This is a genomic window from Streptosporangium sp. H13245, assembly GCF_055690525.1.
On sequence record NZ_JBSZKT010000016.1, the window covers coordinates 57,672 to 115,342 of the forward strand.

Consider the following 57,671-nt stretch of genomic DNA (forward strand, 5'->3'; position numbering starts at 1 on the left):
CGCAGTTGCCGTCGTCGGCACCGAGGCCGCCGAGGCTCATGTTCGCGACCTCGATCTCGGAGGCGTGCGCGGTGACGTAGTCGATGCCGCAGATCACCTGCGACCAGCTGCCGCCGCCGCTGTTGTTCAGCACCCGCACCGGCCACAGGCGGGCGCCGGGAGCCACCCCGACGACGGAACTGGTGTTGTCCAGCGCCCCGACCGTGCCCGCCACGTGCGTTCCGTGGCCGTTGCCGTCGTTGGCGCTCGTACCGGTGTTGCAGTTCTTGGCGCCCGCGGTGTAGACGTTCAGGTCGGGGTGGGTGAGCTGGATGCCGGTGTCGATGATCGCCACGTCGACGTTGACCCGGGTGTCCACGCCGTTGATGGCGGCGGTGGGGCTGAGCTCGGCGTCGACCCGGTTGATTCCGGTGGGCAGCGTCTGGGCGTTGATCGACACCACGCCGTCGGGCTGCACGAACTGCACCTGCGGGTCGCGGGCGGTGGCGGCGGCCGCGGTGGCGCTCATCTTCGCCGAGTAGCCGCGAAGGGCGTGGTTGAAGACCTTGTCCACCGCGGCGCGGCGGGAACGCGCCTGGGTGTTGGCGAAGGTCGTGGCGTCCGCGCCGTCCTTCAGCACGACGATGTAGTTGCCGACGGGGTCCGGGGCGGCGGTCGCGGCTGTGGCCGGAATGAGCGCCGTGACGAGGGAACTCGCGAAGAGGACTGTGAGGAGCGTTTTGCGCACGGGGGGATCCTCCACTCTTTTGGCCGGGTTTGGCCAATGAGGTAGAGGTTGACATGTTAAGTCAGCTGATTCCACAAGATAAGTCAATTATTTACATGAAGTTTATATAAAGTAATTGAGGTAGTCATATATCACTGTAAATGGCTCGGGCCGGAAACGAATGTGCGCGTCGGCGACCCGCTTTTCGGGCGGCGCCTGAGGGGCCCTTGCGGCGGCTGTGGCCTGCGTATATGTTGGAAATTTTCCTCAGATGTCACCGGCCTGGTGATGGCCGGTCGTATCCCGCGGCCGGTGCCGGACGCGTGGTCGGGCCATATTCGGGCCGTATAAAGTTACTTATCTGAATTTCCGCTTTCCGCTTGTCGGGATTCCCGTACGGGTGCGGCCCGTCGAGGCTGGCCGGGGTAGCCGGATACCGATCCGCCCGTACCGTGAATAACCACACCCCCGAAAACGGCAGGTGGGGGCTATGCCCCTCCTCAGGGTCCTCTCAGGTCGTTCGTGATGGTGTTGTGCCGCCATCCCACCGGATCCACAATCCTCCGAGGATTGGGACGGGGGCCGCGTACGCCATCTCCCCTCAGGAGCATCCCGATCATGACGTCTCTCGCGATTCACGCCGGGCGGATGTTCGACGGCACGAACCTGTCCGGCCCCGCGACGGTTTTCGTGGAGGACGGGCGGATCACCGGCGTGGATACCCGGGGTGCTCTCCCGCCGGACGGAACGGGCCTGGTCGACCTTGGCGCGGACGCGTTCCTGATGCCGGGGCTCATCGACCCTCACGTGCATCTCGGCTTCGACGCCGGCCCCGACCCGGTGACCGCGTTCACCGCCGCCGACGACGCGGAACTGCTGGCCAGGATGCGGGCCGCCGCGGACAGGGCGCTCCAGGCCGGTATCACGACCGTCCGCGACCTCGGCGATCGCAACTATCTGGCGTCGGCGCTGAGGACGGAGCTGAACCGGCGCCCCGGAGGGGGCCCGGAGATCCTCGCCGCCGGGCCCCCGATCACCACATCCGGCGGCCACTGCCATTTCATGGGGGGCGAGGCCGAAGGAGCCGAGGCCTTACGCGCCGCGGTGTGGGACCGGTACGAGCGGGGCTGCGCGGTAGTCAAGATCATGCTGAGCGGTGGCAACATGACGCCGGGCTCACCGCCGCACGAGTCGCAGTACTCACCGGCCGACCTTCGGGTCGTCGTCGGCGAAGCGCATCGGCTCGGTCTGCCCGTCGCCGCCCACGCGCACGGTACGCCGGCGATCAGGGACGCGCTGGCGGCGGGAGTGGACAGCATCGAGCACGCGACGTTCATGACGGCGGACGGGGTCGACGCGGATCCCGCCCTGCTCGCCGCCATCGCCAGGAGCGACGTCTTCGTGAGCGTGACGATCGGAGTCGTCCCCGGTGACTCGCCGCCGGTCCTGCCACCGGAGGTCGCCAAGCGCGTGCGAGCCGTACACGAGGCTCTCAGGACCCTGTACAGGCTCCGTGCCAGGATCGTGCTCGGCACGGACGCGGGCATCATGCCGGTCAAGCCCCACGACGTACTGCCGTACGCCATCTCCCAGTTCACCGCGGAGGGCCCGTCTCCGCTGGAGGCACTCACGGCGGCGACCGGCCTCGCCGCCCAGGTGTGCGGGGTCTCCGGCCGGAAGGGACGGATCGCGGTCGGCGCGGACGCCGATCTGCTGGCCGTGACCGGGAATCCGCTCGATGATCTCGACCGGCTCCGGGACGTCCGGGCGGTCTTCCGCGCGGGCGTCCGGGTCCGGTGATCGAGGGGGAACAGGTGAGTGCCGTCGGCGGGGAAGTGGGCAGGGCGTCACTGTCACACCGGGCACCGGCGCGTTCGATCACCGAAAGAGTCAGACGCGGTGCCAGTCGTGGCGTTCCAGGAAGGCGCGCTCGCCGATGGCGTACTCGGTGAAGGCGTCCTGGACCGCCCCCAGGTCCGGGACGTGCGTGCGGAACATCTGGTTCCTGACGCTGTCCTTGTACTCCAGCTCGTAGCCGGAGGGCTCCGGGGAGCTCTGGACGAAGTGCTCGCCGAAGACGACCAGGGCCGTGAACGGGTTCCGCGGGGACATGGTGGCGAGCGCGTCGGAGATGAGCCGGAGGTCGGGGCCGACCACGATCATCCCGTCGCCCGTGCGCATCTCCATGGTCGGGTAGACGCCCCGAGGAGACAGGTTGTGCACCAGGCCGCGCTGCGGGTCGTAGCAGACCAGCCCGCACTCGGCGGCGAGGGCGAAGACCCGGGCGGACACCTCGTCGGCCCGCTCTGGGTCCATACCGACCAGGACGTGGGCCGGGGAGAGCCATCCGGCCCCGGGCAGGCGGTCGGCGAACGCCGCCACCCCGGGGTGCACCTCCACGTCCTCCGGGACCTCCGGGTCCTCGGGACGGGGATCCGCACCGTGCCGGAACTCCCCGGAACCGGAAGAGGGCGCCGCGGCGTCCTCCCGGTCCCCGGAGCGGGGATCGGTGTCACGCGGTTCCCCGTGGCGAAGGGCCAGGAAGACCTGCTCCGCGTGTTCCCTGGTGATCGGTTTGGGCTCGTACCAGACGGCCAGTTCGAAACTCACGGTCCCATTGTCCTCCGGGTGCCTTTCCCGGTGGAAAGGGCCGGACCGATCGGATGATCGGCCCGGAGGACGTGCCGGTGGCCGGGGCGTTCACGATACGCGGGGAGGACCGGCCCCTGTATGGCCCTGCCGGGGATGAGCCCGACGTACCCGCTCATCCTGGACGGATCGTGAAGCTTCTGACGACCACGTGATCTCCTGCCATCCGGACGCTACGCAGCCACTGCATATTTTCCGCATATGCCGGAGAGCCGATCAGGGGCAGCCGGTGATCGAGGACCCGAGGAGACCGGCCAGGTCGTCCGCCTTCGCCCTGTCCCCGATGAGGGTGAAGAGCTCGTAGGACTCGCGCCAGCACCGTACGGCCCGCTCCCGGTCGCCGGTCGCCACGTGGGCGAGGCCGAGACTGCGGAGCGCGCCCCCCAGGTACGTCGTCCAGCTGCGGGTCCGCCACAGCGCCACGGACTCCGTCAGGCGTTCGACCGCCCGCTCGTGGTCGCCGTCGGCACGGTCGAGGTCGCCCAGGATCCAGAGGGCGTCGGCCAGGTGGTGGGTGAGGTTGTAGCGGCGGCTGAGCTCCTCCACGGTGTCGGCCGTGGGCCGCGCCCGCTCGTCGCCGCCACCGCTGTAGAGCTTCGCCAGCGTGACCAGGGTCATCGTCTCGGACGCCGGGTCCCTCGCGACCCGGGACATGACGAGCGAGCGGTTGAGACACCGCTCCGCCGGTTCCGACTGGCCGGTCTCGACGTACGCGAGGCCGAGGAACTGCAGGGACGTCGCCTCGAAGCGCGGGTTTCCCAGCGTCTCCGCGACCCTCAGCGCGCTCACCAGGTGCGGGATCGCCGAGAGGACGTCCCGCTGGCCGTGCGTGATGCCGAGGGCCAGGTGGGCACGCGCCCGGCCGCCGAGGTGGCCGGTCTCCTCCGCGAGGCGCAGCGCCGTCTCCGCCGACTCCACGGCCGGTTCGACGAACCCCTGCGCGGCCAGGCCCCAGGCGCACATCACGTGGGCGTCCGACAGCCCGCGCGGCTCACCGACCTCGGTGAACATCTCCGCGAGCCGGACGGCGTTGGTGTGCAGGGCCACCATGGCGCCGCCCTCGTGCTCGACGCCGGTCCAGGTGGTCACGTCGAGCAGCCCGCGCAGCATGACGGCCTCGCCGAGCAGGTTTCCCGCCGTACGGCAGGCCAGCATGGCCCGCTCGTTGAGGCGACGGCACTCGGAGAAGAACCCGTGGGAGTCGAAGTAGCGTTCGAGGCATCCCGCGAGGTCCCAGGCGAAGTCGTCGAGCGCCAGGGCGCAGGCCTGCTCGATGAGACCGGCCAGCGCGGTCCGCTCGGCGTTGAACCAGGCGAGGGGGTCGCGCAGGAGGGACGCGGCGAGGTCCCCGGGCAGCGCGTGGCGCGGCGCCGGGCCGTGGAGCACGGCGTAGCAGGCGCCGTGGACGTGCTCCATGGCCTGTTCCGCCAGCCAGAGCCACGCGCCGAACGCCCTGGTCGTCGCGAGCAGCAGCTCGGCGGGGTCCTCCTCGGCCTCCGCGCGCTCGCGGGCGTACAGCCGGACGAGGTCGTGGAAGCGGTAGCGGGCCTGCCCGGTGGCGTCGATCCCGGAGATGGTGGCGAGCTGCGCGTCCACCAGGAACTCCAGGCATGCCTCCCCCTCCTCGTGCGTGCAGCCGAGCAGCGTGGCGGGGACCCAGCTCGCGAAGCCAGGGACGTCGAGAAGGCCGAGCAGCCGGAAGGCGCGGCGCGCGTGCGCCGGGAGACCGACGTAGCTCAGGGCCAGGCTCGCCCTGACCGCGCGGTCGCCGACGATCAGCTGGTCGAGGCGCCCGCGCTCGTCGCCGAGCCGCTCCACGAGCCAGGAGATCCTCTGCTGGGGACGGGCGGCGAGCCGCGCGCCCGCGACGCGCACGGCGAGCGGGATGCGGTCACACAGCCAGACGAGCTCGGTGGCGGCGGAGAGCTGCGAGGCGACGCGGTCGTGCCCGATCAGCCGCGAGAGCAGCTCCACGGCCTCCTGGGTGCTCAGGACGTCCAGTTCGACCGGCCGCACGCCCTCCAGCCCCGAGAGCCTCGCGCGGCTCGTGACGATCACGGCGCAGCCGGGGGCACCGGGGAGCAGGGGTCTCACCTGCTGCTCCGACGCCGCGTTGTCGAGGACGATCAGGACGTTCGCGCGGGCCAGGCGGCTGCGGTACAGCGCGGCGCGGGCCTCGACCGACTCCGGGATGCTCGACCCGGGCACTCCCAGCGCGACGAGGAACCGTCCGAGCACGTGGCCGGGTTGTGCCTGCTCCTCCTCGTGCGCGCCGTGCAGGTCGACGTAGAGCTGCCCGCCGGGAAACCTGTCGGCCAGCTGGTGCGCCACGTGCACCGCCAGCGCCGTCTTGCCGATGCCGCCCATGCCCGTGATGACCGAGACGGTCGTCGCGGAACGGTCGTCCAGCCGCGCGACGAGCTCCCTGACGTGCTCGGCACGGCCCGCGAAGTCCGCGATGCTCATCGGCAGCTCCGCGGGGGGCTCGCGCGGCTCGGCCAGGCCTCGCTCGGCTCCCGCCTGCCCGTCCTGCTCGCGCTGCCCGCGTCGCTCGTCCTGCTCGTCCTGTTCGTGCCGCTCGTCCTTTGTGGCCTGCTCGGCCAGGATCAGCCGGTGGAGGTCGCGCAGCGGGGCCCCGGGCTCGACGCCCAGCTCCTCGTTCAGGAGGCGCCGGGTGTCGGCGTACACCGTCAGCGCCTCGGAACTCCGTCCGGCGCGGGCGAGCGCCGCCATGAGGTGCGCCCGCAGGCGCTCGCGGAGCGGGTGCGCGTTGACAAGGCCGGTGAGCTCGGCGACGAGCTCCGGCTGGAACCTCACCGCGAGGTCGGCCTCGACGCGGTCCTCCAGGGTGGCGAGCCGCAGCTCCTCCAGGCGCGACGCCTCACCCGACAGGTCCTCGACGAACCGCAGGTCGGCGTACGCGGGGCCGCGCCACAGCCGCAGGGCCCGGTGGAGGAGGTCCACGGCCTCATGGTGGTCACCGTGGAGGAACGCGTCGCGGCCCTCCTTCGCCAGCGACTGGAACCGATGGACGTCCAGCTCGCCGGGGTGCACGACCAGCAGGTAGCCGCCGTGGCGGCGCAGCACCCGGTCGGCGCCCAGGGACCGGCGGATGTGGGAGGCGTACAGGCGCAGGTTGTTGTCCGCCGTCTTCGGCGGGTGCTCGCTCCAGAGCGCGTCCACGAGCAGGTCGTCGGGCACGGAGCCGTTGGCGTGGTGCAGCAGCATCGCGAGCAGTGCCCGCTGTTTGCGTCCGCCCAGGGGAAGCGGCTGGTGGTCGGCCCTCACCTCGACCGGCCCCAGGACGGAGAAGTCCATACCACTCCCCTGGAAGGCTTCGGAGGGGCCAAGTGTGCCCGACCTCCCCCTCACCGTCAATGATCACCGAGGGCCCTCAGGGCCGCGGGGGCCGGGGGTTTCCGGCTCCGCGGCCGGGCCTGGGCTACGCCGGAGGCTTGTCGCCGACGGCGACCCGCGACAGCTCCACGGTGCAGAACGCGCAGCGCTTGGCCTCGATCGGGATGTCGCTCAGGCACTCCGGGCATTCCTTCTCGGTGGCCTTCTTGTCCCGGTCGAAGAAGCCGATCAGCCGGGTCATGGGCATCACGACCAGCCAGTAGATGACCGCCGCGATGATCGCGAAGCTCAGCAGGTGGTTGATGAAGTCGCCGTACATGAACTTGGAGCCGTTGATCGTGAACACGTACTGCGAGAAGTCAGGCTCCCTGCCGCCCGTGATGGCTCCGATCAGCGGCGTGATGAGGTCCTTGACCAGTGCCTGCACCAGCCCGCTGAAGGTCGCCCCGATCACGACGGCCACGGCGAGCTCGACGAGGTTGCCCCTCAGCAGGAACTTCTTGAATCCGCCCATCACTCATGTCCTCCGCTCGTGAGGAGGGTCGGGCTACCCACCTTCCGGCGGCCAAACCTACCTTTTTTCCGGGTGTTCCGCCGCGAAAGGGCGATGCCCGGACGCCGCCGCGCGGAGGCGTACGCGCCGTGCGGGGCGGTGGGGGCGAGCGACTACTATCGGCGCAGTTCGCGAGCGAGGTGACCGGGATGGACTTTCGTGTGCTGGGCCCCGTCGAGGCGTTCGCCGACGGAGGGGCGGCGCTGGACGTCGGCCCCTACCAGCAGCGGCTGGTGCTCGCCATGTGCGTCCTCGCCGTCCCCCGGCCGGTGGGCCCGAACCGGATGATCGACGCGCTCTGGGAGGGCGACCCCCCTCCGGGGGCGCTCAACACCGTGCAGGCGTACGTCTCCAAGCTCCGCCGCGTCTTCGAGCCCGGCCGGACGAGGAACGTGCCACCGGCGATCCTGGTCAGCAGGCCGGGAGGCTACGCGCTGGACGTCCCCGGCGGCGCGACCGACCTGGGCAGGGCGCGGGAGCGGGCGGCCCGGGGCAGGAGCCTGGGGGCCGGGGGCGACCACGAGGGGGCGGCCGGGGAGCTGCGGCTGGCGCTGGGGGAGTGGAGCGGGGAGCCGCTCGCGGACCTCTCCGGCACCTCCTGGGCGGCGGAGGAGAGCGCGCACCTGGCCGAGCTGCGGCTCACGATCGAGGAGGACCTGGCCGAGGCGGAGCTCGCCCTCGGCCGGGGGGCGGCGCTGACGGGCGGGCTCGCCCACCTGGTCGGCGCCCACCCGTTCAGGGAGCGGCTGCGGGTGCTCGCCGCCCACGCGCTCTACCAGGCGGGACGGCAGGCGGACGCCCTCGGCGTGCTCGCCGAGGGACGCCGGATGCTGATGGAGGACATGGGGCTGGACCCCGACCCCCGGTCCAGGGAGATGGAACGGCGCATCCTCGGCCAGGACCCCGCGCTGACGCCCCGCCCCGTGGCGAGGGTGGAACGGGTGACGGAGGAGGAGAAGGACACCGGGCTGGTGGGCAGGGACGCCGAGGCGGAGGTGCTGGAGCGGGCGGTCGCCGGTGACGGGCACCGGGTGGTGCTGCTCGCCGGGGAGCCCGGCATCGGCAAGACCAGCCTGGCCGAGCACGCCGCCGGGGCCGCGCTGGCGCGGGACCACCGGGTGGTGTGGGGCCGCTGCTGGAGCGGTACCGGCGCGCCGCCCTTCTGGCCCTGGACGCAGGCCGTGCAGGACCTGGTCGGCAGGCACGGCGAGCTGGCGCAGCTGACCGGAACCGGGCAGGCCGGGCAGTTCGCGTTGTACGAGGCGTTCGCCCGGCTGCTGAACGAGCACGGCCGGGTCCTGGTGGTCCTCGACGACCTCCAGTGGGCCGACCCCTCGTCGCTGCGGCTTCTGGAGTTCCTGGCCTCCACCCGGCTCTGCCCCGCGCTGACCGTCGTGGCCACCTACCGCGACACCGACGTACGCCCCGGCGAGCCGCTGGAGCACGCCCTCGGCGCGCTGCTGCGGCTGCCGCACGTGCGGCGGCTCCTGCTGCGCGGCCTGGCCGAGGAGGAGATCCGCGAGTACCTGGGCCGGGCCGGTGCCGACCCGGCCCTGGCCGCGGAGATGGGCAGGCTGACCGCGGGCAACCCGTTCTTCCTGGGGGAGGTGCTCCGGCTGGGGGAGACCCCCGAGGCGCTGTCGGACGTCGTACGCGGCCGGATGGCCGGTCTGCCGCCCGCCACCGGGGAGGTGCTGACCGTCGCGGCGCTGCTCGGCAGGGAGGCGGCGACCGACATCCTGACGCGCGTGGCGGGACTGCCGGAGGAGCGGGTCCTCGACATCGTCGACGCCGCGGTGGGGGCCGGGCTGCTGGTCGAGGGGGACGGGCCGAGCTGCCGGTTCGTCCACGACATCGTCCGCGACGCGCTGCGCGAGGCGCTGCCGCCGCTGCGCCGCAGGAGGCTGCACGCGCGGATCGCGGAGGTGCTGGAGGAGCGGAGCGGGACGCGCCTGACCGAGATCGCCCACCACTACCGCGAGGGCCTGCTGAACCCCCGGATGGCGGGCAAGGCCATCGGCTACACCCGGCGCGCGGCGGCCCAGGCGACCGCGCAGTTCGCCCACGAGGACGCGGTGGAGAGCCTGGAGACGGCGATCTCGATGACCGACCGGCTGCCGGGTCCCGACGACGCGCTCCGCTGCGACCTCCTGCTCGACCTGGCCGAGGCGCGGGCCGCGGCGGGGACGAGCGCCGCGGCCCACGCCTCCCTGGAGGCCGCCGCGGAGATCGCCGAACGGCTCGGCGACGACAACCGGCTGGCCAGGGCGGTGCTGGGGTTCTCCGACCCGATCCATCTGGCCATGTACGAGGAGATGACCGGCATCGACCGGCTGGCCGAGCGTATCGACCGGGTCCTCGCCTCCGGCCTGGCCGGGGACTCGCCGTGGCGGGCCCGGCTGCTCGCCGCCGCCGCGCTGACCGGCTCCACCGTACGGCCCGTCGAGCGGAGCGTGGAGATGGCGGGAGAGGCGGTGCGGCTGGCCCGCTTGACGGGTGACGACCGGACCCTGTCCAGGACGCTGATCGTCCTGGAGATCCTGCTGCGCTCCGGCCACGACCACGGGCGCCGGGCGGCGGTCGCCGGAGAGATCGTGGAGATCGGCCGCCGCACCGGGGACCTGGTCGTCGAGTGGATCGGCAGGGAGAACGAGTACGTCGAGCTGAACGCCCAGGGGGCCGAGGGGCGGGCCGCGGAGCTGCTGGCCTGGCTGCGGGAGACCGCGGAGCGGCTCAGGCTCCCCTCGATGGTGAGCCTGGCCGCCTGGCAGGCCGCGGTACACGCCTACCTGTCCGGGCGCCTCGCCGACGCGCTCGCCGAGGCCGACGCGTCCGGCGCGGCCCACCCCGAGGGGGCGCTGGGACGGGACGACGCGCGGCTGCGGCGGGAGATGTTCCGCTTCCTGTCCCTGCGGGGTGAAGCCAACAGGACGGACGGGCCGGGTGAGGCCGGTAGGACAAGTGAGGCGCTCGCGCTGGCCGACGAGATGCTCGCCCGCCGCCCCGGCCAGAAGCCCTGGCGTGTCCTGCGCTGCCTGGCCCTGGTCGACCTGGGCAGGACGGCCGAGGCCCGCGAGGTCTTCGACGAGCTGGCCCGCGACGGTTTCGCGGAGATAGGTCCCGAGCTGGCCTACCGGTTCGTCGCGGACGCCGTCAGCGAGATCTGCGCGGCGCTGGGCGACGAGGCGGCGGGGAGGATCCTGTACGACAGGCTCGCCCCGCACGCGGGCCGGTTGCTGGGCTGGTCCCTGACCGACCTGTGCCTGGCCAGGCTGGCCCTGCTCGGCGGTGACGAGGACCGGGCGGAGGCCCACCTGCGGGCGGCCGAAGCCTTCGCCGCCGGGGCGGGACCGCGCGTCTACGAGCCCGCGATCCGCGCGCTGGGCGGTGAGTTCCGCCACGGCCTGTTCTAGGCTCGTCACGCACGTCGTCGCCGAATTCTGAGATCACCGTCACAGGAGTGGGAATGTGCGCATGGCCGGGCCAACATGGGGCATGTTTGTCCACCGCTGAAGTACGGCGCACTGACACCCTCCCCCCACCGGCCGAGTCCGCCCAGACTTTTGAGAGAAACCCCCAGTACGGCGCCGTGCCGTGTTCTCTCCCCCGCCCCAAGGCGGGGGTCTCCACGCTCAAGAGGGACTGATGATCGAGATCTGGCCGGGTGACCCCTATCCTCTCGGGGCCACTTACGACGGCGCGGGAACCAACTTCGCGCTTTTCACCGAGGCCGCCGAACGCGTCGAGCTGTGCCTGTTCGACGAGGAGAACAAGGAGACCAGAGTCACCTTCACCGAGTGTGAGGGATTCGTCTGGCACGGATATCTGCCGGGCGTCGGCCCTGGGCAGCGGTACGGCTACCGCGTGCACGGGCCGTACGACCCGCAGAGAGGGCAGCGGTGCAATCCCGCGAAGCTCCTGCTCGACCCGTACGCCAAGGCGGTCGAGGGGGAGGTGAACTGGGACGAGGCGGTGTACGGCTACCGCTTCGGCCATCCCGACAGCCGCAACGACGCCGACTCGGCCGAGTTCGTGCCGCGCTCCATCGTGATCAACCCGTTCTTCGGGTGGGGGCACGACCGGCCGCCGAGCACGCCGTACCACAACACGGTGATCTACGAGGCGCACGTCAAGGGCCTGACGATCAACCACCCGAAGATCCCCGAGCGGATCCGGGGCACATACGCCGCGATCGGCCACCCGGAGATCATCGACCACCTGACCGCCCTCGGGGTGACGGCGATCGAGCTCATGCCGGTGCACCAGTTCGTCACCGACCACGTCCTCGCCGAGCGGGGGCTGACGAACTACTGGGGCTACAACAGCATCGGGTTCTTCGCGCCGCACAACGCCTATTCGAGCACCGGGCAGCGCGGCGGGCAGGTGCTGGAGTTCAAGGCCATGGTCAAGGCCCTGCACGAGGCGAACATCGAGGTCATCCTCGACGTGGTCTACAACCACACGGCCGAGGGCAACCACCTGGGCCCGACGCTGAGCATGCGCGGCATCGACAACGCCGACTACTACCGCCTGGTCGACAACGACAAGCGGTACTACATGGACACCACGGGCACCGGCAACAGCCTGTTCATGCGCTCCCCGCACGTGCTTCAGATGATCATGGACTCGCTCCGCTACTGGGTCATCGAGATGCACGTCGACGGCTTCAGGTTCGACCTGGCCTCCACGCTGGCGCGCGAGCTGCACGAGGTCGACCGGCTGAGCGCCTTCTTCGACCTGGTCCAGCAGGACCCGGTGCTGTCGCAGGTCAAGCTGATCGCCGAGCCGTGGGACGTCGGCCCCGGCGGCTACCAGGTGGGCAACTTCCCCGCCAGGTGGACCGAGTGGAACGGCATGTACCGCGACACGATCCGCGACCTGTGGCGGGGCGAGCCCGCCTCGCTGCCCGAGTTCGCCTCCCGGCTGACCGGCTCCAGCGACCTCTACCAGGACGACAGCCGCCGCCCGGCCGCTTCCATCAACTTCGTCACCTGCCACGACGGGTTCACCCTGCAGGACATCGTCTCGTACAACAACAAGCACAACGAGGCCAACGGCGAGGACAACCGGGACGGCGCCGACGACAACCGCTCCTGGAACTGCGGCGAGGAGGGGCCCGCCTCGCTGGCGATCGAGTCCCTGCGCGAGCAGCAGAAACGCAACTTCCTGACCACGCTGTTCCTGTCGCAGGGCGTTCCGATGATCTCCCACGGCGACGAGTTGGGCCGCACCCAGCGGGGCAACAACAACGTGTACTGCCAGGACAACGAGCTGAGCTGGGTCGACTGGTCCGACATCAGGGAGAACTGGCTGCTGCTGGAGTTCACCCGGCGGCTGGCCAAGCTCCGCGCCGACCACCCGGTCTTCCGGCGGCGCAGGTTCTTCTACGGGCGGCCCGTACGCGGTTCCGAGGAGAACCTCAGCGACATCGCCTGGCTCACTCCGAGAGGGGAGAAGATGACCGACGCCGACTGGAACGTGGGATACGCCAGGTCGCTCGCCGTCTTCCTGAACGGCGAGGCCATCACCGAGCCCGACCGCCGGGGACGGCAGATCGTCGACGACTCGTTCCTGCTGCTGTTCAACGCCCACCACGACGTCATCAAGTTCACGCTTCCGAAGGACTACGGCGAGATGTGGCTGACGGAGATCGACACGGCCATGCCGATCACGGTCGACACCCGGGTCTGCCGGGCCGGAGAGAGCGTGCCGGTGGTCGGCCGCTCGGTGAGGGTGCTGCGCCGTGTCTGAGCCCGTGTCCCAGCCCGCCCGCGTTTCGGAGACCGTGTCCGAGTCGACGACTCAGCCCGTCCCCGAGCCCGTTCCCCTGGAGCCCGCGCCCGGAGTCGTCCCCCCGGAGTCCGTCCCCGAGCCGGGGCCGGGGCCCGAGCCGGTCCCCGGGCCCGGCATGCCGCCGGACCCCCTGCCGGACTCCCCGCCCGAGCCCCCGCCCGGTGCCGTCCCCCCGCAGGTCGCCCACGACGAGATCCTGCCGGAGTCCGTCCCCGGGGCCAGGACCGGGGGAGACGTCCCCGGCCCCTCGGCGCTCCCCGAGGAGGCCCCCGCGCCCCCGCCCCCGCCGGGTTCGTACGAGGTGCCGATCTCGACGTACCGGCTCCAGCTGACCCCCGACTTCGGGTTCGACAAGGTGGCCGAGCTGGCCCCGTACCTCCGGGACCTGGGGGTGAGCCACGTCTACCTGTCGCCGATCCTGCAGGCCGTGCCGGAGTCGCGGCACGGCTACGACGTGACCGACCACTCGCGCGTCCGCGAGGAGTTCGGCGGCGTCGAAGGACTGCGGGAGCTGTCGGCGACGCTGGCCCAGCACGGGATCGGCGTCGTCGTCGACATCGTGCCCAACCACATGACGATCCCGGTGCCCGAGTCGGGCAACGCCCAGCTGTGGTCGGTGCTCAGGGACGGGCCGGAGTCGCCGTACGCGTCGTGGTTCGACATCGACTGGACCGGCGGCGAGAACAGGCTGAACATGCCGGTGCTCGGCGACGCGGGCGAGGCGGTGGCCGACGGCGACGTGCTGCGCTACCACGACCACGAGTTCCCGCTGCCCGACACGCACTACCGGCTGGTCGACTGGCGGCGCGGGCCCGGCTACCGCCGCTTCTTCGACGTGTCCTCGCTGATCGGGGTGCGGGTGGAGGACCCGGAGGTGTTCGACGCCACGCACGCCGTCATCCTCTCGCTCGTCAAGGAGGGCGTCGTCCAGGGGCTGCGGGTGGACCACCCCGACGGGCTCGCCGAGCCGCGCGGCTACCTGTCGCGGCTGCGCGAGCGCTCGGGCGTGTGGACCGTGGCGGAGAAGATCCTGGTCGGCTCCGAGCGGCTGCCCGCCGACTGGGAGTGCGACGGCACCACCGGCTACGACACACTCAACCGGATCACCGGGCTGTTCGTCGACCCGGCGGGCAGGGAGCCGCTGGTCGAGCTGTTCGCCCAGCAGACCGGGGTGCGGGACGACTACGCCGCCGTGGTCCGCGAGTCCAAGGCGGAGGTCCTGGACCTGTTCTTCGGCGCGGAGATCGACCGGCTGCACGCCGTCGTCGGCTCCGACCGGCGGACGCTGGTGGAGCTGCTCGCCGCGATGCCGGTCTACCGGGCCTACGCGGTACCGGGCGAGCCGGTGCCCGAGCTGTCGGCGAGGATCGTCGAGGAGGCCGGGCGGGTCGCCGCCGGGCGGCTGCCCGAGGGCGCCCCGGTGGCGGAGGTCGTCGAGCGGGTCCTGACCGGGCCCGCCGAGGCGGTCACCCGCTTCCAGCAGACCTGCGGCCCGGTGATGGCCAAGGGGGTCGAGGACACCGCCCTCTACCGCTGGTACCCCCTGTCCTGCCTGAACGAGGTGGGCGGCGAGCCCGACCGGTTCGGCGGTTCCGTCGAGGAGTTCCACGCGTTCTGCCGGGAGATGTCGCCGGGCACGATGACGACGCTCTCCACCCACGACACCAAGCGCTCCGAGGACGTACGGGCCAGGCTGGCCGTGCTGTCCGAGCTGCCGGGGGAGTGGGCGGCGGCGGTCGGCGAGTGGTCCTCGAAGGTCTCCTTCGACCCGGCCCTCGACTACCTGGCCTGGCAGAACCTGATGGCCTCCTGGCCGATCGGGCCCGACAGGTTCTTCGACTACCTGTTCAAGGCGGCCCGCGAGGCCAAGACCTCGATCTCCTGGGCCACCCCCGACCCGGCCTACGAGCGCGGCATCCGCGACTTCGTCGGCCGGGCCGTCGAGGAGTGCGGGGCCTCGGTCGCGGAGTTCGCCGCGAGGATCGAGCCGTACGCCAGGTCCAACTCGCTGGGCCAGAAGCTCGTCCAGCTCATGCTGCCCGGCGTGCCCGACCTGTACTGGGGCAACGAGATCACCGACTTCTCGCTGGTCGACCCGGACAACCGGCGCCCGGTCGACTTCCCGCTGCGCCGCCGGATGCTCTCGGCGGCCCAGGCCCACGCGAGCCAGGCGCACCCGGACGAGCCGCACCCGAGCCCCGCCACGACGAGCCTTTCGTGGGACGAGGCCAAGCTGGCGGTGACCGCCATGGCCCTGGACCTGCGCCGGAGGCTGGACCCCGAGGCGCCGTACGTCCCGATCGAGGCCGGGGAGCACGCGATCGCCTTCGCCAGGGGGGAGCGGGCCGTGACGGTGGCCACCCGGCTGCCCGTCGGCCTGGAGCGGCGCGGCGGCTGGGGGAGCACCACGCTCACCCTGCCGCGCGGCACCTGGCGGGACCTGCTGTCGGGTGCCGAGTACACCGGCCGGATCCCGCTCGCCCACCTGCTGTCCGTCCACCCTGTCGCGCTCCTGGAAAGGGACTGACCGATGTTCGAGGTATGGGCGCCGCAGGCGACGGCGGTGGACGTGGAGATCGGCGAGGTCCGCTACCCGATGTCGTCCGCCGGGGGCGGCTGGTGGACGGCGGAGGTGCCCGGCGCCGGGCACGGCACCGACTACCGGTTCCGGCTGGACGGCGGCGAGGCGATTCCCGACCCCAGGACCCGCTGGCAGCCCGAGGGGATCTTCGGCCCGAGCCGGGTCTACGACCACGGCCGCTTCGAGTGGGGCGACACCCTGTGGCGGGGCCGTGACCTGCCGGGCGCGGTCATCTACGAGTTACACATCGGCACCTTCACCCCCGAGGGCACCTTCGACGCGGCGATCGGCAAGCTGGAGCACCTGGCGGAGCTCGGCGTCGACTTCGTGGAGGTCATGCCGGTGCCGCCGGTGCCCGGCGGGCGCAACTGGGGCTACGACGGCGTGGACCTGTGGGCCGTCACCGAGACCTACGGCGGCCCCGACGGGCTCAAGCGCTTCGTGGACGCCTGCCACCGGCGCGGGCTCGGCGTGATCCTCGACGTCGTCTACAACCATCTCGGCCCCTCGGGCAACTTCCTGGCCCCCTTCGGCCCGTACTTCCACTCCAGCGCCTCGTCCTTCTGGGGGCAGGCCGTCAACCTGGACGGCCCCGGCTCCGACGAGGTGCGCGCCTACTTCGTCGGCAACGCGCTGCAGTGGCTGCGCGACTACCACGTCGACGGCCTGCGGCTGGACGCCGTGCACGCCCTGCACGACGACCGGGCCGTGCACCTGCTGGAGGAGATCGCCGCCGAGACGGAGGCGCTGTCGGCGGCCGTGGGCAGGCCGCTCACCCTCATCGCCGAGTCCGACCTCAACGACCCCCGGCTGATGACCCCCCGCGAGGCCGGGGGGTTCGGCCTCGCGGCGGCCTGGAACGACGACGTGCACCACGCGCTGCACGTGGCGGTGACCGGTGAGCGGCACGGCTACTACGACGACTTCTACGGCGCCCTGCCCAAGGTGCTGACCCGCGCCTACTACCACGACGGGACCTACTCGTCCTTCCGCGGCCGCTCCCACGGCCGCCCGGCGTCCCACGTGCCCGGCTACCGCTTCGTCTGCTGCGCGCAGAACCACGACCAGATCGGCAACCGGGCCGAGGGTGACCGGATGGCGCCCGAGGCGCTCCGGCTGGCCGCGGGGCTCCTGCTGACCTCGCCGTTCACGCCCATGCTGTTCATGGGGGAGGAGTGGGGGACGCGGGCGCCGTTCCTGTTCTTCACCGACCACGTCGAGCCGCAGCTGCGCGAGGGCGAGGGCGACCGGCGGCGGCGGGAGTTCGTCGGCTTCGGCTACGACGACTGGGCGGACAAGGCCCCCGATCCCGGTGAGGAGATGACGTTCCTGCGCTCCAAGCTCGACTGGAGCGAGCTGGACGACGACGCCCACCGGGCCCACCTCGACTGGTACCGCGCCCTGATCGCGCTGCGCCGCGCCCACCCGGAGCTGACGGACCCGAGGCTGGAGCGGGTGCGCGTCGACCACGGCGAGTCCTGGCTGGTCGTGCACCGGGGAGGGCTCAGGGTGGCGGCCAACCTCGGCCCGATCGCGCTCACGGTCAAACTCGGCACCGGCCGCTCCGCGCCGGGCCACATCCTGCTCGCCTCCGACCCGTCGGCGACCGTGGAGGGTGAGGAGCTGTCCCTGCCGCCCCGCTCCCTCGCGATCGTACGACTGGATCCGGCCGTCTGACCGGTGTGACGCCCCGCCCGGACCGGTCCGGGCGTCACACCGCTCAGGCGGGCACGTGGTTGCGCAGCCGGAGGTCCTCCGGGTACGGCGAGAAGTAGGTCTGCTCCCGTACGTACTTCCCGGCCGCCCCCTGGGCGTGGTGGCGGATCAGGGTCGCCGGGACGCTCAGCGCCACCCGCCCGGCCCGGTAGGAGGCGATGACCTCCGCCAGGTCGGCCCGGCGGGCCGGGTCGAGCGCGTCGCCCACCATCCCCATGCAGTGCTGCAGGACGTTGACGTGCCGGCCGATGCTGGCCTTGGCGGCGAACGCCGTGCCGAAGACGCGGGCGTAGTCGGCGGCCAGCTCCTCGCGGGGCCGCGTGCCCGCCCGGGCCACCAGTTGGCCCGCCTCCCGGAAGGCCACCGGGTTGTGGGCCAGCAGCTGCATCTTGTGCCGGGCGTGGAAGGACACCAGGTCGCGAGGGCGCCAGTCGCTCTCCAGCAGCGCGCGGAGCCGGGCGCGGGCGAAGACCCGTTCCACGAAGTTCTCGCGGAGCAGGGCGTCGTTGAGCCGTCCCTCGTCCTCGACGGGCAGCAGCGGATGGGCGTCGAGGACCGCGGCCGCGAACAGCCCCCTGCCCCTGCGGTCCACGGTCGTGCCGTCCGCGTGGACGGGGATGCCGTGCACCCCGCAGCTGGGGCTCTTGGACTTGAAGATGTAGCCGTCCATCTCGGACAGGGCCGGAACCCGTTCACCGGCGAGGGCGGTCATCCTGTCGGTGAGGTCCACCCGGCTCCTCCTGGAGACCAGCCGCGTGCCGTCCGGTGAGCGCTCCAGGCGGAGGGTCTCGCGCGGGCTGCCCAGGCCGATCTCCATCTCCGGGCAGATGTGCACCCACTCGATGTGTTTGTCCAGTTCGTTGCTGAGGAACCGGTTGCGGCTGTGCCCGCCGTCGAAACGGACCGGCTCCCCCAGCAGGCAGCTGGACACCGCGACCCTCGGCCTGACGACCTGCAGGTCCGCCTCGTCCGTCCCACCGGTCCTGTCGGTTCCGTTCATCTCACCCACCTCGCTCGAACCGCTCGCACCGCGTGCGGCGGCGACTTTCCGCCGGCGCGGTTCGGCGTCCCAGCCGCCCGTCGCGGCCGTGCCGAGGATGCCGGACAGGCGGCGCAGGCCGCGTGCCGTACGAGCCTTGATCGTGCCGAGCGGGACGCTCAGCCTCTCGGAGATCTCCCGCTGGGTCAGGTCGCCGTAGTAGGCCAGCTCGATCGCCTGACGCTGCGGCTCGGGCAGCTTGGCCAGCGCCCGCTGCACCTGGTCGCGCTCCGCCAGGCCGTCGCCGTCGACCCGGCCGTCGTCACCGGCGGGGTCCGCGATCACATCCAGCGGCACCGTACGCAGGGTGCGCATCCGCAGCTGGTCGACCGCGCGCTTGTGGGCGATGCCGAGCATCCAGGCGGGGAGGCTGCGCGCCGGGTCGAAGCGGTGCCGGGAACGCCAGACCTCCGCGAACACGATCTGCTGAAGGTCCTCGACGTCCTGCGGCCGGACGAATCGCCGCAGGTAGGAGCGGATGAGAGGCCCGTGGGTGCGGAGGCACTCGACCAGAGCCGCCTCGTCGCCCTCGGCGAACCTGGTGTTCAGGTGGTCGGTCATGATGCCTCCTCTTTACCGAGAAAAGCTACTCAAAACTTATTCATACTCGCTCAGCGGCCATGATCGCAAGCAGGCGGCACGGCGTGCCCGGAGGTTGGGCGGATCCGGCGAGGAAAAGGAGGGGAGGGGTCAGGCCAGGGCGGCGGCGGTGACGCGGCTGATCGCGTCCTCGAACGACGCGGCGTGGGGGATGGACGCGGGCAGGCCGTCCCACCAGCCCACGCCACCGGCGACGACCAGGCTCGGCGGGCGGAGCGCGGGCAGCGCCGCGAGCGGGGCGGGATCGCCGGTCTCGGGCAGCTGGGACCAGACGAAGACCACCGAGGGGCCCAGCCGCCGCATCGCGTCCGCCAGCGCCGGGTACGGGGTCCTGGCGCCCAGCACCCGGGTCTCCAGGTGGTGGTCGGTGGTCAGCGCGGCGGCCAGCGCGTAGATCGGCAGGCTGTGGAGATCGTTCTCGGCACAGGCGAGCAGGACGGGACGGTTACCGGCGGGCCGGGCGGGGCGCCCGGTGAGCCCGATCAGCGCGGCCAGCAGCCGGTCGGAGAACAGGTGCTCGACCTCGACGCTCGCCCCGCTCTCCGACTGGCGCCTGCAGATCGTCTCGAAGACCGGCATCGCCAGATGCTCCCAGGTCCACCGCACGCCGTGCCTGGCCAGCGCCGCGCTGATCCAGTCGTGGACGGTCCCGCTGTCCAGCGTCATCGCCGCCCGTGCCAGCATCGCCACCGTCGGCACGCCGGGGGGCCGCTTCGCCGTGAGCGACGGGATCGCCTTCGGGGCGGGCCACCCGGGCGCCCGCTCCGTCGGCGGCGGTGGGACGGCCTCGATCCGCAGGACCTCCCGTGCCGCGTCGGAGGCGGGAACCCCGCTCCTGATGAGACGGTTCATCTCCTCCAGGCGCCACAGGTCGCGGGAGTCGTAGCGGCGGTGCCCCCCGGGGCTCCGGCGGCTCGGGCCCACGCCGTAGCGCAGGTTCCAGGTTCGCAGCGTGGGGGCGGGCACCCCGAGGCGCCGAGAGACGGCCCCGATGCCGTAGCCCGGCTCCTCGCCGGCTGTCGCCTGAGGCTGCTCGTCCATCTCATCCCATTTCAAGCCCGCTATGTGCCGTACCAGCCTGACAGGAGACGCGAGCGGTTGCTCCATGAACATTCTTTCGAGTTCCATGCCCTGATGGATGCAACCGACGGAGCGTGACCGGCGGAAGATGAAGCGTGACCGATACTGTGATCGTTTTGTTCAGCCGCGACCTCCGGGTGCACGACCACCCGGCGCTCGCCGCGGCGTGCGAGCGCGCACGTCATGTCATACCGCTCTTCGTCGCGGACCCCGCCGTGCCCGCGGGCAACCGCCGGGGATTTCTCTCCGAATGCCTCGCCGACCTGCGCGGATCGCTCCGCGAACGGGGTGGCGAGCTGGTCGTGCGCCACGGCGACCAGGTCGCGGAGACGATGCGCCTGGCGGGCGAGTCGGAGGCCCAGGCCGTCTACACCAGCCTGGACGTCAGCACCTTCGCGAACCGCAGGCAGCGGCGGCTCGCCGAGGAGTGCGAGCGCGCCAGGATGGCGTTCCATCCGTTTCCCGGCCTGACGATCGTGCCCCCCGACGCCCTCAGACCGTCGAGCGGAGGCGACCACTACCGGGTCTTCACGCCCTACTGGCGGGCCTGGGCCCGGCAGCCCCGCAGGGAGGTGCTCAAGGCCCCCGGCGCGGTGCACGTCCCCGACGACCTGACTCCGGGGGAGCTGCCCGAGCCGGGGCGCGAGCCGTACGAGCTGTTCAGGGGCGGTGAGACGGTCGGGCGCCGCAGGATGGGGCAGTGGCTGAGACACTGCGTGGACGACTACGCCGACGGCCACGACGACATGGCGGGCAACCGCACCTCCAGGCTCAGCCCCTACCTGCGCTTCGGCTGCGTCTCGCCACTGGAGCTGGAGTCGCTCGCGAGGGAGATCGGGAACGCCGGGAGCGGCGGGGACGGCAGGGACGGCGGGGACGCCGAGGACTTCGTCAGGCAGCTGTGCTGGCGCGACTTCTTCTACCAGGTGACGCGGGCCTTCCCGCGCATCAACCGCGACGACTACCGGCCGCGCGGGCACGAGTGGCGCGACGACGACCACGCGGCGCAGGCGTGGAAGGAGGGCATGACCGGGGTCCCGATCGTGGACGCCGGGATGCGGCAGATGCTCTCCGAGGGCTGGATGCACAACCGGGCCCGCATGATCGTGGGCTCGTTCCTGGTCCGGCGGCTGCGCGTCGACTGGCGCGTCGGCGCCGAGCACTTCTTCGAGCGGCTGCTCGACGGCGATGTCGCCAACAACTACGGCAACTGGCAGTGGGTCGCCGGGACCGGCAACGACACCCGTCCCAACCGGCCCGTCAACCACATCCGGCAGGCCAGGCGGTACGACCCGGACGGCGAGTACGTCCGCCGCTACGTCCCCGAGCTCGACGCCGTGTCCACCCGGGCGGTCCACGAGCCCTGGAAACTCCCCTCGGGCGTCCCGGGCTATCCGGCGCCCCTCGTCCCCATGACCTGAGCCCGGCGGGCGGGTGCTGCGAGCGGTCCGTGAACCTCGGAGGCTCCTCCCGGGCCATCCAGCGCCTCTCGCCGGGCGGAGAGCCGTAAGCAGTGAGCAGGGCGGGTGCTGTGGGCGGTCTGTGAACCTTGGATACTCCTCCTGGGCCATCCGCTGCCTCTCGCCGGGCGGAGGGCCGTAAGCGGTGATACGGGTGGTGCGGAACGAATCTTCCCTCTCGCGCGTCGCACAGGTGTGACCCCCTATGACTCTCCTTCCGACGCCGCCGACGCTCTGCTCACCGCCCGCGAACGAGTACGGCGGCTCGAACAACTGACCAGCCGGCGCGGTGCGGTGATCGTGCAGCTCGACGAGGTCGGGGCGCTCCTGGGCGACCTTGAGGAGCAGCTCGCCAAGGAGGAGGAGGACGTCTCCCGGCTGGAGGGCGGCGGTTTCGCGGCCCTCCTGGCCGGGCTCAGCGGGTCCAGGGACGAACGGCTCGCCAGGGAGCGCGCCGAGGTGCTGGCCGTACGGCGGCGCTTGGACGGCCAGCACAACCGCCTCGAATGGCTGAACGCCGACAGGGCCGCCGTGGACGAGGGACTCGCCGGGCTCGGGTCGGCGCGTGAGGAGTACGACGCGCTGCTGGAGCGTGAGGAGCGCAGGCTAGTCGCGTCCGGTGACCTCAGGGGCCGCGAGCTGGTCGAGATCGGCCACGGCCTCGCCGACACCCGTGCCGCCCTGGCGGAGCACCAGGAGGCCCACCGGGCCGGGATCGACGCCTTCCACGGGGTCGGCGAGGTCCTGCGCTGCCTCGGCAGCGCCCGGGGCGCCTCCACCTGGGACATGCTGGCCGGGGGTGGCGGCTTCGCGGACATGATGGAGCACGGCCACCTGCGCAACGCGGACGAGGCCGCCTGGCACGCCCAGCAGTTGCTGGACACCTTCGCCAGGGAACTCGTCGACATCGGCGTGCACGTCACCCCGAAGCTTCCCCAGGTGGACACCCGCTGGTTCGCCGACATGTTCTTCGACAACATCGTCACCGACGCGATCAAGCACCACCGGATCGCGAGCACCGGCGCGGCCGTGGCGGACGTCGCCGAATGGGTGCGGCGCACGGTCGAGAGCCTGGAAGCACACGAAGCAGAACTGACCCGGCGACGCGACACCCTGGAAGCCCGCCGGGAGGAAATCATCGTCACCGGCTGAGGATGTCCCCCAGCGGGCGTTCCCACGCTTTGGCGCGGCCGGCTCGGGCAGATCAGGGATGATCTCGGTGAGCTGCTCAGCTGTGTCACGGTCGCCTTGAAATTGCCCTTGCCGTCGTCCCGCAGCTTGTCGTACACGCCAGCGGGAGCAGTTCGTGTGGTCTGTGTCGTCTTCGCTCGTCGTCAGGGAATTCTCAGGGAGATGGGAGACGAAGGAGGGGCACCCCGAAGGCGCGGATGACTTGCCGCAGTTGGGCCACGGGGCAGCCTACGGCGGCGCTTCGGGGTGCCGCAGGTTTCCGGGACCGTGTCTTACAGGGGCGATCAGCACGGCTTCGGGACTTCCATCAGCGATAGGGAATTCGCTGATCATGCTGAGAAGCCCTGGCAGCGGGCGAAGGAACTGGGATATCGACCGAACTACACGGTTGGTCATCGTCGTTTATGTGGCCTCCTTGCCTCCGCTTCCATGTAACTGTGCGGGCGGGCCACCAGGCCGGACGCGCATGAGGTCCCTCCGCCGGACTTTTCGACTCGCGGCGGACTTTCGCTGAAAAAGTCCTGCGCTACCGTGGGGAACGGTGACTATCCCGAGGCGGACATGACCGAGCAGTGTACGGCGTTCGATCGCGAGTGCAGACTGCGTGGCTGGGGACAAACGGCTGCGTTCCTTGCGGAATACGCGAAGTCAGCGCAGTTGGTAGGGGAGGAGGTTACTTTGACCGAACGACAGTTGCGGCGCTGGCGCAAACCGGACCCTCCTCTTCCTCGTCCCCGGGCATGGCGAGTGCTGCACGCGATGTTCGGTATGAATCCAGTCGAACTGGGATTTCCGTCGCCGCCTCCGAATAGAACGGAATATGTTGAAAGGGCGCCCGAAAACACGTTCGGCTTAGATCGTAGGATGTTCCTGGCCGATACCCTCGGAACCGCTGCGAGTATCGGCCTGTCTGGTTCCGGTTCTGTCGGTCCCGCCCATATCGCTGAGCTTCGCGATGTCCTGCGTTCGCTATATACCCTCGACGATGCCTATGGCGGGGGTGATGTGCGGTCTCTTGCCATGCGGCATCTGCAGCGGATTCGTCGTGTGATCAACATCGGAAGCTATCCTGCCGGTATCGGTCGGCAGCTCCAGCTTCTGGCAGGAGAGACAGCGGAGCATTGTGGTTGGCTGCATTATGACGCCGACCGGCAAGATGAGGCCCGCCGTTTCTGGGGCGAGGCGTTAACCACCGCCACCATGCTGCGTGATCCGAATCTTGAGGTCATGGTGCTCGCCAGCCTCAGCATGCAAGCCATTCACGAAGACCGGCCTCGGGACGGTTATGACCTGGCTCGCGCGGCCCGGCTGCGTGCCGAGGCCATGCAGTCACCGATTTTGGTGTCGATGATTGTCGCACGTGAAGCTCGTGCTCTGGCGAAAATGCGAGACAACAGCGGTGCGCGACGAGAACTCGCTTGTGCGATGCGTATGATCGAACGTTCCGACCGGGAGCGTCCGGCTCCGTCATGGGCGGCATTCCATGGACAGGCCGAGCTTGGTTACACGCAGGGATTGGTCTACGCAGAAACCGGGCGCCATAGCGCGGCTGTTCCGTTTCTGCGCGCTGCCCTGGCCCACCAAGAGCGCACCTACACCCGTAATGCCGCTCTTTATCGGCTCACCCTGGCCCGCAGCCTGGCACTGGCTGGAGAGGCCGACGAGGCCGCTTCCGAGGCGGTTGCCTCTCTGCCTCACCTGGAAGAAGTCGAATCCGGGCGTGTGGTCCGGCGACTGAGGGAGGTCCGTGACCTTCTCGCGAAGACCGACAGTCGAACAACAGCCGGCCCGGTAGAGGTCCTATCGAATCACCTGACGGAAAGGGCAATATGACTGATCAGGCAACCATCCAGCGATGGGACGGCAGCGGGGCGGTGGCACAGCTGGGCGCGATCCTCTCAGCGTACGAAGAGGTGTACGCCGAGCCTCCGTACCTGGAGGGTCCACAGGATGTCGCAGAGTTCATTGAGCGCTTCCGGCGCCAGGTCGAACGCCCCGGTTTCCGGCTTGCGATCGCATATGAGGATATGGAGGTCGTCGGTTTCACCTTCGGATACCTGTTGCCGCCGGACACTCAGTGGTGGCGAGGGCTTCTTCAACCGGCGCCGGAGGAGTTCACGCGGGAAACCGGGGGCCGGACTTTTGTCGTCATCGAACTGGCTGTCCGAAATCCCTGGCGGCGGCGCGGCATTGCCGGAAGGCTTCACGCTGCTTTGATAGAGGGGCTGGAGGTCGAGCGGGTCGCGTTGACGATGCGACCCGAGCCGGAAGCGAGACCGGCTCAATTGGCGTACGAGTCGTGGGGGTATCAGAAGGTCGGGGAGTCGCGCCCCTGGGACGAGGCGCCACTGTATGACTCAATGGTCCTCAGCATGAGAGGTCGCTGACCCACAGATATGTAGACGTTTCGCCGGCCGGAAACGCAGGATCGGGTAGAGGTCATTGTGTCGGCACCCGATCGCGATATCTGCGTGCCGATTCCACAGGTAGGGCCACCCCTCGCCACTTAGGCTTTCCATGGAACACGAAAGCCTCATGACGTAGCCCTTTTAATAAATGTTCGGTGAGCGGGCTGACGTCAGGCGTGCCCGCATCTAGGGGCTGTATTTCCGGCGACTTCCCTTTCCGGCTGCCTGTGATTTGAGAAGGTAGCCGAAAGCGGTGCCACACCGAACAGGTGCCGAAAAAGAAAACTCTTGACAACTCCGAGCGGACGGCATGCAGTTCTTAAGTCAACTGGCCGTCATATTCCATGGCGCTGAGAAACTTACTCCCGGAAGGACCCGCTATGACTGCAACTACGCTTTCCCTATTCGCCCTCGACCTGCGCGTCATTGTCGACATCGGTCCCGGCAACGCGGCCGTGCCCTGCAACACCGACGACGGGTGCGACCCCAGCTGCGCCTCCTCCTGCACCAGCGACTAGCCGCTCGACTCCGCGGGGCCGGGACGTTCCCCGGCTCCGCGGCCCTTCCCGCCCAACCCTGATCCCGACCGGCCGGAGGAATGATGCCCTCCTTCAGCAAGCCGCTCTACCGGCACGACGGAGTAGCACTGCTCCGAGCAGCAGCTCTGACGTTGAGCCACACCCCTACCGTCTGGCCCGACCCAGGCGACACCGAAGCGTGTCGCGCATGGCTGCATCAGGTGTGGTCCAAGCCCGAACTCACCGACGCGATCCGGCAGGCCAGCCGTTCCCTCACGGACCGCGTCGACACCCTCCGCGCGGGCCGCCCGGTGCGGGCCAAGCAGGTACGCCGCGCCGCGTATGCCACGGCACGTTACCTGCTTCGCGCTTCCGGCCGCCCCACTCCCTTCGGTCTCTTCGCCGGGGTGGCTCACGTGTCCCTGGGACCAACCGCCGCGGTGCGCTGGGGGGAGAACCATCGGAGCACCGCCCGCGTCGATGCCCAGTGGCTGGGCGGCATCCTCGAGCGCCTGGAAGCATGCCCGGAACTGCTGGAGCGCCTAGATGTCGTGTTCAACAATCTCGCCGCCCGCCGCGGTGAGGAGCGGCTCGAAGTGCCCTGCGGCCCGAACCGGGCGACGATCCGCTACGGCATCGAGATCGAAACGATCCGGACCGCATCGGCATCGCCCGTCCGATTCGCCGACCTGGCCACCACACTGACCGAGATCTTCCCCAACGCCGACCAAGAACTGGTCCGGACCGTGCTCACCACGCTCGTGCGACAAGGTTTCCTCCTGACGTGCCTGCGCGCCCCGCTCACGGTCACCGACCCGCTGACCTGGGTGATCGACCGGCTCCACGAAGCGACGGCGGCGGCCACGCCCATCGCGCCGCTGCTGGGCGACCTCGAATTCATCCAGGCACAGGTGCGCGACCACAACCACGAGATCATCGGCATCAAGCAGCGCCAGACATACGAGACGCTCACCCGCCGCATGCGTGAACTGTCCCCTGCGGGCCGCACTCCGCTGGCGGTGGACCTGCGCCTGGACTGCGCGGTGCAGCTTCCCCGCCAGGTGGTCCACGAGATGGAGCGGGCCGCCGGCGCGCTGCTGCGCCTGACCCGGCAACCGGAAGGGGAGGCGACATGGCGTACCTTCCACGCGGCGTTCCTGGACCGCTACGGCACCGGTGCCCTGGTGCCGCTCGCCGAGGTCGTCAGTCCCGACGCAGGGCTGGGGTATCCGGCCGGGTACCCCGGCAGCGTCCTGCCCGAGCCGATGGTCGGCCCGTCGGAACGCGACGAACGACTCCTGGCGCTGGCGTGGCGCGCGACGGTGACCCCCAGTTCGGAGATCATCCTCACCGAGCAGGACATCCACGACCTGAGCGGTGACCGAATCGACGAGCGCTCCATCCCGCCCCACGTGGAGCTGGCCGCTCGCGTCCACGCCGACAGCCTCCAGGCGCTGGAGCGCGGTGATTTCACCCTCACCGTCTCCCCGGCCCGCAGCGCGGGCACCCTCACCTCGCGCTTCACCCTGGCCGCCACCGGCTCCGGCCTGGAGGGGGTTTACCGGGCCGTGCCCACCGCGACCATGGGCGCCCTGTCGGCGCAGTTGTCCTTCCCTCCGCTTTACCCGCACGCCGAGAACATCTGCCGCGTCCCGCCGTATCTGCCTGACGTTCTCTCCCTCGGGGAGCATCGCGGCCCTGACGAGACCCCGATCGCGGTGGAGGACATGGCTGTCATCGCGACCCGCGACCGCTTGCACCTGGTCAGCCTGTCACGGGAGCGGGTGATCGAGCCGCAGGTGTTCTCCGCGCTGGCGCTGAACAAGCAGCCCGCTCCGCTGGCGCGTTTCCTCGCCCACCTGCCACGGGCCTTCGGCCCCACGTGGACCGAGTTCGACTGGGGGCCGTACGCTCACCGGCTGCCCTACCTGCCGCAGGTGCGCTACGGACGCACCGTCCTGCACCCGGCCCGCTGGCGGCTCAGCGCCGATGATCTACCCCTCGGGAAGAACGGCCACGACGAGGAGCTAGGGCGCGCCCTGTGGGAGTGGCGGGTGCGCTGGCACTGCCCGGCCACGGTGGAGCTGCGCGAGGACGACCGCAGCCTGCGGCTGAACCTGGACGAGCCGTTCCACACTCACCTCCTGCGCGCTCACCTCAAACGCTGCGGGGACGCCGTACTCGTCGAGGCCGCCACCGCGTCGAGGTTCGGCTGGTTCGGTGGGCGCGTCCACGAGATCGCTGTGCCGCTCGTGGCGACGCACCGGGGCGCCCCCTCTCCTTTGCGTGGTCCGCTGGTCCAGGTGCGTAACCACGATGGGCAGGCGCCGGGCTCGACCGGCGCTGCCTGGCTGTATGTGAAGATCCACACGCATCCTGAGCGGCACGACGAGCTCATCGCCGTCCACTTGGCGGAGCTGCTGGCCGACCTCGGCGACGAGCCGCCTTACTGGTTCGTGCGCTACCAGAGCCCGCGGGAGACTTCCCACCTGCGGTTGCGGCTCCGCGCCCCGGACGGTGAACGCCGGTCGGCCTATACGGCGGCGGTCGGGGACTGGGCGCAGCGGCTGCGCGACGCCCGGGTGGCCGGTCGGCTGGTCTTCGACACCTACTTCCCCGAGGTTGGCCGCTACGGGTACGGCACGGCAATGGACGCGGCCGAGACGGTGTTCGCCGCCGACTCCCACCTGGTGGCGGCCCAGCTGCGGAGCCTGACCGTCACACCCGCCGCCCTGGCGGCGATGAACATGACCAACATCGTTCACGGCTTCCTCGGTGATCCCTGCAGCACGACCCAGTGGTTCGCTGTCCGTCCCGCCCACGCCGAGACCTCCGCCGAGCGGGCGGTGGTCGACGAGGCAGTCAACCTGGTCGTACGCAGCACGCTGCCCGACTGGCCGCAGGAGGTCATCACGGCGTGGCAGGCCCGCGCGGCTGCTCTGGACGTCTACCGAAGTCGGCTGCCGGCCGGGGCGGACACCGACGCCGTCCTTGAATCTCTGCTGCACATGCATCACAACCGGGCCCTTGGCGTCGATCGCGAAGGAGAAAGAACCTGCCGCCGTCTGGCCAGGCAAGCCGCTCTCACCTGGCGAGTGCGCGAAGGACACGGACGATGAGACAGCCCGGACGGGGCGATGATCTGGGTGCGGGCCCGGCGGGTATCGCCCTGCTGCACATCGAGCGTGCCCGCACCGGTCGCGGTGAGTGGAGCACGGTCCTGGAGTGGGCGGTGGCCATGACCCGTGAGCCCGTGGTCGCCGATCCTGACGCCTGCGGCCTGTACCGGGGTGTTCCCGCTGTCGCCTTCGCCTTACACGCGGCCGATCAGCCCGTCTACGCGGATGTGCTGTCCGTCCTTGACGGCCACGTCGCCACGATCACCCGGCGCCGCCTGACCCGGGCCCATGAGCGCATCGACAGCGGACGTCTCCCGGCGCTGCGGGAGTTCGACCTCGTCAGCGGTCTGACCGGTCTCGGTGTCTATCTGCTGCACCGCCACGGCGGGAGCGACCGGCTGCGCGGCGTCCTGTCTTATCTGGTACGGCTGACCGAGCCGCTGACGGTCGACGGGGAGGTGTTCCCGGGCTGGTGGTGCGGCACCGCCGCCGGGGGAGGGCACTCCCAGCATCGGCCGGGCGGTCACGGCAACCTCGGCATGGCTCACGGTGTCGCCGGGCCGCTGGCGCTGCTGGCCACCGCGATGCGACGCGGCATCACCGTGACCGGGCAGGCCGAGGCGATTGGTCGGATCTGCGGCTGGTTGGAGCAGTGGCGCTGCGGCACCGGAACAGGCACGTGGTGGCCAGGAATGATCTCCCAGTCCGAACGGCGAGCCGGTCGCGTTCGGCAGGCAGGTCCACACCGGCCGTCCTGGTGCTACGGCACACCGGGCCTGGCCCGCGCCCAGCAACTCGCCGCCCTGGCGCTGGACGACCCGCGGTTGCGGCGCCGCGCGGAGGAGGCTTTGGCCGGGTGCGTGGCCGACGACGAGCAGCTGTCCTTGCTGGGTGACGCCGCGGTGTGCCATGGCTGGGCCGGTCTGGTGCAGAGCACGTGGCGCGCGGCGGCCGACGCCGGGGGCGGGAAGCTGGCCGACCTCCTGCCGCGCCTGCGGGCGGGCATGGAACGCCACCTGCGTCGTCACGGGCCACCGGCCCGCGGTGGCCTGCTGGAGGGTGAGGCGGGCGTGCTGCTGACCCAGCACACCACCGCCGCGAACACTCCTCCGTCCTCGGGGTGGGACGCCTGCCTACTGCTGAACGGCTGATGACCCCGACCGCCCACAATCCGCCAGACCAACGAGCTAAGATCCGCCTGCCTCTCTCACCGGCGGTTCTCCGACGAAGGGAAAACGATCGATGAACGCCACCACCGGCACCTCGCCCGAGGCGCTGCGTGACCGTATGGTCGACCAGATCGTGCAGCGTGGCCGTGCCCGCTCCGGTCACGTCGCGGAGGCCATGCGGACGGTTCCGCGCCACGCGTTCGTCCCCGGTGTTCCCCTTGAGGAGGCATACGGCGACCAGGCCGTGATCACCAAGAGCGCCGATGACGGCGCGGCTCTCAGCTGCGCGTCCGTGCCCAGGGTGGTGGCCATGATGCTTGACCAGCTCGGCGTCACCCCGGGTGATCGCGTTCTGGAGTTCGGCGCCGGGACCGGCTACAACGCCGCGCTCCTGGCGTACCTGGCGGGCCCTGACGGGCAGGTCACCACGGTCGACATCGACCCGGAGGTGACCGCGCGGGCCCGGCGGGCACTGGACGCGACCGGCTACGGCCACGTACAGGTGATCACGCGGGACGGTGTGCTCGGCGCGGCCGAGCGCGCCCCCTACGGCCGTCTGATCGCCACGGTGGGCGTGTGGGACATCCCGCCCACCTGGTGGGAGCAGATGACTCCCGGCGGGCGCCTGGTGTTGCCGCTGCGCTGGCGAGGCCAGACCCGCAGCGTCGCCCTGGTCCGCGAGGGCGACCGGCTGATTTCTGAATCGGTGGAGCTGTGTGGCTTTGTCCCCATGGTCGGTCAGGACGGGGAGCGCACCGGGCACATCACCCCCGATGGGCAGGTCACCCTGTACTGGGACGCTGACCAGCCGATCGACGTGGACGTGCTCAACGGGGTTCTGGAGCGGCCCAGGTCGGCCACCTGGTCCGGGGTGACGGTCGGCGGCGGGGAGTCCTTCGACGGGATCTGGCTGCGCCTGACCGGTATCGAGCCGGGAACGTGCCGTCTCGCCGCCGGCGAAACCGCCATCGACAGCGACCTGTGCTTCCCCGCGGTCGCGTCGCGCAGCCCCGCCCTGGTCGAGGGAGACTCGCTGGCCTACCTCAGCCGACGCCGGGACGAGACCGGTGGTCCGGGCCGGTGGGAACTGGGCGCTGTCGGCCACGGACCGGCCGGCGCCGAACTCGCGGACCGGCTGTGTGGGCAGATTCCCGTGTGGAACAGTGACCGCGACGCCGAGCCGGTCATCACGGTCTACCCGGCGGGCACACCCGACGACCAGCTCCCCGGCGGGATCGCCATCGACAAGCGGCATGTCCGGCTGGTGGTGTCCTACTGATCATCATGTGAGGAACGACAACCGGGAGCCCCTGGCGGGCCCCACGATGAGAAAGCCCCGGCGGCAGGGGGTCTTCCCGGCGGGGCGCCTGGCCGGGAAGGCCCACCACCGCCGGGGTGGCGGGGGTCGTTCTCAGTGCTTGTGGTCGTGACCGGCGTGGTCGTGCCCCGCGTGGTCGTCGTCGTCCTCATCCTCGTCCGAGGGGCCGTCGGAGGGCTCGACGCCCAGCACGGCCTCGCGGGGCTCGATCTGGTCGACATGCTCGATCAGCCCCAGGACGTGGTCCGGCTCGATCAGCCACTGCAGCGCGGTGGCGCCGGTGTCGTCGGCCGAGACCAGCTCCGCCTGCTCCTTGCGCTCGTCGTCGTCCAGGTCGGCGTCAGGGTGGGTGATCTCTTTCAGCGCGGCGGCCTGCAGGGCGGCGATGTCCTGCACCTCCACGGTCAGCTCAACGGTCAGACGTAGATAGCGTTCGGTGCCCGATACATCACTCATGGTGGAAATCCTAGTGCCTGGGTATGGTCGGAACAGCCTAGGGGAGCTTCCACTCCACCGGGGCCGCGCCCTGCCGCTCAAGGAGCTCGTTCGTCTTGCTGAACGGGCGGGAGCCGAAGAAGCCGCTGCGGGCCGACAGGGGGCTGGGGTGCGCCGACTCGATGGCCGGGACGGAACCGAGCATCGGGCGCAGGTTGCGGGCGTCGCGTCCCCACAGGATCGCCACCATCGGCTTGTCGCGGGCGACGAGGGCCTTGATGGCCTGCTCGGTGACCTCTTCCCAGCCCTTGCCGCGGTGCGAGGCGGGCTTGCCCGGCATGACGGTGAGCACCCTGTTGAGCAGGAGCACGCCCTGCTCGGTCCAGGGGGTCAGGTCGCCGTTGCCCGGCATCGGCAGCCCGAGGTCCTCGGTGAGCTCCTTGTAGATGTTGCGCAGGCTGCCCGGGATCGGGCGCACATCCGCGGCGACGGAGAAGCTCAGGCCGATCGGGTGACCCGGCGTGGGATACGGGTCCTGCCCTACGATCAGCACCTTGACCTGGTCAAAGGGCTGCTGGAAGGCGCGCAGCACGTTGGCTCCCGAGGGGAGGTACTGCCTGCCTTCCGCGACCTCCTTCCGGAGGAACTCGCCCATCTCGGCGATCTTCTCTGCGACGGGTTCGAGGGCCTGGGCCCACCCGGCTTCCACGACTTCGTTCAAGGGACGTGCGGCCATGTGCAGGACCCTATCGAGGTTTTAGGCCCGGTACGGCGCGTGCCGGAAATCAGCGCGTGCCGCACCGGGCCTGCCCCTGTTATCTATTTCACCGAGCCAGCCATCATCCCCTGGACGAAATACCGCTGGAAGGCGAAGAAGAGGACCAACGGGATGATCAGCGACAGGAAAGCTCCCGGCGCAAGAATGTCCACGTTGGTCCCGAATTGCCGCATTTGAGACTGCAAGGCCTTGGTCATCGGCTGGTTTTCGGTGTTGGCGAAGACCAGGGAGACGAGCAGGTCATTCCAGACCCAGAGGAACTGGAAGATTCCGAGCGAGGCGACCGCGGGTTTGGCCAGCGGGAACACCACGGTCGAGAAGATTTTCCATTCCCCGGCGCCGTCCATTCGCGCCGCCTCAAGCAGCGAGCGCGAGATGCCCGCGAAGAAGTTGCGGAGCAGGAAGATGGCGAAGGGAAGGCCGAAGGCGACGTGGAAGAGCACCACGCTCACGATGGAGCCGAAGATCCCGGCCGAGCCGTACAGTTTCGCGATCGGGATCAGCGCGATCTGGGTCGGCACCACCAGCAGGCCGACCACCACCAGGAACAGCGCGTCCCTGCCGGGAAACTCCATCCAGGCGAACGCGTACGCCGCCATGGCGGCGATGCCGATCACCAGGACGGTCGAGGGCACCGTGATGAACACGGTGTTCCAGAACGACGCGGTGAACCCGGTGGCCAGCAGGTCGGAGTAGTTCTTGAAGGTCAGCTCGGCCGGTTTGGTGAGGATCGTCCACCAGCCGGTGGAGTTGTTGGCGGTCTCGTCGCGGATCGAGACCACGAACAGGCCCAGGGTGGGAACCAGCCAGAACAGGCCGATCACCACCAGTACCACCTGGACCAGGCCGCCGCCCAGCCGGTCCACGATCCTGCCGAGGACGCCGCGAGGCGGGGCGCCGAGGGTGGAGGTCGTCACTGGTTGTCCCTCCTGAACCGGCGGATGTTGAGAATCATGAACGGCAGGACGAGGACCAGCAGGAAGATGGCGAGGGCGCTGCCCAGCCCCTGGTTGCTGCCTCCGCCGAACGAGACCCGCCACATCTCCAGCGCGATCACGTTGGCCTGCGGCTGCACCGATCCCGGCGCGATGACGAAGACCAGGTCGAAGACCTTCAGGGTGTTGATGATCATCGTGACGAACACGACGAGCAGCACCGGGGAGAGCAGCGGGACGGTGATCTTGCGGAACACCTGCCACTCGGTGGCGCCGTCGATGCGGGCCGCCTCCAGCGCGTCGCGCGGGATGGCCGCGAGCCCGGCCGCGATCAGCACCATGGCGAACCCGGCCCACACCCAGATGAACGCGCCGATGATCGCCGGGGTGATCAGCGTCGGGCCCAGCCAGGGGATCCCGGCGAAGGCCGCGTCGAAGTTCGACTGCGGCAGCCGTACCTGGTAGTCGCCCGGAGCGAGCCCGGTGAAGCGGAAGGTGCCGTCGGCCTCGCTGGTGGCGGTGGCCTTGACGGCGCCGTTCTGCACCGCCTCGACCGTCATCCCGGCCAGGGCCTTCTCGGTGCCGTCCACCTGGTTGGCCGCGCCGCCGCCGCCCTGGGTGAAGTCGAACCAGACGGTTCCGGCCAGCTCGCCGGGGCCGGGCTGGGCCGCCTTCGCCGTCGAGGCCGAGGCGAGGGTGGCGGGCTTCACGCCCACGAGCGGCAGGAGTACCGCCTGCCCCGGCTGCGCGGGCCGCTTGGCCACCACCCCGCCGCCCTGCCCGGGGGCGACCGGTGACTGGTCGTTCTCCCTGGGACGGGCGTCCGGGTAGCCCTGGTCCGAGCCGAAGAGGCCGGTCACCGAGGTGATCACCGCGTTGGCCACCCCCCGGTCGGGGGCCTGCTCGTAGACCAGGCGGAAGATGACGCCGGAGGCCATCAGGGAGACGGCCATCGGCATGAACACGACCAGCTTGAACGCGGTCGCCCAGCGGATCCGCTCGGTCAGCACCGCGAAGATGAGGCCGATCACGGTGACCAGGGCGGGAGCCACCGCGACCCAGATCAGGTTGTTCCTGATCGTGGTCAGGGTGGAGGAGTCGCTGAAGATCGTCGCGTAGTTGTCCGCTCCGACGAAGGTGCCGCCGCTGGCGTCGTAGAGGCTCCGGAAGATCGAGTAGATGATCGGGTAGATCACCATCACGCCGAGCACGAGCGCGCCCGGCAGCAGGAACCAGAGCGCCAGCCTCGGCGGCGGTCCCAGCCGGGAGGCCCCGGCGGGCACCGCCGCCGGAGCCGGAGTCGCAGCCGGTGCCGCGGCCCCGGCCGTCGCGAGCTCCGGCTCGGCGACCGGCGCGGCCGGGTCGTCCGACCTGACGTCGGACAGGGCCGGGTGGCCGTCCCCGTCGCCGGAGGCCGCCGTCCCGGACGACTCAGAGGGCTTCGCGGTCGCGGAAGTCTCCGAGGTCGCGGGAGTCTCCGGGGGCGCGGAGGCTACCGTCCCGGTCGTACGGGCGTCCGGGGTGGTGCCGGGAGCGGGGGCGGCGCCGGTTTCCCGCGCCGTCCGCTGGGTGTCGTCAGGTCCGGAGGAGGGACCGCGGGCGGCGTCGCCGCCACGCGGGCCCTGCGGGCCGTCTAACCGATCGGTCACGGCCGCTCTCCCTACTTCCAGGCCTTCTTGGCCTCGGCCTCAAGCTTGGCCTGAATGCCCTTGACGTCCGAGGAGTCGCGGACGAAGTCCTGCAGGAACTTCCACTCGGCCTTGCCGTCGGTGCCGCCGAAGGCGCTGGGCGCGAGGTCGGACATGTCGTAGCGGACGGCGTCACCCGCGGCGATGATCGTCTCGGCGAGCTTCTTGGTCAGCTCGTCCGGGTAGTTGTCGGGCGAGACGTTGCGGTTGGGAGAGAGGTAGCCGGGCAGCTTCGCCCAGACCTCGCCGCCCTCCTTGGAGGCGAGGAACTCCAGCAGCGCCATCGCGCCCTTGGAGTCCTTCAGCGCCACCGCGATGTCGCCGCCCAGCACGACCGGCTCGGTGTCACCGGCCTTCGGGAACGGGAAGTACTTGGCCTCCTCGCCGAGCTTCGCGCCCGACTGCTCGGCCGTGACGCCCACGAAGTCCGCCTCGATGACCATCGCCGACTTGTCCTGGCCGTAGACCTGGGTCACGCAGGTCGGGAAGTCGGTCTGCAGGGCACCGGCGGAGCCGCCGAGCAGGAACTCCTTCTTGCCGACGAGCTGGGCGATCTTCTCCAGCGCGGTGGTCACGCTGGGGTCGGTCCACGGGATCTCGTGCTTGGAGAGCTTGGTGTAGTTCTCCGGGCCCGCGGTGGACAGGTAGACGTTCTCGAACAGGTCGGTCAGCGTCCAGCCCGAGGCGCCGCAGAGGGAGAACGGCGGGGTGCCGGAGTCGGCGACCGTCTGGGCGGTCTTGATCAGGTCGTCCCAGGTGGCGGGGGGCGTCGCACCGGCGTCCTGGAAGGCCTGGTCGCGGTACCAGATGAGCGACTTGTGGGCCGCCTTCACCAGCACGCCGTAGGACTGGCCGTCGGCGGAGCCGAGTTCCTTCCAGTACGGGGTGTAGTTGTCGTCGATCTGCTTCTGGACCTCGGCGGAGAGCGGCTTGAGCGCCTTCTGGTCCGCGTACTGCTGGACCAGGCCGGGCTGGGGCAGGATCGCGACGTCCGGCGGGTTGCCGCCCTCGATGCGCGGGCCGAGGTAGGCGCCGGTGTCCTCGCCGGTGGAGGCGTAGGTGACCTTGGCGCCGGTCTTCGCCTGGAACGCCTTGAGCACCTGCTCGAAGTTGGCCTGCTCGGCGCCGGTCCACTTGGCGGCGACCTCGACGGTCACCCCTTCGAGGGTCTTGGCGGCCGGGGCCGGCGCGGACGCGCTGCCGCTCGTGGCCGGGGCCGGGGCGGCGGACTCGCCGCCGCCACACGCGGCGAGTGCCAGGGCGAGTCCCGCCGTTGTCACTGCGGCAATGGTTCTGCGCATGCTGGGCAGACCTCCTGAGACGTTGAGGCTTGAAAATGAGGGATATATGGGACGAACAAGCAGCCGAAATGGGGATGACGGCTTCTGCCGGGGATCACCCCGGCGTCATTGAGCCCGGATGATCTCTTCGAGTTGGCCCTTCATGGAGGAGACGACGTCGTCACTGTCGCCGTCCTTCGCGAAGGGTGGTGTGAGGGCGTTGGAGACCGCGCTGGCGATCACCAGGCTCACCTGGTTGTAGTTGGAACTCGCGGGCCTGGGCCGGGCGGAGAGAATGCTCTGCTTCAGGACCGGCAGATAGGGAAAACGCCTGATCAGGGCGGGGTCGTCGTACAGCTCGGCCCACACGGGCGGGAACGAGCCGTCGGCGAGCACCCGCCGCTGGTTCTCCAGGCTGGTGAAGTAGCGGATGAACTCGGTGGCCGACTTCTGCCGTTTGGAGAAGGCGCTCACCGCGAGGTTGTAGCCGCCGAGCGCGCCCGTTCCCGGCCCGTTCGGCCCGGGAAGCCGGGTGACCCCGAACTTGTTCGCGACGGACGAGACGGTGGCCGGTCCGTACGCGTGCGGCCAGTTGCGGGCGAAGGCGAGCCTGCCCTCCTGGAAGGCCAGCCGTGACTCCTCCTCCTTGAAGGAGAGCGACTCGGGCGGGATCCACCCCTCGCGGAACCCTCCGATCAGGAAGTTCAGGCCGGCCGTCGCCTTGGCCACGTCCATGGTCACCTTGGTGCCGTCCGGACTGAGGATCTGCCCGCCCGCCGACTGCACGGCCTCGGCGAAGTTGACGGTCAGGCCCTCGTAGGCCAGGAACTGCCCCGCGTAGCCGCCGATGCCGTACTTCTCGTGCAGGGCGCGCGCCTGGGCGCGCAGCTCCTCCCAGGTCTTCGGCGGCTTGAAGCCCTCCTTGGCCAGTAGGTCCTTGCGGTAGTAGAGGAGCCCGGCGTTGCTGGTGTACGGAACCGCCCAGAGCTTGCCCCGGTAGACCGCCGTGTCGACGACGGGCGGCAGGAACCGGTTGAGCGGGAACATCGCGCGCTCCAGCGGCAGGATCCAGCCGGCCTCGGCGAACTCCGCCGTCCAGACCACGTCGAGCCCGAGCACGTCGTAGCGGTCGCTCTTGGCCTGAAGGTTGGCGACCATCTGGGCGCGCTGCTCGTCGGCCGCCTCGGGGAGCTCCAGCAGGGTCGCCCGCTCCCCGGGGTGGGTCTGGTTCCATCGGTCGAGCAGCGGCTGCAGGTACGCGGTCGTGTCGCGGCCGATCACGAGGGTGAAGGGACCCGTCCCGCCGAACCGCTCGGTCTCCCGCGCGCCGGCCGCCGAACACCCCGCCCCGGCGAGCCCGAGAAGCACGGTGAGCGCGACGGGGATGAGTCGACGCACCATGACCTCCCGGTTTCCAGTTGGTTACATACGTGTTAGGTAGATGCATGCATGTTATGCATAGCGATAACATCACCGTCAACGGATAACCCCGTAACGCTCACGTAACGAGCTCTCCGAGGAGGTGGGGCGTGCGGCTGACGCTGCTGGCGCTCCTCGCGAAGGAACCTGCCCACGGCTATGAGCTCAAACAGGCACTTGAACAGATCTTCGGCAGCGCCTACCCTTCACCGAACATCGGGCAGATCTACGTCACGCTCGGCCGTCTGGAGAAGGACGGCTTGGTGCGCGCCGTGGACGTCGAGCAGTCCAACCGGCCGAACAAGAAGGTCTACTACCTGACGGCCGCCGGACGCGAGATCCTCGACACGTGGGTGGACGAGCCCTCCGAGGGGCCCAGGGTCCGGGACGAGTTTTTCATGAAGCTCGTGCTGGCCCCGATGACCGGCATCGCCGACAGGATGGCGATGATCAACCGCCAGCGTCGTCACTACCTCGGACTCATGCGTGACCTCAACGAGCTCGCCGAGCGGACCGACCCGGAGAACCGTGTCGCGCTTCTGCTGGTCGAGGGGGCCATGCTGCACCTCCAGGCCGACCTCGACTGGCTCGAACGCTGCCAGGAGGACCTGAGTTGACGTCTCCAGTGGCTCCCGTGACCCCGGTGGTTCCCGTGGTCGAAACCGTCAATCTCGTCAAGATCTACCAGGACGGCGGGGTGCCGGTGCCCGCCGTGCGGGGGGTCGACCTACGGGTGAGCCCGGGGGAGTTCGTGGCGATCATGGGCCCGTCCGGCTCCGGCAAGTCCACCCTGGTCCACATGATCGGCGGCCTTGAGGCCAGGACCAGCGGCGAGATCTGGCTCGACGGGCAGCGCGCCGACACGCTCAACGAGAGCGCCTGGGCCCTGCTCCGCCGCCGGAAGATCGGCTTCGTCTTCCAGTTCTTCAACCTCGTCGCCAACATGACCGTCGCCGACAACGTCGAGCTGCCCGCGCTGCTGGCCGGGGCCTCCACCCGCGAGGCCCGGCGCCGCCGCGAGTACCTCCTCGGCGAGCTCGGCCTGACCGCCCGCGCCGACGCCGCCCCCTCCCAGCTCGCCGGGGGCGAGCAGCAGCGGGTCGCGCTGGCCCGCGCGCTGGCCAACGAGCCGAGCCTGCTGCTCGCGGACGAGCCCACGGGCAACCTCGACAGCCGCAACACCCGCGACGTGCTGCGCCTGCTCGGCGAGGTCCACCGCGACGGCCAGGCCGTCATCCTGGTCACCCACGACGCCAGGGTGGCCAGCCTGGCCGACCGGGTGGTCTCCCTCCTGGACGGTCAGGTCGTCGACGACGGCGGCGCCGGTCTGGTCCGCCGCCGCCCCAAGGGCAGCGCGGGCGACGTCGTCGAGCTGAGAGGCTGACGGTGCGTCTTCCGCCCTCCCCGCCCGCTTCGACGGTGCGCCTCCCGCCTTCCCCGCCCGCGTCCTCGGGGGCTTCGTCGCGGATCCCGTCGCGGGCCCTGTCGTGGGCTCCGTCGCGGGCTCCACAAACTCCACAGACTCCACGAGCCGTACGGGGGACGTCGCCGTGAGCACCGTCCGCGCCTCCGTGCGGTGGATCCGGGCCGACCTCAGGGCCCGCAGGATCCAGGCGCTGCTGACGGTGCTGGCCGTGGCCGGGATCGTCACGGCGCTGATCACCTCCGCGACCCTGCTGGAGGACGGCACCAACCCGTGGCGCGGGCTGTTCGCCGAGTCCAGGGGCGCGCACGTGTGGATACACACCAAGGACGCCCCCGACCCGGCCGCGCTGTCGCGGCTCCCCGGCGTGGTCCAGGTCGCCGGCCCCTACCGGTCGGCCCCGGTCACCCTCACGCTCGACGGGAAGAAGTCGCCGGTGGCGCTGCGGGAGCTGTCCGCGACGCCGCCGAGGGTCGCCGCCCCGCTGATCCGCGAGGGGCGCCCGCTCCGCCCCGGCGACACCGACGGCGTGGTCGTCGAGCGCTCCTTCGCCAGGGCGCTCAGCCTGAGGGTGGGCGGCACCTTCCCGGTGACCGCGCTCAACGGCGCCACCCACCCGCTCATCGTGGTCGGCCTGGCCGACACCGCCGACCAGGGGTTCTACCCCGAGTGGACGCCCGGCCTGGCCTGGACGCTCGCGCCGGTCCTGGCCAGGGTCGAGCCCGCGCTGGGCCGCAGCGAGTCGGTCACCGGGCTGCGCCTGGCCGACGGGGAGGCCACGCTGCCCGCCGTCCACGGCGCCGTCACCCTCCTGGACGAGCAGATCCAGCGGATGTCCACCTGGCGCGAGGTCCGCGCCTCGATGGAGCTGGACAACCGGCTGCTCGGCCTGCTGCTCGCGCTGTTCGGGATCACCGGGCTGGTCGCCGCAGCCCTCGCCATCGCCAACGCGGTGGGCGGCCGGGTGCTGAGCCAGACGCGCGACATCGCCACCCTCAAGTCCCTCGGCTACACCCGGGGCCAGGTCTTCGGCGTGCTCATGGCCGAGCACGGCGCGCTCGGGCTGCTCGGCATCGCCATCGGGCTGGTCTGCGGGCAGGTCGCCGCCTCGTTCGTCCTGGACGGGGTGCCGATCCTGCCGCTCTCCCCGGCCCCGCTGCTCGCCATCGCCGGTGGCACCGCCGCCGTGGTCCTGGTGGCGGTGGCCCTGCCCGCCTGGCGGGGCGGCCGCACCCCGCCCGTCCCCGCGGCCCCCGCGGCGCCGCCCAGGGGGCACCTGTCGCGGCTGGCGCGCCTGGCACTCCTCGTACGGCTGCCCCCGGCCCTGGTCCTGGGCACCCGCGACGCCTTCACCCGGCGCGTCCCGGCGTTCCTGAGCATCTTCGGCGTCGCGGTCCCGATGATGATGATCACCATCGGGCTCGGCTGCTGGGCCACCCTGGACGACTTCCTGCGCCACCCGGAGCAGGTCGGCCAGGCGGCGGCGCTCGTCGTGCGCCCGGACAAGCTCCCGGCCGACGACGCCCTGCGGCTCGCCAGGGCCGACCCGGAGGTGCTGGCCGCCTACCCCGGCACCGAGGTGCCCGCGCTGGAGCCCGAGCAGACCAGGAGCGTGCTGGCCCGCGCCGCGGGAACCTCCGCCGAGCCGTACCCCTTCTCGGTCGTCGAGGGGCGGATGTACGCCGCCAGGGGGGAGGCCGTCGCCGGGCAGGGGCTGCTCGACCTGCTGGACGCGAAGATCGGGGACCGGATCCGGCTGACCGTCGGCGGCACCCCGCTGATCGTGCACCTCGTGGGCCGGGTGGTGGAGCCCGACCAGGACGGCGAGGTGCTCTCCTTCGGGATCGACAGCCTCGCGGCCAAGGACGCGGTGCCGCCGCAGTTCTACAGCCTGGTGCTGCGGCCGGGCGCCGACCCGACGGAGGTCAGGGCGCGGCTGCTGATCGCCTCGGGGGAGGCCCTTGAGGTGCAGCGGGTGGTCAACCCGGCCGAACGGCTCGCGATCATCCGCGTGGTGATCGTGGCGCTGATCGTCGTGCTCGCCCTGCTCGGCCTGGCCAACCTCCTGACGGCGAGCGCCCTGGGCCTGCGCGACCACGCCCTCGACCTCGCGGTGCTCAAGGCCATGGGCCTCACGCCCCGGCAGGTGGCGGCCACCCTGGTCACCGGGACCGGCCTGCTGATCGTGCTGGGCGTGGTCGCGGGCACCGCGGCCGGGGCCTCGCTGGTCGGCGGGCTGATCGACCTTCAGGGGCACACCAGCGGTGTCGGCGCGGGCATCGGCCGTACGCCCTCGGTCCTGACGCTCGCCGTCGCGGTGCTCGTCGCGGTCGGGACCGCCCTGCTGGTGACGCTGATCCCGGCCGGGCGCGCGGCCCGCGCCCAGGTCCCGGTCACCGCGAGATAGCCCCGGGACGGTGACCGTCCCGGGGCTGTCCCGCGGAGGGGCTCAGGCGTCGACGCCGGGGATGTCGGAGTTCTTGAGCGAGAACCAGTAGAAGCCGTGACCGGGCAGGGTGAGCAGGTACGGCAGGGTGCCGACGGCGGGGAACCGCACCCCGCCCCTGGCCTCGACCGGGATCATGCCCGCGAAGCGGCGCAGGTCGAGCTCGACCGGCTGCGGATACTTCGACAGGTTGTTGACGCACAGCATCAGGTCGTCGCCGTCCTCGCGGACGAAGCTGAGCACCGCCGGGTTGCTGGACCACAGCTCGTTGTAGACGCCGGTGCCGAAGACCTGGTGGTCGCGGCGGATAGCCAGCATGTTCCTGGTGAAGTGGAGCAGCGACGCGGGGTTCTTCTGCTGCGCCTCCACGTTGACCGCCTGGTAGCCGTGGATCGGGTCCATGACGACGGGGAGGTACAGGCGCCCGGGGTCGGCCTTGGAGAAGCCCGCGTTGCGGTCGGGGCTCCACTGCATCGGGGTGCGGACCGCGTCGCGGTCCTCCAGCCAGATGTTGTCGCCCATGCCGATCTCGTCGCCGTAGTACATGACCGGGGAGCCGGGCAGCGACAGCAGCAGCGCGGTGAACAGCTCGATCTGGTCGCGGTCGTTCTCCAGCAGCGGGGCGAGGCGGCGCCGGATGCCGAGGTAGGCCCGCATGCGCGGGTCCTTGGCGTACTCGGCGTGCATGTAGTCGCGCTCCTCCTCGGTGACCGTCTCAAGCGTCAGCTCGTCGTGGTTACGCAGGAAGATGCCCCACTGGCCGCTGTCGGGGAGCTTCGGGGTGCGCGACATGATCTCGGAGATCGGCTCGCGGCTGCCCCGCCGCACGCCCATGAAGATGCGCGGCATGAGCGGGAAGTGGAAGGCCATGTGGCACTCGTCGCCGCCGACCGAGGGGTCGCCGAAGTACTCGACCACGTCCTCGGGCCAGCCGTTGGCCTCGGCCAGCAGCACCCGGTCCGGGTAGAGGCGGTCGACCTCCGCGCGGACCTTCTTCAGGTACGCGTGGGTCTCCGGCAGGCCGGAGCAGTCGGTGCCCTCGCGCTCGAAGAGGTAGGGCACCGCGTCGAGCCTGAAGCCGTCGATGCCCAGGTCCAGCCAGAACCGCAGGACCTCCAGCATGGCCTCCTGGACCGCCGGGTTCTCGTAGTTCAGGTCCGGCTGGTGGTGGAAGAAGCGGTGCCAGTAGTACTGCTTGCGGACCGGGTCGTAGGTCCAGTTGGACTCCTCGGCGCCGACGAAGATGATCGGCGCGTCGGGGTACCCGGTCGGGTTGTCGGACCAGACGTAGAAGTCGCCGTACGGGCCCTCGGGGTCGTGCCGGGAGGCCTGGAACCAGGGGTGCTTGTCGCTGGTGTGGTTCATCACCAGGTCGGTGATGATGCGCAGGCCGCGCCGGTGCGCCGACTCGATCAGCTCCACGAAGTCTCCGAGGTCGCCGAAGTCCGGCAGGATCTTCATGTAGTCGGAGATGTCGTATCCGCCGTCACGCAGGGGAGACTCGTACAGCGGGAGCAGCCACAGGCAGTCGACGCCGAGCCACTCGACGTAGTCCAGCTTCTCGATGAGACCGCGCAGGTCGCCGGTGCCGTCTCCGTTGGAGTCCTTGAACCCGCGGACCAGGACCTCGTAGAAGACCGCGCGCTTGTACCACTGGGGGTCCGCCGAGACGAAGTCCTCGGCCACGGACTCCTGGGAGGGGGAGGGCAGGGGGGATGGATTCATCGTGTTCTCGCTCACGGTGATGAAGGGCAGGACGAAGTCACCGGATGCTCCGGCTGATGATGTTTGGTGACCGCGCCGGCGGGAGCCGTCATCCCCACGAGCTCCATGGCCGCGGACGGACCTAATTTGTGATTGAGGGCCGTCCGTTGTGGCGCTTTCTGGGCCGAACACTACCAGCCACCTGAGGCCCTCGAAGCCCCCTTGGCGTGGTACATCGCGCCCGTCCCACGGAATTCTCCCGCGCATCGCGCCACGGCTGCGTAATCGCCGTGTCGCTCACCGTTTTCCTGTGCGAAACACGACACGCCTCACGGGGGTGACCTGGCCCCATGCCCGGAGATCGGGACGGCAAACGGATCACCCGGCGCCACCGGGTTTCAGTCCTTTGCGAAGGGGTCCGGAACCGGGTCTCCCGGAGGCGCGAAAAAGCCCCCCGAAAGCCCTAGAAAACCTCCCAAAGCCCACGAAAAACCCCGCCGGACCGGTACGGGCAGGCGGGGGTGAGCGGAGAAAAATCAGTCCCAGGGCGGGGTGAGGTCGGGCAGCTGGTCCTGGTGGTCGCCGAGCCAGGCGCCGAACAGCACCAGGCCGCGTACCCAGAAGCGGTCGTTCCAGCCGTTGAACCGCGCCAGCCCGTCGGGGCCCTCGGCGACCACGCCGTGGAGGTGCTCCGACAGCAGCGAGGGCACGGCATCGGCGACCCGGGTGAGCATCCGGTGCCCGTACTCCCTGGCGGGCGCGGCGGCCGAGCGGAGCGGGATCCGCTGGAGCGGCTGCTTGACCACGTTGGTGGAGGGCAGCGCGGCCACGCGCGGGTTGGCCGCGTACAGGACCTCGCGGTAGAAGCGCCCCTGGTCCTTGCGGTGCACGCCGACCGAGAGCGCCGCGTCGAAGAAGGCGGGGTGGATGAACGGCGCCGCGAACGAGGCCTCGGGGCCGACCAGGTTGACCGGGGAGCGGGCGATGCCCCGCGCGGTCCTGGTGTGCAGGACCGACAGCGGCAGCTCCGCCCGGTGGCCGTTGAGCATGGCGGTCGACTGGGTGAAGGCGTGCCCGACGCTGTCGGTGATCCAGGACTCGGCCCCCTCCGACAGGAACGGCACCGACGGGGAGCCCAGCGCCAGCGAGCCGAGCAGCGCGGCCTTGCGCTCGGCCTGCGTGGAGGCGTCCAGCGCGGCTCCGCTGACCATGAAGTTCTTCAGCAGCGGCCCCCCGGCCAGCCCGTCGACCAGGGTTCGTCCCGCCCGGTGCACCTCGCGGGCGAACGGGGTGTACCAGGCGTGGTGCGGGGTGAGGAACTCCAGCCGCCGCGCCGCGGCCAGCGCGTCGTCGGGATAGGCGGCGGCGTCCTGTGGGATCACCCGGTGGCGTACGCCCAGCTCGCGGGTGATCGACCTGGCGAAGACGATGTCGGTGTCGGTGCCGTCGTCGGGGCTGGTCGTCCACGACTCCACGTCGGCCCCGCGCGCCACCGCCACCGAGCACAGCAGCCGCGAGTCGTAGCCGCCGCTGACCGGCACCAGCAGCGGGCGCCCGTCGAACTCCTTGTAGACCTCGTGCAGGATCTCCAGGATCTCCCCGGCGGTCCGTCCCGCCTCGTAGGGCTCCTCGCGCAGCCACCGGGGGAGCAGCCGCTCGACGCCGATCCGGTCCGACGCCCGGTCGAAGACCAGCGCGCTCGCCCCCGCCAGCCGCTTCACCTGCGTGTACGGGGTGTCGTCGCGCAACGGGAAGGTCAGCTGGATGATCGAGGCCCAGGCGTCCCAGTTGATCTCGTACGGCGTGCGGGCGAGGGAGAGCAGCGGTTCCAGCAGCGAGGAGAAGTAGACCGCCCCGCCGAGGGAGAGGTAGTAGACGTCCACGAGGCCGAGACCTCCGGCGTGCAGCGTGATCCGCTCGCCGTCGTCGATCAGGCCGGGGGTCTCGTAGGTCTCCGCCACCGTGATCCACGGCGCCGCCCCGCCGGGCGTACGCTCCCCCCAGGCGAAGGCCCAGGTGCGCTCGTCCCGCCGGTAGGGGGGCAGTGGGGAGGAGCTGAACAGGGCCGCGTTCCCGGCCTGGACGGCGGGTCTGACCCGCGGCCCGGCCCCGCGCAGCGTCTCCAGGACGGCCTCGTCGAGGTGCCCGATGCCGCCGCAGACGTACGGCCTCACATTGAACGTCGGCCACTGCACCGTGCTGACTCCTCTGTGTCGCGATTGACCAAAGGGTATCCTTTCGCCCGGCTCACGAAACGGAGGACGGCGTGGCGGGCGAGCAACTCGAAAGCACACGACAGGCGTTGCGGGAGGCGGTGGCGCACGCGGAGAGGGCCGCCGAGCTGGCCCGCCTGCTCGACGCGGCACAGGCCAAGATCGCCGATGCGGAGCGTGCGGCCGAGGAGCTGCGCGGGGTGAAGGATCTCCTGAGCGAGACCGAGGAGAAGCTCGAAGCCGCGAACGCGGCCGAGGAGAAGCTCCGCAAGGACCTGGCCGAGCAGCGCTACCAGGCCGAGGTGGCCAAGTGGAAGCTCTCCTCGGTGCAGGTGGCCCGCTGGTCACGGCTGGGTGACGCGATCAAGACGGGCAAGAGCAACCCGGTGCGGCTGGCGCGTGGCCTGCGCGGGGCGGCCAAGCCCGCCAAGCGCCCGACCGCTCCCAAGCGCCAGCCGGTGCCGCGCAAGACGGGCGACAAGGCACCCGTCCCCGGGGCGTCCTTCCAGGCCACCAGCTCCGTCAGGACCGTCGGCGGCAGGTCGGTGAAGCTCAAGCCGTACCGCGTCCCGACCGGCCCGAACACCCGCCCGCACCTGACCGCGGCCGTGATCGCCGCGCCGCACGGCGAGGCGCTGCTGCGCTACGAGTGGCGCCAGAGCACCGGCTTCACGCCGAGGGACTTCGCCCGGGTGCTGGCCGCGGAGGTCCCGCACCTGCTGCTGGTCGAGTCGGTGACCGAGGGGCCGTGGGCGGAGGAGATACGCCACCCCGGCCAGGGGCTGCGCGCCCTGCTGGCCTGGTGCGCCGAGCGGGGCATCCGCACGGTCTTCTGGCACACCGGGGGCGCGCCCGCCGAGTTCGTCGCCGCGGCCAGGCTGTTCGAGCACGTCGTGACCGCGCTGCCCAAGGCCGTGGGGCCGTGGGGCACCGCGCTGGCGGCCCAGGAGCCCGAGCAGGGGCGCCGGACACCCTCGCTGGGCATCCTGCCCTTCGCCGTCCAGCCGCGCGTGCACAACCCGCTGCCGCTGGCCGGGGACCGGTTCGGGCGGGTGCTCTCCCTGGAGGAGCTGCTTCCCGGGCACCTGTCCTACCCCGACGTGCTCACCTCCTACCGCTGGCCCGTCGCGGTCGACTGCCCGCCGGGCACGGAGCCCTGGCGGATGGCCGAGCTGGCCGCCTGCGGCACCCCCATCGGCGCCGAGCCCGACCCGCGCCGCGCCCACCTGGCGCTCCGCCAGGCGTACGCCTCGGGCACGATGACCAACAAGGTCGACGACCTGCTGGACGCGATCGGCCTGCCCAGCGGCAGGGCCACCCTGAACATCTCGGTGATCATGATCGACCGCGGCGACCTCGGCCACACCCTGGCCCAGGTCGCGCCGCAGAAGGGCGTCGTCCAGCTGGTGCTGCTGTCGGACGCCCCGGACGCCGCGGGGCGGGCCCGCGAGGCGATGCCCGACGGCGTGGACGTCACGGTGCGCCGCTCCGACTCCGGCCTGACCACGGGCGGGCTGCTCAACCGCGCCCTCGACCTGTGCCAGGGCGACCTGGTGGCGGTCATGGACGCCCGCGACCAGTACGGCGAGCACTATCTGACCGATCTCAGCCGGGCCTTCCTGTTCGCCAACGCCGACATCGTCGGCAAGGCGGCCTACTACGCCCACCTGCGCGACGTCGCGGCGACCGTGCTGCGCCAGCCCTCGTCGGAGTACTCCTACCTGCCGGACGTCGCGGGGGCGACCCTGCTGGCCCGCCGCGCGGTCCTGCGGGGCATCGGTTTCGCCGACGTCTCGGACAACTGGGCGGACGTGCTGATGCGCCAGTGCCGCGCGGACGGGATCAAGGTCTTCTCCGCCGACCGCTTCGGGTACGTCTGCCTTCGCGACCGTGACCGCTGGCTGCTCGGCTCGGCCCAGCTCGTCGACTACGGCCCCGCCGACCCGCACGCCCTGATCTGACGCTCTGACGCTCTGACGAGTCGACGAGCTGATGTTCTGACGAGCTGACGAGCTGACGAGCTGGCTAGGCTGCGGGGATGACGCCCGGTGCGCTCGGCGAGATCCTCGGCCTGCCCCCGATCCCCCGGGGGACGTGGGCCGGGGAGGCGACCTACGTCTCCCCGGCCGCGCTGCGCCGGGGCGAGGACCCCGCCGAGATGGCCGACCGGCTTCGCGGGCTGCCGGGGATCGCGGACGTCCGGGTACGGCCGGGCGGTTTCCTGGAGATCGCGGTGGCCGTCCCCGGCGAGCTGGTCACGGAGATCGGCGCGGGCGCTCCCGCTCCCGCGGCCACGGGCGGGTCGCCTGCTCCCGGAAGCACGGGCGGGCCGCCCGTTTCCGAGGTCGGCGGCGGGTCCCCGTGGGAGGACCTGCCCAGGACGTGGGCCAACCCCGGGTTCGTCGTGAGGTACGCCCACGCGCGGGCGGTCGCCGTACAGCGCTGGGCCGTGGACCTCGGCGTCGGCGGGGACTTCAGGCCCGAGCTGCTGGCGGGCCGGAGGGACCGGGCGGTGCTCAGGCTGCTGGCCGAGGCGCCCGGCAGGCGGGCGAGCCGGGACCCGGGGTGGGCCGCCTACGCCGAGCGGCTGGCGCTGGCCTACCACGACGCGTTCGAGGGGGCCGCCGCGCTTCCCTCGGGGGACGAGGAGCCGTCGGAGCTCCACACCGCCCGGGTGCGCCTGGCGCGGGCCGTACGGGACGTGCTGGCCGAGGCGCTGGCGGCGCTTGGCGAGACGGCACCCGAAAGATTGTGATAGACCCTCCCAAAGGAGTTCAAAGGGAGCAGGGGAGAGGTGAATGGTCGGGCCCCGGGACTGGGAGGCGCGTGAGCCGCGCCGGTCCGGGATGGTCCGGCGGGTGCTGCCCACCCTGCTCGCCTTCGCCGTCATCCTCGGCGGGCTCGCCTATCTCGGCGGAGACCTCAGGGAACTCCTCGGAACCGCCCCCGGCTCACCCGTCTCGGCCGCGGCGAAGCACCGCCTCTACGAGGAGACCGGCCCTGTCGACGGCCGCTGCGGCACCCTTCCCAAGGACCTCGACGCCGACGTCACGGCGTCGCTGAGGGCCCTCACCGGGTGCCTGGAACGGACGTGGGCGGCCACCCTGGCGCGGGCGGACATCGACTACGAGCCACCCGGGGAGGTACGGCTGGTCGCCACCCCCGAGGAGGCCGCGTGCGGGATCGACGACTACGACTGGGCCGGGATCTACTGTCCCGAGCCGCGCGTCGTCAACGTGCTGGTCGACGGTGACCGGGCCTTCCCGATGATGTTCACGCTCGCGCACGAGTACGCCCACCACGTCCAGGAGGTCAGCGGGATCGCCGACCAGAGTGGCTCAGAGGCCTTCGACGAGGCGTGGTCGCGGCGCCTCGAACTGCAGGCGGACTGCCTGGCCGCGGTGACGCTGCGGAGCGCCGCGCCGCGCAGGCTGGAGAGCCTGCGCCGTCTCGCCGGGCGCGGTTCCGGCGCCGAGGACGGCGTGGAGGCGGGCTACCGGCAGTCGCACGGCTCGGGGGCCAGCAGCGCCGAGTGGATGCGGCGCGGCCAGGAGGGCGGCACCGTGGGGTCCTGCAACACCTGGGGCGCCCCCGCCGAACGGGTCTCGTAGTCTTCACCGGCCTAACCGCAACGGCCCGCGGCCCCTCCGGAACGGTTCCCCGGCTCTTCGAAACGGCTCGCCCGGGTCTCTCCTGAGCGGTTCCCGGCTCTTCCGGACGGCTCTGGGTATCCCCGAAGCGGCTCGCCCGGGTCTCTCCGGAGCGGTTCCCGGCCCTTCCGGACGGTTGCCGATCTCCCCGAAGAGGCTCGCCCTGCTCTCCCCGGAACGTACTCCCCCAACCCCTCCCGAACGTGTTCGCCCGGTCTCTCTCGGAGATCGTGTCGCGATGCGACATTAAAATATGTTGCCAAAACTGCTCATAACGTAAAAAGTTCGCGTGTTCGAGGAGGATCGCGTCTCGATGGGTGGGCAATCGTCTCAGGGGGATCACCGGGTCCGATAGCCTCGATCGGGTGAGTCGATTCGCCCACCCCGCCGGTGACCGCCATGCAGAAGTGCTGCCCGAGGAGCGCCCTCCGCACGCACCCGCCGACCTGAACACCCTCGACCCGACCATCTGGCCCCGAACGTCGGGCCGCGCCGGCGGCTCGATCACGATCGGCGGCGCGGACGTCAGGGATCTGGTCGCGGAGCACGGCACCCCGCTCTACGTGGTGGACGAGGAAGACTTCCGCTCCCGCTGCCGCGACTACGCCGACGCGTTCTCCGGCGGAGAGGTCCACTACGCGGGCAAGGCCTTCCTGTGCCGCGAGGTCGCCCGCTGGATCATGCAGGAGGGCCTCGGCCTCGACGTCTGCAGCGCCGGGGAGCTCGCCGTCGCGCTCAGCGTCGGGTTCCCGCCCGAGCGGATCACCATGCACGGCAACAACAAGTCGCTCGCCGAGCTGGAGAGGGCCGTCGAGGCCGGGGTCGGGCACATCGTGGCCGACTCCTTCGAGGAGATCGCCCGCCTGGGCTTCCTCGCCGAGAAGCACGGCAGTCGTCCCAAGGTGATGATCCGCGTCACCGTGGGCGTCGAGGCCCACACCCACGAGTTCATCGCGACCGCCCACGACGACCAGAAGTTCGGCTTCTCGCTGAGCAGCGGCGCGGCGGCCGAGGCGGCCAGGCGGATCCTCGCCCTGCCCCAGCTGGAGCTCGTCGGCCTGCACTCCCACATCGGCTCCCAGATCACCGACACCGCCGGGTTCGAGGTGGCCGCGTCCCGCCTGGCCACCCTCCTGGTCAAGATCAAGGACGAGCACGGCGTCGTGCTGCCCGAGCTCGACCTCGGCGGCGGCTACGGCATCCCGTACGTCGAGGGCGACACCGCGCCCGACGTCAAGGAGATCGCCGACAACCTGCGGGAGATCGTCAGCAAGGTGGCCAGGGGCGCCGGCCTGCCGGTGCCCAAGCTCACCGTCGAGCCGGGCAGGGCCATCGCCGGGCTCGCCGGGGTGACGCTCTACGAGGTCGGCACGATCAAGGACGTCGAGGGCCTGCGCACCTACGTCAGCGTCGACGGCGGCATGAGCGACAACATCCGCACCGCCCTCTACGGCGCCGACTACACCGCGCGCCTGGCCTCCCGCGAGAGCGCCTCGACGCCGATGCTCTCCCGCCTGGTCGGCAAGCACTGCGAGAGCGGCGACATGGTCGTACGCGACCTGTGGCTCCCCGCCGACCTGGCCACCGGCGACCTGATCGCCGTCGCGGGCACCGGCGCCTACTGCCGCTCGCTCGCCAACAACTACAACTACCTCCCCAAGCCCGCCGTGGTCGCGGTCAAGGACGGGGTGTCCCGTGTGATCGTCCGCCGGGAGACCGAGGACGACCTCCTGAGAGGACAGCTGTGAAACGACCCGGAGCGGCCGAGAGCCGTCCATGGTGTGAGCGACGAGGGGCGTGACCGCATGGCACTGAAAGTCGCACTTCTGGGATGCGGCGTCGTCGGCTCCCAGGTGGTCAGGCTCATGCACGAGCAGGCCGACGACCTCGCCGCCCGCATCGGGGCGCCGCTGGAGCTCGCCGGGGTCGCCGTGCGGCGCCTGGGCCGCAGGCGTGACGCCGACGTGGACCCCGCCCTGCTCACCACGGACGCCGAGGCCCTGGTCACCCGTGACGACGTCGACGTCGTCGTCGAGGTGATCGGCGGCATCGAGCCCGCCAGATCGCTCATCCTGGCCGCGCTGAACAGCGGCAAGTCGGTCGTCACGGCCAACAAGGCGCTGCTCGCCGAGGACGGCGCGACCGTCCACGCCGCGGCCAGGGCCGGTAACGCCGACCTCTACTTCGAGGCGGCCGTCGCGGGCGCCATCCCGCTGATCCGGCCGCTGCGCGAGTCGCTCGCCGGGGACCACGTGCACCGCGTGCTCGGCATCGTCAACGGCACCACCAACTACATCCTCGACCAGATGGACTCCAGCGGGGCCTCGTTCTCCGACGCGCTGGGGGAGGCGCAGGCGCTGGGCTACGCCGAGGCCGACCCCACCGCCGACGTGGAGGGCTTCGACGCCGCGGCCAAGGCCGCGATCCTCGCCGGGATCGCCTTCCACAGCCGGGTGACGGCCGCCGACGTGCACCGCGAGGGCATCACCGAGATCACCGCGACGGACGTGGCCAGCGCCAAGGCCATGGGATACGTCATCAAGCTCCTGGCGATCTGCGCCCGCTCGGAGGACGGCAGGTCGTTCGGCGTACGGGTGCATCCGGCCATGATCCCCAGGACGCACCCGCTGGCCGGGGTCCGCGAGGCCTACAACGCGGTGTTCGTCGAGGCGCGTTCCGCCGGGCAGCTCATGTTCTACGGCGCGGGCGCGGGCGGCGCCCCGACCGCGAGCGCCGTGCTGGGCGACATCGTGGCCGTGGCGCGCAACGTGCTGGCGGGCACGAGGGGTCCCGAGGAGTCCACGTACGCGGACCTGGTCGTGCACCCGATGGGCGAGACCGTCACGCGCTACCACGTCTCCCTGGACGTCGCCGACAAGCCCGGCGTGCTCGCCAGGGTCGCCGACATGTTCGCCAAGCAGGACGTCTCCATCCAGACCGTCCGGCAGGAGGGGCACGGCGCGGACGCCCAGCTGGTGCTGGTCACCCACCGGGCCAGCGACGCCGCGCTCTCCGCCACGATCGAGGGCCTGCGCGAGCTGGACATCGTCCGCGACGTGGTGAGCGTCATGCGCGTCGAGGGCGAGGACACCCCCTAGAGGACGCCCCTTGGCGGTGCCCCGCCGGGCCGGTCCGCCGTGACCGGCCCGGCCGCGGAGGTGTACGCGTGATGTGCGGGACGTCCGCCGTGTCATGCCGGCTTGGCATCGGGTTCCTGGGCATTTGATAACGGTTCATTTGGCGGCCCCTACCGGCTTATAAGGTGCTTTCATGCCCTATTTGCCGTTCCGCGAAAGGGAATTCACCGTGAAGGTCTTCCAGCGGATGGTGGCGCTCTCCGTGGCGCTCGCCGTCGTGGCGACGCTGGGCCCGGCCGCCCACGCGGCGGCCGCGCGCCCCTCGAAGAAGATCAAAACGGTCGTCGCGCTCACCTTCGACGACGGAGACTCCTCCCACCCGGCCGTGGCCCGCATGCTGGAGAAACGTGGCATGCGTGGAACGTTCTACGTCAACACCGACACCGTCGGAGGCGAGGAGAAGCTGACCCGGCGCGAGCTCGCCGCGATCGCCGGGAAGGGCCACGAGATCGGCGGTCACACACTCACCCACGTACGCCTCACCGAGCTGACCCAGAGCGACCAGGAGGGCCAGATCTGCGACGACCGCAGGAAGCTGGTGGCGTGGGGGTACCGGCCCGCGACCCTCGCCTACCCGTTCGGCGCGGTCGACTCCGACGCCAAGGCGGTGGCGCGGCGGTGCGGCTACGACGCGGCCCGCTCCGTCGGCGGGCTCAAGGAGTGGGGGTGCCCCGGCTGCCCGGCCGGAGAGGCCCTCCGCCCGAAGGACCGCTACGACATCCGCACGCCGGGCTCCATCCGCGAGGACACCCTGCTGCGGCACATGAAGCAGCAGGTCCTCAACGCCGAGAAGGGCGGTGGCGGGCTGGTCCCGATGGTGTTCCACCGCGTCTGCGACGGTTGCGGCCTCTACTCGACGACTCCCCGGCTCATGGGCGAGTTTCTCGACTGGCTGGTGAGCCGCGCGTCACACGGCACGGTCGTGCGGACCCTGCAGAGCGCGGTCGGCGCCCGCTACCGCCCCCTGCCCCGCGAGCAGTGATCGTGGGCGGGCGGGGTCTCCCGGTGGATCCCGCCCGCGAAACGGCAGGGGATTCCCGCCGAACGCCTAATCGCTCATATATCGCCTGGAACATCCACGCGACGGCCGGTTGGCGCGGAGTCTCCCGGCTTCCCGCGAGGACCGGGGCCGGACGACCAGGCGGGGGTCACCGTGAGTGCTCCCGGAGGTCACTGCGGCCGACGGTGAACATGATCGGCACGCCCGGCCTCTTCTCGGGGTCGGCGAGATAGTCGCTGAAGTAGCCGAACTCCCGGTCCGGGTGACCGGCGAAACCCTTCGCGGTCGTTATCGTGCACCTTCTGGTGTGGATCTTCCCGGCGGCGGGGAAAGCCCTGACCTCAACGGTGCCGGTACCGTTCGGAAATCGCCCGCCACCCGTGGCCGAAGGTGTCTGGTAACCCACGAACTTCGCATCCGCGGTGATGTCGATGATGGTGTACGCGACGTTGGAAAGCCATTCCGCGATTTCTTCGCGTGACATTACGGTCTCCAAACGGAAAACGGCGGGAAGGAGTGGATCGACCGTGTCCGGAAGGTGAATACGGCCCACTGCTCCGATTCGCCGAAACCGGAATAGCGGGATGGTTGAGCATGGCGACTGCACCGCACGGGAATGGCCCCCTGCTTGCGGCAAACGACGGCTCGGACACATGAGGTCCGAAAATCGTCCCGGACGTTCTTGGCGGCATCGGTATGCTGTCTGGCGAATAATTGCAAATACTCAATAAGCATTGATTTTCATACACTAAATGATCTCTTGCGGCATACCGGGCGGTTGGTGAAGTTCGCCGCTCGGGGGCTGGTTTGGAGGACGGCCGCGATCCGCGAGAATGGACAGGCCAGGCTTACGAGGAAGGATGTGCCGACGTGGCTCCAGAGATTGAGGCCGACTGGGTCTCCCGCTTCGCGGACGAGGTCATCGCGGAGGCGGAGCGTCGCGCGCCGGGACAGACGATCGTGTGCGCCTCGGGCCTCAGCCCCTCCGGGCCGATCCACCTGGGCAATCTGCGCGAGGTCATCACGCCGCACCTCGTCGCCGACGAGGTGCGGCGCCGGGGTCACGACTGCGTGCACATCCTGTCCTGGGATGACTACGACCGCTACCGCCGGGTTCCCGCCGGGATCGACCCCTCGTGGAGCGAGCACATCGGCAAGCCGCTGAGCGAGGTGCCCGCGCCGCCCGGCAGCTCCTACCCGAGCTGGGCCGAGCACTTCAAGGCGCCGCTGGCCGCCGCCCTGGCCGAACTCGGCATAGAGGTCCAGGCCATCAGCCAGACGGAGAAGTACACCTCCGGCGCCTACCGCGAGCAGATCCTCCTCGCGATGAGGAAGCGCGACCAGATCGACGCCATCCTCGGCCAGTACCGCACCAAGGACAAGGCCGCCAAGAGCACGGAGCCCGTTGACCCGGAGGCCGAGGGGTCCGGGGCGGCCGACGAGGACGACGGCACGGCCAACGCGGGCTACTTCCCCTACCGGCCGTACTGCTCGGTCTGCGGCCGCGACACGACGACGGTCACCTCCTACCGGGACGACAGCACGGACCTCACGTACACCTGCGCCTGCGGGCACGGCGAGACGGTCCAGCTCTCCACCCACAACCGGGGCAAGCTGGTCTGGAAGGTCGACTGGCCGATGCGCTGGGCGTACGAGGGTGTGGTGTTCGAGCCCTCCGGCGTCGATCACACCTCGCCCGGCTCGTCGTTCGTGGTCGGCGGGCAGATCGTGCGTGAGGTGTTCGAGGGGCGTCAGCCGATCGGCCCGATGTACGCCTTCGTCGGCATCAGCGGGATGGCCAAGATGAGCAGCTCCCGAGGCGGGGTGCCCACGCCGGCGGACGCGCTTGAGATCATGGAGGCCCCGCTGCTGCGCTGGCTCTACGCGAGGCGGAAGCCGAACCAGTCTTTCAAGATCGCTTTCGACCAGGAGATCCTCCGGCTGTACGACGAGTGGGATTCGCTCGAAAGGCGGCTCGCCGCGGGCACCGCGCAGGCCGCGGACATGATCGTGCACAGCCGGGCGACCCGGACCGCCACCGCGGTGCTGCCGGTCACGCCCCGGCCGCTGCCGTACCGCACCCTGGCCTCGGTCGTGGACGTGACGACCGGGGACGAGGAGCAGGTCATCAGGATCCTGGGCCAGCTGGACCCGGAGGATCCGGTCAAGTCGCTCGACGAGACCCGCCCGAGGCTCGACCGCGCCGCCCGGTGGATCCAGGGCTACGCGCCGGCCGACCAGCGGACCCACGTCCGCGAGCACCCGGACACCGAGCGGATCGAGTCGCTGGAGGAGACCGAGCGCGAGTCGCTGCGCCTGCTGCTGCGGGGGCTGGAGACGAACTGGTCGCTCGACGGGCTGACGAGCCTGGTGTACAGCGTGCCGAAGCTGCAGGCGGGGCTTCCGGCCGACGCGCAGCCGACGGCGGACATCAAGGTCGCGCAGCGTCGCTTCTTCGTGCTGCTCTACGAACTGCTGGTGGGCAGGGACACGGGGCCGAGGCTTCCCACGCTGCTGCTGGCGGTCGGCGCGGATCGGGTGCGCAAGCTGCTCGGCGCCTGATCGCGATCACCGGGATGGCCCCGCCTCCGCCAGGCGTCACCTGGGTCCCCGCGTTCCGGTGCGCACCGGAACGCGGGGGCGGGGCACCCCGTCGCATTCGGCACGGCGCGAACTATGAATCGCCGACGCCTTCTTGCGGCCGGGCGTCAACGCGCTTTCCTGGTCGAAATTCGAAGTGATTCGACCGTGTGTCGGATCGGCCAGAACGGCTGCCCGGCCGATATGGGCCTCGACGGGCCGGACGGCCGAGGAGACTCTGCCCTTGTCTTTCTTGGAGTGGTCAATTCTCCGAGAGCTGCCAATCCGAAGATCTTGAGCGGTCGGCGGGGCGGGAGTCGTGCTAACCGAACTGATCGCCGGTGAGGTTCGGAGACATCCGTTCATTCACGAGGCTCACGAGCGAACCCTGTCGAAAGAGCTATTCTGCGTCGGCCGGGAGAGCAGAAGCTTTCCGTGGATTCTCCGCGCGCGGGATCTCACCGCGAGCCGTCGGCGAGCCCGCGGAGCCCGCGGAGGCGGCGGGCGGCGCGGCCGAGCAGGGAGCGCTGCTGGGCCTGGCGCAGGGCCACGGCCTCCAGGCGGCGCTGCTCGGCCTTCTCCTTCCACCTGACGGTGTCGCGGCTGCCCTTGGCGGCCCTGGCGCGCAGCTCCTTCAGCTCGGCCTTGAGGGCGGCGACCTGCCGCTGGGCCCGCTCGGCCTCCCTCCCGCGCGCCTCGGCCGTGGCCTTCCAGCGCGCGGCCTCCCTGTTGCGGTTCGTGGCCCAGTGGGGGTAGGCGTGCGCCGCGGGGCGGAGTTTCCAGGACTCCGCGTCCAGCCAGGTCGCCCCGTGCAGATCGGCGATCACGTCGTCGAGCCGCTCGTCCTCGCGGGCCACGCGCATCGCCCTCGCGACGGCGGAGGTCCGCTCCAGGCGGGCGGCCAGGATTCCCGACTCGTCCTCGTCCAGCGCGACGAGCAACAGGCCCTCGTCGTCCTTCTCCGCCTGCTCGATCAGCTTGGCCAGCGACTCCGCCCCCGGTACCCACCCGGCCGGGCAGACGAGGCGGAACGGCGCGGGCGCCGAGGTCGCGGGGACCCGCTCGGCGAAGGAGACGCGGCCGTCGTGGGCGTACTGGCCGCGCAGCAGCCGCAGGTCGAGCAGCGGGTCGTCCAGCGGGGCCGGACGCTCCTCCGCCAGCGACGCCCACGGCCCGGTCAGGGTGACGTGCACGTCGGGCAGGGTGCTGGCCAGCGACCCGTCGACGCTCGCCCTGACGTCCTCGAAGGAGGCGTCCCCGGCGTCCACCACGACGTCGACGTAGGGGACCAGCCACTGCCGGCCCGCGTCGGTGCGCAGGTGGCGCCGGTACGGGATCCGGTCGGCGATGAACGGGTCGTTGTGCCGCCTGACGTCGGCGGGCCTGCGCATGGCCGTCGTCGTGCCCAGGTGCCAGCTCAGCGCCTCGGTGTCCGGGACGAACACCGCGCCCGCCTGGGTGAGCCGGTAGCCCAGCTCGGTGTCCTCACCGAGGGTCAGGGAGGTGTCCAGCCCCCCGGTCTCCCTCAGCAGGGCGGCGGGCAGCGAGACCGTCGCGCCCACGTGGACGCGGTGCAGCAGCGAGCTGGGCGCGTCGCGGAAGTCGCGGTGGGTGGCGATCAGCTCGCCGATCCAGTCGTGCCCGTGCTCGGGGTCCTCCTCGAAGAGGGAGCCCGCCCTGTCCTTGGCGACGGCGATCTGGACCTCGGCGGGGGTGGGCGGGATAC

General features: G+C 70.8%; 39 protein-coding genes and 1 pseudogene (2 of these 40 cut by a window edge). 23 read left to right on the top strand and 17 right to left on the bottom strand.

Features of this window, described 5'->3' with window-relative positions:
• Positions 1 to 727, bottom strand: partial view of a S8 family serine peptidase gene (locus tag ACW9TB_RS22915; protein WP_472750092.1) — the 5' portion only. 494 nt of this gene lie to the left of the window's left edge; the window shows 727 of its 1,221 coding nt (coding positions 1-727); it begins with the start codon at positions 725 to 727; the stop codon falls past the left edge of the window.
• A gap of 597 nt (positions 728 to 1,324) precedes the next feature.
• Between ACW9TB_RS22915 and ACW9TB_RS22920 the strand changes: the two genes are divergently transcribed.
• On the top strand, positions 1,325 to 2,506 hold the full coding sequence (locus tag ACW9TB_RS22920) for an amidohydrolase family protein (protein ID WP_472750093.1): 1,182 nt from the start codon (positions 1,325 to 1,327) through the stop codon (positions 2,504 to 2,506).
• A 90-nt stretch (positions 2,507 to 2,596) separates the two neighbouring features.
• Here the strand turns inward: ACW9TB_RS22920 and ACW9TB_RS22925 are convergent, their stop codons facing one another.
• The 3 genes from ACW9TB_RS22925 to mscL all read right to left on the bottom strand — a co-directional run bounded on the left by ACW9TB_RS22925 (position 2,597) and on the right by mscL (position 7,226).
• Positions 2,597 to 3,316 carry a hypothetical protein gene (locus ACW9TB_RS22925; protein WP_472750094.1) on the bottom strand — a complete coding sequence of 240 codons (720 nt, stop codon included), beginning with the start codon at positions 3,314 to 3,316 and terminating at the stop codon, positions 2,597 to 2,599.
• Between the two features lie 255 nt (positions 3,317 to 3,571).
• Positions 3,572 to 6,673 carry an AfsR/SARP family transcriptional regulator gene (locus ACW9TB_RS22930; RefSeq protein ID WP_472750095.1) on the bottom strand — a complete coding sequence of 1,034 codons (3,102 nt, stop codon included), beginning with the start codon at positions 6,671 to 6,673 and terminating at the stop codon, positions 3,572 to 3,574.
• Between the two features lie 124 nt (positions 6,674 to 6,797).
• On the bottom strand, positions 6,798 to 7,226 hold the full coding sequence (mscL, locus tag ACW9TB_RS22935; protein ID WP_472750096.1) for a large conductance mechanosensitive channel protein MscL: 429 nt from the start codon (positions 7,224 to 7,226) through the stop codon (positions 6,798 to 6,800).
• A gap of 188 nt (positions 7,227 to 7,414) precedes the next feature.
• Between mscL and ACW9TB_RS22940 the strand changes: the two genes are divergently transcribed.
• The 4 genes from ACW9TB_RS22940 to treZ all read left to right on the top strand — a co-directional run bounded on the left by ACW9TB_RS22940 (position 7,415) and on the right by treZ (position 17,316).
• Entirely contained in the window at positions 7,415 to 10,678 is a 3,264-nt protein-coding gene (locus ACW9TB_RS22940) for a BTAD domain-containing putative transcriptional regulator (RefSeq protein ID WP_472750097.1), read from the top strand.
• A 232-nt stretch (positions 10,679 to 10,910) separates the two neighbouring features.
• Positions 10,911 to 13,016 carry a glycogen debranching protein GlgX gene (glgX, locus tag ACW9TB_RS22945; RefSeq protein WP_472750098.1) on the top strand — a complete coding sequence of 702 codons (2,106 nt, stop codon included), beginning with the start codon at positions 10,911 to 10,913 and terminating at the stop codon, positions 13,014 to 13,016.
• Positions 13,009 to 15,585, top strand: coding sequence for a malto-oligosyltrehalose synthase (treY, locus tag ACW9TB_RS22950; RefSeq protein WP_472750099.1), 2,577 nt, complete (start codon positions 13,009 to 13,011; stop codon positions 15,583 to 15,585). Before glgX ends, treY begins: the two co-directional genes overlap by 8 nt.
• A 3-nt stretch (positions 15,586 to 15,588) precedes the next feature.
• Positions 15,589 to 17,316 (top strand): malto-oligosyltrehalose trehalohydrolase, encoded by a 1,728-nt coding sequence (gene treZ / locus ACW9TB_RS22955; protein WP_472750100.1) that lies wholly within the window; start codon positions 15,589 to 15,591, stop codon positions 17,314 to 17,316.
• A gap of 43 nt (positions 17,317 to 17,359) precedes the next feature.
• Here the strand turns inward: treZ and ACW9TB_RS22960 are convergent, their stop codons facing one another.
• The 3 genes and pseudogenes from ACW9TB_RS22960 to ACW9TB_RS22970 form a co-directional block, all read right to left on the bottom strand.
• Entirely contained in the window at positions 17,360 to 18,355 is a 996-nt protein-coding gene (locus ACW9TB_RS22960) for a YbgA family protein (protein WP_472750145.1), read from the bottom strand.
• 114 nt (positions 18,356 to 18,469) lie between these two features.
• Positions 18,470 to 18,955, bottom strand: a pseudogene (locus ACW9TB_RS22965) (RNA polymerase sigma factor); the annotation flags it as partial.
• A 129-nt stretch (positions 18,956 to 19,084) separates the two neighbouring features.
• Entirely contained in the window at positions 19,085 to 20,035 is a 951-nt protein-coding gene (locus ACW9TB_RS22970; RefSeq protein WP_472750101.1) for a MerR family transcriptional regulator, read from the bottom strand.
• Positions 20,036 to 20,169: 134 nt separating this feature from the next.
• On the opposite strand from ACW9TB_RS22970, the gene ACW9TB_RS22975 reads away from it, so the two are divergent.
• From ACW9TB_RS22975 to fxlM, 8 genes are all read left to right on the top strand, one after another.
• Positions 20,170 to 21,495, top strand: a complete 1,326-nt coding sequence (locus tag ACW9TB_RS22975) for a cryptochrome/photolyase family protein (protein ID WP_472750102.1) — start codon at positions 20,170 to 20,172, stop codon at positions 21,493 to 21,495.
• Positions 21,496 to 21,729: 234 nt separating this feature from the next.
• Positions 21,730 to 22,686 (top strand): hypothetical protein, encoded by a 957-nt coding sequence (locus ACW9TB_RS22980; protein ID WP_472750103.1) that lies wholly within the window; start codon positions 21,730 to 21,732, stop codon positions 22,684 to 22,686.
• Positions 22,687 to 23,403: 717 nt separating this feature from the next.
• Positions 23,404 to 24,558, top strand: a complete 1,155-nt coding sequence (locus ACW9TB_RS22985) for a hypothetical protein (protein ID WP_472750104.1) — start codon at positions 23,404 to 23,406, stop codon at positions 24,556 to 24,558.
• Positions 24,555 to 25,112 carry a GNAT family N-acetyltransferase gene (locus tag ACW9TB_RS22990; RefSeq protein WP_472750105.1) on the top strand — a complete coding sequence of 186 codons (558 nt, stop codon included), beginning with the start codon at positions 24,555 to 24,557 and terminating at the stop codon, positions 25,110 to 25,112. Before ACW9TB_RS22985 ends, ACW9TB_RS22990 begins: the two co-directional genes overlap by 4 nt.
• 401 nt (positions 25,113 to 25,513) lie before the next feature.
• A complete protein-coding gene (gene fxlA, locus ACW9TB_RS22995) occupies positions 25,514 to 25,651 on the top strand; it encodes an FxLD family lanthipeptide (protein ID WP_472750106.1) in 138 nt (45 codons plus the stop codon).
• 221 nt (positions 25,652 to 25,872) lie between these two features.
• On the top strand, positions 25,873 to 28,770 hold the full coding sequence (locus ACW9TB_RS23000) for a lantibiotic dehydratase (protein WP_472750107.1): 2,898 nt from the start codon (positions 25,873 to 25,875) through the stop codon (positions 28,768 to 28,770).
• Complete coding sequence (locus ACW9TB_RS23005) at positions 28,767 to 29,921, top strand: lanthionine synthetase C family protein (RefSeq protein ID WP_472750108.1); 1,155 nt, start codon at positions 28,767 to 28,769, stop codon at positions 29,919 to 29,921. Before ACW9TB_RS23000 ends, ACW9TB_RS23005 begins: the two co-directional genes overlap by 4 nt.
• 91 nt (positions 29,922 to 30,012) lie before the next feature.
• On the top strand, positions 30,013 to 31,218 hold the full coding sequence (gene fxlM / locus ACW9TB_RS23010; RefSeq protein WP_472750109.1) for a methyltransferase, FxLD system: 1,206 nt from the start codon (positions 30,013 to 30,015) through the stop codon (positions 31,216 to 31,218).
• Positions 31,219 to 31,350: 132 nt separating this feature from the next.
• On the opposite strand, the gene ACW9TB_RS23015 is transcribed toward fxlM, so the two are convergent.
• From ACW9TB_RS23015 to ACW9TB_RS23040, 6 genes are all read right to left on the bottom strand, one after another.
• The gene (locus ACW9TB_RS23015; RefSeq protein ID WP_472750110.1) at positions 31,351 to 31,713 is read right to left on the bottom strand and encodes a hypothetical protein; all 363 of its coding nucleotides are present in this window, start codon (positions 31,711 to 31,713) and stop codon (positions 31,351 to 31,353) included.
• A 37-nt stretch (positions 31,714 to 31,750) separates the two neighbouring features.
• On the bottom strand, positions 31,751 to 32,428 hold the full coding sequence (locus ACW9TB_RS23020) for a uracil-DNA glycosylase (protein WP_472750111.1): 678 nt from the start codon (positions 32,426 to 32,428) through the stop codon (positions 31,751 to 31,753).
• A gap of 83 nt (positions 32,429 to 32,511) precedes the next feature.
• Positions 32,512 to 33,387 carry a carbohydrate ABC transporter permease gene (locus ACW9TB_RS23025; RefSeq protein ID WP_472750112.1) on the bottom strand — a complete coding sequence of 292 codons (876 nt, stop codon included), beginning with the start codon at positions 33,385 to 33,387 and terminating at the stop codon, positions 32,512 to 32,514.
• On the bottom strand, positions 33,384 to 34,790 hold the full coding sequence (locus ACW9TB_RS23030; protein WP_472750146.1) for an ABC transporter permease: 1,407 nt from the start codon (positions 34,788 to 34,790) through the stop codon (positions 33,384 to 33,386). Before ACW9TB_RS23030 ends, ACW9TB_RS23025 begins: the two co-directional genes overlap by 4 nt.
• 275 nt (positions 34,791 to 35,065) lie before the next feature.
• Entirely contained in the window at positions 35,066 to 36,394 is a 1,329-nt protein-coding gene (locus ACW9TB_RS23035; RefSeq protein WP_472750113.1) for an ABC transporter substrate-binding protein, read from the bottom strand.
• Positions 36,395 to 36,499: 105 nt separating this feature from the next.
• Positions 36,500 to 37,774, bottom strand: a complete 1,275-nt coding sequence (locus tag ACW9TB_RS23040) for an ABC transporter substrate-binding protein (RefSeq protein ID WP_472750114.1) — start codon at positions 37,772 to 37,774, stop codon at positions 36,500 to 36,502.
• A gap of 128 nt (positions 37,775 to 37,902) precedes the next feature.
• On the opposite strand from ACW9TB_RS23040, the gene ACW9TB_RS23045 reads away from it, so the two are divergent.
• The 3 genes from ACW9TB_RS23045 (at position 37,903) to ACW9TB_RS23055 (ending at position 41,622) form a co-directional block, all read left to right on the top strand.
• The gene (locus ACW9TB_RS23045) at positions 37,903 to 38,409 is read left to right on the top strand and encodes a PadR family transcriptional regulator (RefSeq protein ID WP_436759590.1); all 507 of its coding nucleotides are present in this window, start codon (positions 37,903 to 37,905) and stop codon (positions 38,407 to 38,409) included.
• Positions 38,410 to 38,435: 26 nt separating this feature from the next.
• Positions 38,436 to 39,176 carry an ABC transporter ATP-binding protein gene (locus tag ACW9TB_RS23050; RefSeq protein WP_472750147.1) on the top strand — a complete coding sequence of 247 codons (741 nt, stop codon included), beginning with the start codon at positions 38,436 to 38,438 and terminating at the stop codon, positions 39,174 to 39,176.
• Positions 39,177 to 39,342: 166 nt separating this feature from the next.
• Positions 39,343 to 41,622 (top strand): ABC transporter permease, encoded by a 2,280-nt coding sequence (locus ACW9TB_RS23055; protein WP_472750115.1) that lies wholly within the window; start codon positions 39,343 to 39,345, stop codon positions 41,620 to 41,622.
• Positions 41,623 to 41,664: 42 nt separating this feature from the next.
• On the opposite strand, the gene treS is transcribed toward ACW9TB_RS23055, so the two are convergent.
• A complete protein-coding gene (gene treS, locus ACW9TB_RS23060) occupies positions 41,665 to 43,386 on the bottom strand; it encodes a maltose alpha-D-glucosyltransferase (RefSeq protein ID WP_472750116.1) in 1,722 nt (573 codons plus the stop codon).
• A 515-nt stretch (positions 43,387 to 43,901) separates the two neighbouring features.
• Positions 43,902 to 45,560, bottom strand: a complete 1,659-nt coding sequence (locus ACW9TB_RS23065) for an asparagine synthetase B family protein (protein WP_472750117.1) — start codon at positions 45,558 to 45,560, stop codon at positions 43,902 to 43,904.
• A gap of 71 nt (positions 45,561 to 45,631) precedes the next feature.
• Between ACW9TB_RS23065 and ACW9TB_RS23070 the strand changes: the two genes are divergently transcribed.
• From ACW9TB_RS23070 to ACW9TB_RS23095, 6 genes are all read left to right on the top strand, one after another.
• A complete protein-coding gene (locus tag ACW9TB_RS23070; RefSeq protein ID WP_472750118.1) occupies positions 45,632 to 47,539 on the top strand; it encodes a glycosyltransferase in 1,908 nt (635 codons plus the stop codon).
• Between the two features lie 77 nt (positions 47,540 to 47,616).
• Positions 47,617 to 48,333, top strand: a complete 717-nt coding sequence (locus ACW9TB_RS23075) for a DALR anticodon-binding domain-containing protein (RefSeq protein WP_472750119.1) — start codon at positions 47,617 to 47,619, stop codon at positions 48,331 to 48,333.
• 43 nt (positions 48,334 to 48,376) lie between these two features.
• Positions 48,377 to 49,189 (top strand): neutral zinc metallopeptidase, encoded by an 813-nt coding sequence (locus ACW9TB_RS23080; protein WP_472750120.1) that lies wholly within the window; start codon positions 48,377 to 48,379, stop codon positions 49,187 to 49,189.
• Between the two features lie 404 nt (positions 49,190 to 49,593).
• On the top strand, positions 49,594 to 50,976 hold the full coding sequence (lysA, locus tag ACW9TB_RS23085; RefSeq protein WP_472750121.1) for a diaminopimelate decarboxylase: 1,383 nt from the start codon (positions 49,594 to 49,596) through the stop codon (positions 50,974 to 50,976).
• A gap of 57 nt (positions 50,977 to 51,033) precedes the next feature.
• A complete protein-coding gene (locus ACW9TB_RS23090) occupies positions 51,034 to 52,326 on the top strand; it encodes a homoserine dehydrogenase (protein WP_472750122.1) in 1,293 nt (430 codons plus the stop codon).
• A 172-nt stretch (positions 52,327 to 52,498) separates the two neighbouring features.
• Positions 52,499 to 53,347: a polysaccharide deacetylase family protein gene (locus tag ACW9TB_RS23095; protein WP_472750123.1), complete on the top strand. Its 849-nt coding sequence runs from the start codon at positions 52,499 to 52,501 to the stop codon at positions 53,345 to 53,347.
• 166 nt (positions 53,348 to 53,513) lie between these two features.
• Here the strand turns inward: ACW9TB_RS23095 and ACW9TB_RS23100 are convergent, their stop codons facing one another.
• Positions 53,514 to 53,849 (bottom strand): hypothetical protein, encoded by a 336-nt coding sequence (locus tag ACW9TB_RS23100; RefSeq protein WP_472750124.1) that lies wholly within the window; start codon positions 53,847 to 53,849, stop codon positions 53,514 to 53,516.
• Between the two features lie 386 nt (positions 53,850 to 54,235).
• Here ACW9TB_RS23100 and lysS point away from each other — a divergent pair, with 386 nt between their 5' ends.
• The gene (lysS, locus tag ACW9TB_RS23105; protein WP_472750125.1) at positions 54,236 to 55,927 is read left to right on the top strand and encodes a lysine--tRNA ligase; all 1,692 of its coding nucleotides are present in this window, start codon (positions 54,236 to 54,238) and stop codon (positions 55,925 to 55,927) included.
• Positions 55,928 to 56,403: 476 nt separating this feature from the next.
• Here the strand turns inward: lysS and ACW9TB_RS23110 are convergent, their stop codons facing one another.
• Positions 56,404 to 57,671 carry the 3' portion of a glycosyltransferase family 2 protein gene (locus tag ACW9TB_RS23110; RefSeq protein WP_472750126.1) on the bottom strand. 532 nt of this gene lie beyond the right edge of the window, so 1,268 of the gene's 1,800 nt are visible here — the last part of the coding sequence; the start codon falls outside the window, past its right edge — the gene reads right to left on this strand; its stop codon occupies positions 56,404 to 56,406.

Excerpts from the sequence above, each read along its gene's own strand:
- fxlA (WP_472750106.1), top strand. The coding sequence starts at position 25,514 with ATGACTGCAACTACGCTTTCCCTATTCGCCCTCGACCTGCGCGTCATT.
- ACW9TB_RS22990 (WP_472750105.1), top strand. The coding sequence starts at position 24,555 with ATGACTGATCAGGCAACCATCCAGCGATGGGACGGCAGCGGGGCGGTG.
- ACW9TB_RS23095 (WP_472750123.1), top strand. The coding sequence starts at position 52,499 with ATGCCCTATTTGCCGTTCCGCGAAAGGGAATTCACCGTGAAGGTCTTC.
- ACW9TB_RS23100 (WP_472750124.1), bottom strand. The coding sequence starts at position 53,849 with ATGTCACGCGAAGAAATCGCGGAATGGCTTTCCAACGTCGCGTACACC.
- ACW9TB_RS23005 (WP_472750108.1), top strand. The coding sequence starts at position 28,767 with ATGAGACAGCCCGGACGGGGCGATGATCTGGGTGCGGGCCCGGCGGGT.
- ACW9TB_RS22940 (WP_472750097.1), top strand. The coding sequence starts at position 7,415 with ATGGACTTTCGTGTGCTGGGCCCCGTCGAGGCGTTCGCCGACGGAGGG.
- ACW9TB_RS23035 (WP_472750113.1), bottom strand. The coding sequence starts at position 36,394 with ATGCGCAGAACCATTGCCGCAGTGACAACGGCGGGACTCGCCCTGGCA.
- ACW9TB_RS23040 (WP_472750114.1), bottom strand. The coding sequence starts at position 37,774 with ATGGTGCGTCGACTCATCCCCGTCGCGCTCACCGTGCTTCTCGGGCTC.
- mscL (WP_472750096.1), bottom strand. The coding sequence starts at position 7,226 with ATGGGCGGATTCAAGAAGTTCCTGCTGAGGGGCAACCTCGTCGAGCTC.
- fxlM (WP_472750109.1), top strand. The coding sequence starts at position 30,013 with ATGAACGCCACCACCGGCACCTCGCCCGAGGCGCTGCGTGACCGTATG.
- ACW9TB_RS22970 (WP_472750101.1), bottom strand. The coding sequence starts at position 20,035 with ATGGACGAGCAGCCTCAGGCGACAGCCGGCGAGGAGCCGGGCTACGGC.
- ACW9TB_RS23020 (WP_472750111.1), bottom strand. The coding sequence starts at position 32,428 with ATGGCCGCACGTCCCTTGAACGAAGTCGTGGAAGCCGGGTGGGCCCAG.
- glgX (WP_472750098.1), top strand. The coding sequence starts at position 10,911 with ATGATCGAGATCTGGCCGGGTGACCCCTATCCTCTCGGGGCCACTTAC.
- treS (WP_472750116.1), bottom strand. The coding sequence starts at position 43,386 with ATGAATCCATCCCCCCTGCCCTCCCCCTCCCAGGAGTCCGTGGCCGAG.
- ACW9TB_RS22920 (WP_472750093.1), top strand. The coding sequence starts at position 1,325 with ATGACGTCTCTCGCGATTCACGCCGGGCGGATGTTCGACGGCACGAAC.
- ACW9TB_RS23075 (WP_472750119.1), top strand. The coding sequence starts at position 47,617 with ATGACGCCCGGTGCGCTCGGCGAGATCCTCGGCCTGCCCCCGATCCCC.
- treZ (WP_472750100.1), top strand. The coding sequence starts at position 15,589 with ATGTTCGAGGTATGGGCGCCGCAGGCGACGGCGGTGGACGTGGAGATC.
- ACW9TB_RS22930 (WP_472750095.1), bottom strand. The coding sequence starts at position 6,673 with ATGGACTTCTCCGTCCTGGGGCCGGTCGAGGTGAGGGCCGACCACCAG.
- ACW9TB_RS23080 (WP_472750120.1), top strand. The coding sequence starts at position 48,377 with ATGGTCGGGCCCCGGGACTGGGAGGCGCGTGAGCCGCGCCGGTCCGGG.
- ACW9TB_RS23090 (WP_472750122.1), top strand. The coding sequence starts at position 51,034 with ATGGCACTGAAAGTCGCACTTCTGGGATGCGGCGTCGTCGGCTCCCAG.
- ACW9TB_RS22960 (WP_472750145.1), bottom strand. The coding sequence starts at position 18,355 with ATGAACGGAACCGACAGGACCGGTGGGACGGACGAGGCGGACCTGCAG.
- ACW9TB_RS23015 (WP_472750110.1), bottom strand. The coding sequence starts at position 31,713 with ATGAGTGATGTATCGGGCACCGAACGCTATCTACGTCTGACCGTTGAG.